The sequence below is a fragment of the Streptomyces sp. NPDC048481 genome (assembly GCF_043200075.1).
Taxonomy (GTDB): Bacteria; Actinomycetota; Actinomycetes; order Streptomycetales; family Streptomycetaceae; genus Streptomyces.
The window spans coordinates 1,316,159-1,371,839 of record NZ_JBICXC010000001.1 but is presented as its reverse complement, the minus strand read 5'-3'; the positions used below and the strand labels follow the sequence as shown (position 1 = coordinate 1,371,839).

52 protein-coding genes and 1 pseudogene (2 of these 53 cut by a window edge) are annotated in these 55,681 nt (G+C 73.4%); 21 read left to right on the top strand and 32 right to left on the bottom strand.

Annotated elements, in window-relative coordinates; genetic code table 11:
• From cbiE to cobC, 4 genes are all read left to right on the top strand, one after another.
• Window positions 1–66: the 3' end of a precorrin-6y C5,15-methyltransferase (decarboxylating) subunit CbiE gene (cbiE, locus tag ACGFSH_RS05880; RefSeq protein ID WP_393345312.1), read on the top strand. 1,200 nt of this gene lie to the left of the window's left edge; only the last 66 of its 1,266 coding nucleotides appear in the window; its start codon lies off the left edge, out of view; its stop codon occupies window positions 64–66.
• Window positions 63–1,778 carry a precorrin-3B C(17)-methyltransferase gene (cobJ, locus tag ACGFSH_RS05875; RefSeq protein ID WP_393345310.1) on the top strand — a complete coding sequence of 572 codons (1,716 nt, stop codon included), beginning with the start codon at window positions 63–65 and terminating at the stop codon, window positions 1,776–1,778. Before cbiE ends, cobJ begins: the two co-directional genes overlap by 4 nt.
• A 139-nt stretch (window positions 1,779–1,917) precedes the next feature.
• Window positions 1,918–2,859 carry a sirohydrochlorin chelatase gene (locus tag ACGFSH_RS05870; RefSeq protein WP_393345308.1) on the top strand — a complete coding sequence of 314 codons (942 nt, stop codon included), beginning with the start codon at window positions 1,918–1,920 and terminating at the stop codon, window positions 2,857–2,859.
• On the top strand, window positions 2,849–3,922 hold the full coding sequence (cobC, locus tag ACGFSH_RS05865) for an Rv2231c family pyridoxal phosphate-dependent protein CobC (protein ID WP_393345306.1): 1,074 nt from the start codon (window positions 2,849–2,851) through the stop codon (window positions 3,920–3,922). Before ACGFSH_RS05870 ends, cobC begins: the two co-directional genes overlap by 11 nt.
• A gap of 60 nt (window positions 3,923–3,982) precedes the next feature.
• Here the strand turns inward: cobC and ACGFSH_RS05860 are convergent, their stop codons facing one another.
• The 5 genes from ACGFSH_RS05860 to ACGFSH_RS05840 form a co-directional block, all read right to left on the bottom strand.
• Window positions 3,983–4,969: an SCO1860 family LAETG-anchored protein gene (locus ACGFSH_RS05860; protein WP_393345304.1), complete on the bottom strand. Its 987-nt coding sequence runs from the start codon at window positions 4,967–4,969 to the stop codon at window positions 3,983–3,985.
• Window positions 4,970–5,211: 242 nt separating this feature from the next.
• Window positions 5,212–6,303 (bottom strand): amidohydrolase family protein, encoded by a 1,092-nt coding sequence (locus ACGFSH_RS05855; RefSeq protein ID WP_393345302.1) that lies wholly within the window; start codon window positions 6,301–6,303, stop codon window positions 5,212–5,214.
• A gap of 18 nt (window positions 6,304–6,321) precedes the next feature.
• A complete protein-coding gene (locus tag ACGFSH_RS05850; protein WP_393345300.1) occupies window positions 6,322–7,116 on the bottom strand; it encodes an amino acid ABC transporter ATP-binding protein in 795 nt (264 codons plus the stop codon).
• Complete coding sequence (locus ACGFSH_RS05845; protein ID WP_393345298.1) at window positions 7,113–7,946, bottom strand: amino acid ABC transporter permease; 834 nt, start codon at window positions 7,944–7,946, stop codon at window positions 7,113–7,115. Before ACGFSH_RS05845 ends, ACGFSH_RS05850 begins: the two co-directional genes overlap by 4 nt.
• 4 nt (window positions 7,947–7,950) lie before the next feature.
• Complete coding sequence (locus ACGFSH_RS05840; protein WP_393345296.1) at window positions 7,951–8,817, bottom strand: transporter substrate-binding domain-containing protein; 867 nt, start codon at window positions 8,815–8,817, stop codon at window positions 7,951–7,953.
• 174 nt (window positions 8,818–8,991) lie between these two features.
• Here ACGFSH_RS05840 and ACGFSH_RS05835 point away from each other — a divergent pair, with 174 nt between their 5' ends.
• The 6 genes from ACGFSH_RS05835 (at window position 8,992) to thpD (ending at window position 14,209) form a co-directional block, all read left to right on the top strand.
• A complete protein-coding gene (locus ACGFSH_RS05835; protein ID WP_393345510.1) occupies window positions 8,992–10,101 on the top strand; it encodes a pyridoxal-phosphate-dependent aminotransferase family protein in 1,110 nt (369 codons plus the stop codon).
• 65 nt (window positions 10,102–10,166) lie between these two features.
• Window positions 10,167–10,694 (top strand): DinB family protein, encoded by a 528-nt coding sequence (locus ACGFSH_RS05830; protein ID WP_393345294.1) that lies wholly within the window; start codon window positions 10,167–10,169, stop codon window positions 10,692–10,694.
• 327 nt (window positions 10,695–11,021) lie between these two features.
• A complete protein-coding gene (ectA, locus tag ACGFSH_RS05825; protein WP_393345292.1) occupies window positions 11,022–11,528 on the top strand; it encodes a diaminobutyrate acetyltransferase in 507 nt (168 codons plus the stop codon).
• A 52-nt stretch (window positions 11,529–11,580) separates the two neighbouring features.
• Complete coding sequence (ectB, locus tag ACGFSH_RS05820; RefSeq protein ID WP_393345290.1) at window positions 11,581–12,852, top strand: diaminobutyrate--2-oxoglutarate transaminase; 1,272 nt, start codon at window positions 11,581–11,583, stop codon at window positions 12,850–12,852.
• Window positions 12,853–12,911: 59 nt separating this feature from the next.
• Window positions 12,912–13,316, top strand: a complete 405-nt coding sequence (locus ACGFSH_RS05815; RefSeq protein WP_393345288.1) for an ectoine synthase — start codon at window positions 12,912–12,914, stop codon at window positions 13,314–13,316.
• 5 nt (window positions 13,317–13,321) lie between these two features.
• Window positions 13,322–14,209 carry an ectoine hydroxylase gene (thpD, locus tag ACGFSH_RS05810; RefSeq protein ID WP_393345286.1) on the top strand — a complete coding sequence of 296 codons (888 nt, stop codon included), beginning with the start codon at window positions 13,322–13,324 and terminating at the stop codon, window positions 14,207–14,209.
• Window positions 14,210–14,310: 101 nt separating this feature from the next.
• Here the strand turns inward: thpD and ACGFSH_RS05805 are convergent, their stop codons facing one another.
• The 3 genes from ACGFSH_RS05805 to ACGFSH_RS05795 all read right to left on the bottom strand — a co-directional run bounded on the left by ACGFSH_RS05805 (window position 14,311) and on the right by ACGFSH_RS05795 (window position 16,768).
• Window positions 14,311–15,363, bottom strand: coding sequence for an aminotransferase class V-fold PLP-dependent enzyme (locus ACGFSH_RS05805; RefSeq protein ID WP_393345284.1), 1,053 nt, complete (start codon window positions 15,361–15,363; stop codon window positions 14,311–14,313).
• Between the two features lie 107 nt (window positions 15,364–15,470).
• The gene (locus ACGFSH_RS05800; protein ID WP_393345283.1) at window positions 15,471–16,187 is read right to left on the bottom strand and encodes a DsbA family oxidoreductase; all 717 of its coding nucleotides are present in this window, start codon (window positions 16,185–16,187) and stop codon (window positions 15,471–15,473) included.
• A 77-nt stretch (window positions 16,188–16,264) separates the two neighbouring features.
• On the bottom strand, window positions 16,265–16,768 hold the full coding sequence (locus tag ACGFSH_RS05795; RefSeq protein ID WP_393345281.1) for a GNAT family N-acetyltransferase: 504 nt from the start codon (window positions 16,766–16,768) through the stop codon (window positions 16,265–16,267).
• A gap of 319 nt (window positions 16,769–17,087) precedes the next feature.
• Between ACGFSH_RS05795 and ACGFSH_RS05790 the strand changes: the two genes are divergently transcribed.
• The 3 genes from ACGFSH_RS05790 (at window position 17,088) to ACGFSH_RS05780 (ending at window position 20,857) form a co-directional block, all read left to right on the top strand.
• Window positions 17,088–18,503, top strand: coding sequence for a family 2B encapsulin nanocompartment shell protein (locus ACGFSH_RS05790; protein WP_393345279.1), 1,416 nt, complete (start codon window positions 17,088–17,090; stop codon window positions 18,501–18,503).
• A gap of 122 nt (window positions 18,504–18,625) precedes the next feature.
• Complete coding sequence (locus ACGFSH_RS05785; protein WP_393345278.1) at window positions 18,626–19,966, top strand: family 2 encapsulin nanocompartment cargo protein terpene cyclase; 1,341 nt, start codon at window positions 18,626–18,628, stop codon at window positions 19,964–19,966.
• 15 nt (window positions 19,967–19,981) lie between these two features.
• The gene (locus ACGFSH_RS05780) at window positions 19,982–20,857 is read left to right on the top strand and encodes a geranyl diphosphate 2-C-methyltransferase (protein ID WP_393345276.1); all 876 of its coding nucleotides are present in this window, start codon (window positions 19,982–19,984) and stop codon (window positions 20,855–20,857) included.
• Window positions 20,858–20,881: 24 nt separating this feature from the next.
• Here ACGFSH_RS05780 and ACGFSH_RS05775 read toward each other — a convergent pair whose 3' ends face one another.
• Window positions 20,882–21,490 carry a DUF1349 domain-containing protein gene (locus ACGFSH_RS05775; RefSeq protein ID WP_393345274.1) on the bottom strand — a complete coding sequence of 203 codons (609 nt, stop codon included), beginning with the start codon at window positions 21,488–21,490 and terminating at the stop codon, window positions 20,882–20,884.
• A gap of 50 nt (window positions 21,491–21,540) precedes the next feature.
• Window positions 21,541–23,070 carry an aldehyde dehydrogenase (NADP(+)) gene (locus ACGFSH_RS05770; protein WP_393345273.1) on the bottom strand — a complete coding sequence of 510 codons (1,530 nt, stop codon included), beginning with the start codon at window positions 23,068–23,070 and terminating at the stop codon, window positions 21,541–21,543.
• A 123-nt stretch (window positions 23,071–23,193) separates the two neighbouring features.
• Here ACGFSH_RS05770 and ACGFSH_RS05765 point away from each other — a divergent pair, with 123 nt between their 5' ends.
• From ACGFSH_RS05765 to ACGFSH_RS05745, 5 genes are all read left to right on the top strand, one after another.
• Window positions 23,194–23,967 carry an IclR family transcriptional regulator gene (locus ACGFSH_RS05765; protein ID WP_393345272.1) on the top strand — a complete coding sequence of 258 codons (774 nt, stop codon included), beginning with the start codon at window positions 23,194–23,196 and terminating at the stop codon, window positions 23,965–23,967.
• A gap of 35 nt (window positions 23,968–24,002) precedes the next feature.
• On the top strand, window positions 24,003–24,473 hold the full coding sequence (locus ACGFSH_RS05760; RefSeq protein WP_393345270.1) for a GNAT family N-acetyltransferase: 471 nt from the start codon (window positions 24,003–24,005) through the stop codon (window positions 24,471–24,473).
• Between the two features lie 80 nt (window positions 24,474–24,553).
• Entirely contained in the window at window positions 24,554–26,011 is a 1,458-nt protein-coding gene (locus ACGFSH_RS05755) for a peptidoglycan D,D-transpeptidase FtsI family protein (RefSeq protein WP_393345268.1), read from the top strand.
• A gap of 210 nt (window positions 26,012–26,221) precedes the next feature.
• Window positions 26,222–26,791, top strand: a complete 570-nt coding sequence (locus ACGFSH_RS05750; RefSeq protein WP_393345267.1) for a SigE family RNA polymerase sigma factor — start codon at window positions 26,222–26,224, stop codon at window positions 26,789–26,791.
• Window positions 26,788–27,654 carry a hypothetical protein gene (locus tag ACGFSH_RS05745; protein WP_393345265.1) on the top strand — a complete coding sequence of 289 codons (867 nt, stop codon included), beginning with the start codon at window positions 26,788–26,790 and terminating at the stop codon, window positions 27,652–27,654. The genes ACGFSH_RS05750 and ACGFSH_RS05745 overlap by 4 nt, the downstream gene beginning before the upstream one ends.
• Window positions 27,655–27,696: 42 nt before the next feature.
• On the opposite strand, the gene ACGFSH_RS05740 is transcribed toward ACGFSH_RS05745, so the two are convergent.
• The 16 genes and pseudogenes from ACGFSH_RS05740 to ACGFSH_RS05665 all read right to left on the bottom strand — a co-directional run bounded on the left by ACGFSH_RS05740 (window position 27,697) and on the right by ACGFSH_RS05665 (window position 45,290).
• The gene (locus ACGFSH_RS05740) at window positions 27,697–28,494 is read right to left on the bottom strand and encodes an HAD family acid phosphatase (protein WP_393345508.1); all 798 of its coding nucleotides are present in this window, start codon (window positions 28,492–28,494) and stop codon (window positions 27,697–27,699) included.
• Window positions 28,495–28,578: 84 nt separating this feature from the next.
• Window positions 28,579–28,948, bottom strand: a pseudogene (locus ACGFSH_RS05735) (pectin esterase); the annotation flags it as partial.
• Window positions 28,949–28,952: 4 nt separating this feature from the next.
• A complete protein-coding gene (locus ACGFSH_RS05730; RefSeq protein ID WP_393345263.1) occupies window positions 28,953–30,083 on the bottom strand; it encodes a pectinesterase family protein in 1,131 nt (376 codons plus the stop codon).
• Between the two features lie 153 nt (window positions 30,084–30,236).
• A complete protein-coding gene (locus ACGFSH_RS05725; protein WP_393345261.1) occupies window positions 30,237–31,565 on the bottom strand; it encodes a polysaccharide lyase family 1 protein in 1,329 nt (442 codons plus the stop codon).
• 97 nt (window positions 31,566–31,662) lie between these two features.
• On the bottom strand, window positions 31,663–32,460 hold the full coding sequence (locus ACGFSH_RS05720) for a rhamnogalacturonan acetylesterase (protein WP_393345259.1): 798 nt from the start codon (window positions 32,458–32,460) through the stop codon (window positions 31,663–31,665).
• A gap of 106 nt (window positions 32,461–32,566) precedes the next feature.
• Complete coding sequence (locus ACGFSH_RS05715; protein ID WP_393345257.1) at window positions 32,567–33,904, bottom strand: ABC transporter substrate-binding protein; 1,338 nt, start codon at window positions 33,902–33,904, stop codon at window positions 32,567–32,569.
• A gap of 401 nt (window positions 33,905–34,305) precedes the next feature.
• Window positions 34,306–35,802 (bottom strand): family 43 glycosylhydrolase, encoded by a 1,497-nt coding sequence (locus ACGFSH_RS05710; RefSeq protein ID WP_393345506.1) that lies wholly within the window; start codon window positions 35,800–35,802, stop codon window positions 34,306–34,308.
• 134 nt (window positions 35,803–35,936) lie between these two features.
• Entirely contained in the window at window positions 35,937–36,827 is an 891-nt protein-coding gene (locus ACGFSH_RS05705; RefSeq protein ID WP_393345255.1) for a PmoA family protein, read from the bottom strand.
• On the bottom strand, window positions 36,827–37,996 hold the full coding sequence (locus ACGFSH_RS05700) for a Gfo/Idh/MocA family protein (RefSeq protein WP_393345253.1): 1,170 nt from the start codon (window positions 37,994–37,996) through the stop codon (window positions 36,827–36,829). Before ACGFSH_RS05700 ends, ACGFSH_RS05705 begins: the two co-directional genes overlap by 1 nt.
• Window positions 37,997–38,177: 181 nt before the next feature.
• A complete protein-coding gene (locus ACGFSH_RS05695; protein ID WP_393345252.1) occupies window positions 38,178–39,077 on the bottom strand; it encodes a carbohydrate ABC transporter permease in 900 nt (299 codons plus the stop codon).
• Window positions 39,074–40,009, bottom strand: coding sequence for a carbohydrate ABC transporter permease (locus ACGFSH_RS05690; RefSeq protein WP_393345250.1), 936 nt, complete (start codon window positions 40,007–40,009; stop codon window positions 39,074–39,076). The genes ACGFSH_RS05695 and ACGFSH_RS05690 overlap by 4 nt, the downstream gene beginning before the upstream one ends.
• A gap of 177 nt (window positions 40,010–40,186) precedes the next feature.
• Entirely contained in the window at window positions 40,187–41,956 is a 1,770-nt protein-coding gene (gene araD, locus ACGFSH_RS05685; protein ID WP_393345248.1) for an L-arabinonate dehydratase, read from the bottom strand.
• Window positions 41,953–42,864 (bottom strand): dihydrodipicolinate synthase family protein, encoded by a 912-nt coding sequence (locus ACGFSH_RS05680; protein WP_393345246.1) that lies wholly within the window; start codon window positions 42,862–42,864, stop codon window positions 41,953–41,955. Before ACGFSH_RS05680 ends, araD begins: the two co-directional genes overlap by 4 nt.
• On the bottom strand, window positions 42,861–43,544 hold the full coding sequence (locus ACGFSH_RS05675) for a GntR family transcriptional regulator (RefSeq protein WP_393345245.1): 684 nt from the start codon (window positions 43,542–43,544) through the stop codon (window positions 42,861–42,863). The genes ACGFSH_RS05680 and ACGFSH_RS05675 overlap by 4 nt, the downstream gene beginning before the upstream one ends.
• A 162-nt stretch (window positions 43,545–43,706) precedes the next feature.
• Window positions 43,707–44,468: an MBL fold metallo-hydrolase gene (locus tag ACGFSH_RS05670; protein WP_393345243.1), complete on the bottom strand. Its 762-nt coding sequence runs from the start codon at window positions 44,466–44,468 to the stop codon at window positions 43,707–43,709.
• Window positions 44,469–44,693: 225 nt separating this feature from the next.
• A complete protein-coding gene (locus ACGFSH_RS05665; protein WP_393345241.1) occupies window positions 44,694–45,290 on the bottom strand; it encodes a TIGR03086 family metal-binding protein in 597 nt (198 codons plus the stop codon).
• 100 nt (window positions 45,291–45,390) lie between these two features.
• Here ACGFSH_RS05665 and ACGFSH_RS05660 point away from each other — a divergent pair, with 100 nt between their 5' ends.
• Window positions 45,391–46,638, top strand: a complete 1,248-nt coding sequence (locus ACGFSH_RS05660) for an MFS transporter (protein ID WP_393345239.1) — start codon at window positions 45,391–45,393, stop codon at window positions 46,636–46,638.
• A gap of 89 nt (window positions 46,639–46,727) precedes the next feature.
• Here the strand turns inward: ACGFSH_RS05660 and ACGFSH_RS05655 are convergent, their stop codons facing one another.
• Complete coding sequence (locus ACGFSH_RS05655; protein ID WP_393345237.1) at window positions 46,728–47,891, bottom strand: hypothetical protein; 1,164 nt, start codon at window positions 47,889–47,891, stop codon at window positions 46,728–46,730.
• On the bottom strand, window positions 47,888–48,850 hold the full coding sequence (locus tag ACGFSH_RS05650) for a 5-dehydro-4-deoxyglucarate dehydratase (protein WP_393345235.1): 963 nt from the start codon (window positions 48,848–48,850) through the stop codon (window positions 47,888–47,890). The genes ACGFSH_RS05655 and ACGFSH_RS05650 overlap by 4 nt, the downstream gene beginning before the upstream one ends.
• A gap of 210 nt (window positions 48,851–49,060) precedes the next feature.
• Here ACGFSH_RS05650 and ACGFSH_RS05645 point away from each other — a divergent pair, with 210 nt between their 5' ends.
• Both ACGFSH_RS05645 and ACGFSH_RS05640 read left to right on the top strand, forming a co-directional pair.
• Complete coding sequence (locus ACGFSH_RS05645) at window positions 49,061–49,870, top strand: NAD-dependent epimerase/dehydratase family protein (protein WP_393345233.1); 810 nt, start codon at window positions 49,061–49,063, stop codon at window positions 49,868–49,870.
• A 165-nt stretch (window positions 49,871–50,035) separates the two neighbouring features.
• A complete protein-coding gene (locus tag ACGFSH_RS05640) occupies window positions 50,036–51,226 on the top strand; it encodes a TerD family protein (protein WP_393345504.1) in 1,191 nt (396 codons plus the stop codon).
• Window positions 51,227–51,335: 109 nt separating this feature from the next.
• Here the strand turns inward: ACGFSH_RS05640 and ACGFSH_RS05635 are convergent, their stop codons facing one another.
• From ACGFSH_RS05635 to ACGFSH_RS05620, 4 genes are all read right to left on the bottom strand, one after another.
• Complete coding sequence (locus ACGFSH_RS05635; RefSeq protein WP_393345231.1) at window positions 51,336–51,971, bottom strand: TetR/AcrR family transcriptional regulator; 636 nt, start codon at window positions 51,969–51,971, stop codon at window positions 51,336–51,338.
• A gap of 204 nt (window positions 51,972–52,175) precedes the next feature.
• Complete coding sequence (locus tag ACGFSH_RS05630) at window positions 52,176–53,201, bottom strand: 1-aminocyclopropane-1-carboxylate deaminase (protein ID WP_393345229.1); 1,026 nt, start codon at window positions 53,199–53,201, stop codon at window positions 52,176–52,178.
• An 88-nt stretch (window positions 53,202–53,289) separates the two neighbouring features.
• Complete coding sequence (locus ACGFSH_RS05625) at window positions 53,290–54,006, bottom strand: GntR family transcriptional regulator (protein ID WP_393345227.1); 717 nt, start codon at window positions 54,004–54,006, stop codon at window positions 53,290–53,292.
• A gap of 139 nt (window positions 54,007–54,145) precedes the next feature.
• Window positions 54,146–55,681, bottom strand: the 3' portion of a protein-coding gene (locus ACGFSH_RS05620; protein ID WP_393345225.1) for a TROVE domain-containing protein. The gene runs 66 nt beyond the window's last position; 1,536 of the gene's 1,602 nt are visible here — the last part of the coding sequence; its start codon lies off the right edge, out of view; it ends in the stop codon at window positions 54,146–54,148.

Here is a 55,681-nt window from a genome sequence, read left to right as displayed (position 1 = left end):
CTGCTGTGGGGGACCCGGCGCACGGCCGGCGCGTCCCCCGAGAACCGAGAAGGAGTTGCCCAGTGATCGGCCTCATCTGCGCCACCGCGGCGGGCGCGGCGGCACGCGACCGGCTGGCCGCGGCATGGCCGGACCGCACCCGCGTGTACGACGGGCCCGTGGGCGACGCCGTACGGCGGGCGTTCGGCGAGTGCGAGCAGCTCGTGTGCTTCCTCGCCACGGGGGCGGTCGTCCGGCTCGTCGCGCCCCTGCTGTCCGACAAGGCGTCCGACCCCGGTGTGGTGTGCGTCGACGAGGCCGGGCGGTTCGCCGTCTCGCTGGTCGGCGGACACGGCGGCGGCGCGAACGAACTCGCCTTCGCGGTGGGTGAGTTGCTGGGCGCGGAGCCCGTGGTGACCACGGCCACGGACGCGGTGGGCGTCCCCGGTCTGGACACCCTCGGCCTGCCCGTGGAGGGCGATGTGGCCGGCGTGACACGGGCCCTGCTGGACGGCGGGCCGGTCGCGCTGGACGCCGAGGTGGCGTGGCCGCTGCCGGCGCTGCCGTTCACGGCGGGCGAGCGCACGCCGGGCATGCCGGTCGTGCGCCTGACGGACCGCGCGGTCGCGCCCGGCGACGGCGAGGTGCTGCTGCGCCCGCCGTCCCTGGTCGTCGGCGTCGGCGCGTCCAGGGGCGTGCCGGCCGACGAGGTGCTCGGCCTGGTCGAGGGCGCGCTGCGGGACGCGGGACTGTCCCCGCGCAGCCTCGCCGCGCTCGCCACGGTGGACGCCAAGCGCGACGAGCCCGGCATCGTCGAGGCGGCCGCGCGGCTCGCGGTGCCCGTGGTGACGTACCCGGCCGAGGAGCTGGCGAAGGTCGAGGTGCCCAACCCCTCCGACGCGCCCCTGGCGGCCGTGGGCACCCCGTCGGTCGCCGAGGCGTCCGCGCTCGCCCGCGGCGGTGAACTCCTCGTCCCCAAGCGCAAGTCGGCGCGGGCGGACGGGCACGCCTCCATGGCCACCTGCGCCGTCGTGCGGCGTCCCGCGCGCGGCCGGCTCGCGGTCGTCGGGCTCGGTCCCGGCGCCCGCGACCTGCTCACCCCGCGCGCCACGGCCGAGCTGCGCCGGGCCGCCGTGCTCGTCGGGCTCGACCAGTACGTCGACCAGATCCGCGACCTGCTGCGGCCGGGCACCCGGATCCTGGAGTCCGGGCTGGGCGCCGAGGAGGAGCGGGCCCGCACGGCGGTCGAGGAGGCCCGGCGCGGACAGGCCGTCGCGCTCATCGGCAGCGGCGACGCGGGCGTGTACGCCATGGCCTCCCCCGCGCTCGCCGAGGCGTCCGACGACATCGACGTGGTCGGGGTGCCCGGCGTGACGGCCGCGCTCGCGGCCGGCGCGATCCTCGGCGCCCCGCTCGGCCACGACCACGTGTCCATCAGCCTCTCCGACCTGCACACGCCGTGGGAGGTCATCGAGCGGCGGGTGCGCGCGGCGGCCGAGGCGGACCTCGTGGTCACCTTCTACAACCCCCGTTCGCGGGGCCGCGACTGGCAGCTGCCCAAGGCGCTGTCGATCCTCGCCGGGCACCGGGAGCCCGCCACTCCGGTGGGCGTCGTGCGCAACGCGTCCCGGCCGGACGGCACCAGCAGGCTCACCACGCTCGCCGAACTCGACCCGGCCTGGGTCGACATGATGACGGTCGTCACCGTCGGCAACACCGCCACCCGGGACATCGCGGGACGCATGGTGACGCCCCGCGGCTACCGCTGGCAGGAAGCCGCGCCGGAGCGGCCCCGATGACCCGGTCCCCCGGCGCCGAACTCGACACCGCACCCGCACCCGCCCCCTCACCCGCAGCGGCACCCGCATCCGCACGGCCGCCGCATCCGCCCCTTCCCGAACTCGATCCCGAACCCGGTCCCGATCCCGAGGAGAACCAGTGACCACCCCGCCGCCCGCCCTGCTCATCGCCGGCCATGGCACCCGCGACGAGGCCGGAGCCGAGGCGTTCCGCGACTTCGTCCGGGAGCTGGGCCGCCGCCACCCGGAACTGCCCGTCGCGGGCGGCTTCATCGAACTGTCCCCGCCGCCGCTGGGCGACGCGGTGAGCGAACTGGTGGAGCGCGGCGTGCGGCGCTTCGCGGCCGTCCCGCTGATGCTGGTGTCCGCCGGACACGCCAAGGGCGACATCCCGGCCGCCCTGTCGCGCGAGAAGGAGCGCCATCCGGGGATCTCCTACACCTACGGACGTCCGCTGGGCCCGCACCCGGCGCTGCTGAACGTGCTGGAGCGGCGGCTGGACGAGGCGCTGGGCACGGCGGACCGCACGCCCGACGACGTGGCCGACGTGACCGTGCTGCTGGTCGGGCGCGGCTCGACGGACCCGGACGCCAACGCCGAGGTGCACAAGGCGGCCCGGCTGCTGTGGGAGGGCCGCGGGTACGCGGGCGTGGAGACCGCGTTCGTCTCGCTGGCCGCCCCGGACGTGCCCGGCGGGCTGGACCGCTGCGCGCGGCTGGGTGCGCGGCGGATCGTCGTCCTGCCGTACTTCCTGTTCACCGGCGTCCTGCCGGACCGGGTACGGCAGCAGACCGGGGACTGGGCGGCCGCGCACCCGGAGGTCGAGGTGCGCTCGGCCGACGTCATCGGCCCCGAGCCGGAGCTGCTCGACCTGGTGATGGAACGGTACGAGGAGGCCGTCAAGGGCGACCTGAGGATGAACTGCGACTCGTGCGTGTACCGGATCGCGCTGCCGGGCTTCGAGGACAAGGTGGGGATGCCGCAGCAGCCGCACTTCCACCCCGACGACGAGGGACACCACCACGGCGGGCACCACCACGACGGCCACCACCACGGGCACCCGCACTCCCATGCGCACTGAGGATCTGGCCGGGGGCCACGACCTGCGCCACCACGGCGACGCCGAGGTGCGCGGGGACGGATCCGGGCTCGTCGACCTCGCCGTGAACGTCCGCGCGGACACCCCGCCGCGCTGGCTGCGCGAGCGCGTGGCCGCCTCCCTCGACGGCCTCGCGGCCTACCCGGACGGGCGGGCCGCGCGGGCGGCCGTCGCGGCACGGCACGGGCTGCCCGTCGAGCGGGTGCTGCTCACGGCCGGCGCGGCCGAGGCGTTCGTGCTGCTGGCGCGCGCCCTGGAGGTCCGCCGTCCGGTCGTCGTGCACCCGCAGTTCACCGAGCCGGAGGCGGCGCTGCGCGACGCCGGGCACAGCGTGGACCGGGTGCTGCTGCGGGAGGAGGACGGCTTCCGGCTGGATCCCGCGGCCGTCCCCGAGGACGCGGACCTGGTGGTGATCGGCAACCCGACGAACCCGACGTCGGTGCTCCACCCGGCGGCGACGGTGCGGCGGCTGGCCAGGGCCGGGCGGACGCTGGTCGTCGACGAGGCGTTCATGGACGCGGTGCCGGGCGAGCGGGAGTCGCTCGCGGGGGCGACGGACGTGCCCGGTCTGGTCGTGCTGCGCAGCCTGACGAAGACCTGGGGGCTGGCCGGGCTGCGGATCGGGTACGTCCTCGCCGCGCCGGAGACGATCGCGGGGCTGGAGCGGGCGCAGCCCCTGTGGCCGGTGTCCTCGCCGGCGCTGGCGGCGGCGGAGGCGTGCATGGGGGCGCAAGCCCTCGCGGAGGCCGCGCACGCGGCGCACCGCGTGGCCGCGGACCGGGCCCATCTCGTGGCCGGGCTGGAGGAGTTCGCCGCCGACGGGCTGCGCGTGACGGGACCGGCGCAGGGCCCGTTCGTCCTGGTCCGGCTGCCCCGGGCCGCCGCCGTCCGGGGGCATCTGCGCACGCTGGGCTTCGCCGTCCGGCGCGGGGACACCTTCCCGGGTCTCGACGAGGAGTGGCTGCGCCTGGCGGTCCGCGACCGCACCACGGTGAACCGTTTCCTCCAGGCCCTGGACCAGGCGCTGTCCCTGGCCAAGGGCTGAGGACGGGGCCGGGGCGGGCCGCCGGGGGGACGTCCGGCGGCCCGCTCCGCATCCGTCCGGTCAGCCGCGGCGGCGGGACAGGGCCACCGCTCCGCCGCCCGCGAGCAGCAGCGCCAGTGCGCCGCCCGCCACGTACGGCGTCGCCGAACTCCCCCCGGTCCGGGCCAGGTCGGCCTCGGCGGGCGCGCCCTGGGCCTTGATGTCGGCCGCCGCGGGGGCGGCGGTGCTCGGCTCGGGGGTCTGCCCGGCCGCCGCCTCGCCGCTCTCGGCGGGTTCCTCGGGGCGCTGGGCCTCCTGTTCCTGTGCCGGCTCCGGCGCCGCGGGCGTCCGGCAGCTGGATCTCGCGAGCGTCAGAGTGCCGGTGACCTCGGCGACGTTGAGGTGCAACGGGTCGACGGAGACGGTGAGTTCGAGAGCGGTGGCGGCGGCCGTGCGGGAGGTCGTCTCGCGCTTGGACAGGTCGAGGCGGACCTCTCCCACACCGGGCGCCTTCACCCGGGTGACGCCGCCCGCGGCGACGGACACCCTCTTGCCCAGGACGGTCACCGAGCCGGGCAGGCGGGACACGGCGACCGGGGCCCTGCCCGCCTCGCAGGTCGCCTTCGAGGTGACGACGCCGACCTCGACGACGGAGAGCAGCGGAAGGCCGGGGACGTGCAGCCGGGCGTGGACGAGGCGGGTGGACGCCTCGGCCTTCGTGCCGTCGGCCGTGGCCTTCGCCTCGGCGACGTCCGCCCGCAGGACGCTGAAGGGCCGTCCCCCCGCGACGCCGTCGAGTTCGGCGCTCAGCGCGGTCTTCACGGCGCTGCGGGGAGCGCGCACCTCGTTGAGGGAGACGGCGAGCGGGACGTGGACGGTCCTGTTCACCAGGGCCACGTCGAGGCCGGTGCGCAGGACGGACGCTTCGGCGCGGCCCCGGCCGCCTCCGGTGGCGTGGGCGGCGTCCGCGCCGGCCAGGGCCGCGGGACCCGCGGCCAGGGCGGTGGCCGCCGCGACGGCGGCTGCGCGGCGGACGGGTGCGGGCATGCGGAAGGTGTTGCCGTACAAGGGTGGGACCCCCAGAAGAGACGCTTCGGGACCCCGCAAGAATTACGTACGAAGGGTGAACGGTCAGCGGGCCGACGTGAGTTCACTCCAACGTGGATTCCTCGCGCACGCCTTCGAATCGAACGGCACGCGCGTTCCCCCGAGTCACCCCCGCCCCACCGCCGGGTTCCGCCGCCGTGCCCCGCGCCCGAGCGCCGTCGCGCCCGCCGCGTCCGGCGCCGCGCGCCTCCCGCCCGCCCCCCTCAGCTCGTCACCTTCCCGTTCAGCACCACCCTGCGCGGCGCGGCCAGCACCCGGACGTCCGCGCGCGGGTCGCTTTCGTAGACCACCAGGTCCGCCGGGGCGCCCTCGGCCAGCCCCGGGCGCCCGAGCCAGGCGCGTGCGCCCCAGCTCGCCGCCGACAGCGCCGTGAGCGGCGGGATGCCGGCCGTGACCAGCTCGGCGACCTCCGCTGCCACCAGACCGTGCGCCAGCGAGCCGCCGGCGTCCGTGCCGACGAAGACGGCGATGCCGGCGTCGTGGGCGTTGCGCACCGTGTCGTAGCGGCGCTCGTGCAGCCGGCGCATATGGGCGGCCCAGCGCGGGAACCGGCCCTCGCCCGCGGCGGCGAGGTCCGGGAAGGTGGCGATGTTCACCAGGGTCGGGACGATGGCCACGCCCCGTTCGGCGAACAGCGGGATCAGGTCCTCGGTGAGGCCCGTCGCGTGCTCGACGCAGTCGATCCCCGACTCGACCAGATCGCGCAGCGAGTTCTCGGCGAAGCAGTGCGCGGTGACCCGCGCGCCCAGCCGGTGGGCCTCGGCGATGGCCGCCTCGGCGGCCTCCCGCGGCCAGCTCGGGGCCAGGTCCCCGGCCTCGCGGTCGATCCAGTCGCCGACCAGCTTGACCCAGCCGTCGCCGCGCCGGGCCTCCTGGGCGACGTAGGCGACCAGGTCGTCGGGCTCGATCTCGTGGGCGTAGCCGCGCAGGTAGCGGCGAGTGCGGGCGATGTGCCGGCCCGCACGGATGATCTTCGGCAGGTCCTCGCGGTCGTCGGCCCACCGGGTGTCCGAGGGCGAGCCGGCGTCACGGATCAGCAGGGCGCCCGCGTCGCGGTCGGTGAGGGCCTGCTTCTCGGCGACGTCCCGCTCGACCGGCCCGTGCGGGCCGAGGCCGACGTGACAGTGGGCGTCGACGAGTCCGGGCAGCGCCCAGCCCTCGGCGACGCGCACGTCGCGGGCGCCGACGGGACGGTCGTAGGAGATCCGCCCGTCGACGACCCACAGCTCGTCGCGGACGTCGTCGGGTCCGGCCAGGACCCGGCCCTTCACATGCAGCACCGCCTGATCGCTCATGACCGGCACCTTAGTGAGCTACCGGTCGGCGCCGCCCACCTGGTCGGATTTCCCCTCCTCCACCTCGGCCATCGCCGGGTCGAGGAGGCGGGAGAGGAAGTGGCGGGTGCGCTCGTGGCGGGGGTTGCCGATGACGTCGGCCGGGGCGCCGTCCTCGACGATCACGCCGCCGTCCATGAAGACGACCCGGTCGGCGACCTCGCGCGCGAAGGTCATCTCGTGGGTGACGACCATCATCGTCATGCCCTCGTCGGCCAGCATGCGCATGACGGCCAGGACGTCGCCCACCAGCTCAGGGTCGAGCGCCGACGTCGGCTCGTCGAAGAGCATCACCTCGGGGCCCATGGCCAGGGCGCGCGCGATGGCGACGCGCTGCTGCTGCCCGCCGGAGAGGGAGGCCGGGTAGGCGGCCGCCTTGTCCGACAGGCCCACCCGCTCCAGGTTCTCGGCGGCCACCTTCGCCGCCTCCGCCTTGCCGCGCCTGAGCACCCGGCGCTGCGGCAGCGTGAGGTTGTCGGTCACGGACAGGTGCGGGAAGAGGTTGAACTGCTGGAAGACCATGCCGATTCGGCGTCGTACGGCGTCGATGTCGACGTCGGGGTCGGTGAGTTCCGTGCCGCCGACGAAGACCTTGCCCCCGGACGGCTCCTCCAGCAGGTTCACACAGCGCAGCAGCGTCGACTTGCCGGAGCCGGACGGCCCGATCACGCAGACGACCTCGCCCCGGCCGACCTCCAGGTCGATGCCCCGCAACACCTCGTTGTCGCCGAACGACTTGTGGAGCGCGCGCACTTCGATCTCGGGACGGCTCATTTCACGGCCTCCTGGGCCTTCGCCTCCATGCGGCGCACGACGAAGCCGAGCGGGATGGTCACCAGCAGGTAGCACAGGCCCGCGACCAGGATCGGCGTCGAGTTGGCGGTCGTACTGGCCAGGTCGCGGCCGTACTTGGACAGTTCGCGCTCCTCCAGCGTCACTCCGAGGAGCAGCACCAGGGAGGAGTCCTTGAAGAGCATGATCAGCTCGTTGGTGAGCGGCGGGAGGATGATCCGGAAGGCCTGCGGGATGACGACGGAGACCATGGCGCGCGCGGGCGAGAAACCCAGCGAGCGGGCGGCTTCCGTCTGCCCCTTGGGCACGGCCTGGATGCCGGCGCGGAACGTCTCCGCCATGTAGGCGGCGCCGATCAGGCCGAGCCCGAGGGCGGCCTTGCCGTAGGTGCCGCCGACGATCTCGGTGCCGGGGAAGGCGAGCGGGACGGCCACGCCGATGAACACGAAGATCAGCAGGGCGGGCAGGCCGCGGAAGATCTCGATGTAGACGCCGGCCAGCCAGCGGTACGGGCCCACCGAGGACAGCCGCATCAGCGCGACGACCAGCCCGAGCAGCAGGCCGAGCACGAACCCGGACACCGTGTACAGGACAGTGTTCTTCAGGGCCAGCGTGATGACGTCCGGGAACATCTGCCGGGCGATGTCCCACTGGGCGAACTGGTTCTTCAGCCGGCCCCAGTCCGCCGAGACCGCGAAGACGATCACGGCTGCGACGAAGACGGCGTACTGCGCGCCCCGCGAGAGGCTGCGCTTCTGCCGCCGGGTCAGGCCCTTCTTCTTCGGCTGGAGGGATACGTCCGTGTCGGTCATGGGGTCAGGACGCCGAGGCGGAGGCCGACGGGGAGGCGGCCGACGCGTCGTAGGGGCCGATCCACTTCTCGTACAGCTTCTTGTACGTGCCGTCGGACTTCGCGTCGGCGAGCGCCTTGTTGATCGCGTCGACCAGCTCGGTGTTGCCCTTCTTCACCGTGAAGCCGTACTGCTCGCCGGTGTTGAGGTTGTCGACGACCTTGAAGGCGCCGGCGTTGGCCTTGTCCTTGAGCCAGCCCTGCACGACCGGGTAGTCGATGATGACGGCCTTGACCTGGCCGGTGCGCAGGCCGTTGAGGACGGCGTCGGAGGATTCGAAGGAGACCGGGTCGAAGCCCTGCTTCTTGGCGTAGTCCTCGCCGGTGGTCTGTGCCTGGGCGCCGAGCTTGACGCCCTTGGACTTCACGTCGGCGAGCGAGGCGACGCCCGCTCCCTTGTCGACCAGGACGGCCTGGGTGGCGTCGAAGTACGGGTCGGAGAAGTCGACGTTCTTCTTGCGCTCGTCGGTGATGGTCATGCCGGCGGCGGCCAGGTCGCACTGGCCGGAGTTGAGGAAGGCGCCGGTCTTGAAGTTCTCGAACGGCGTGTCGGTGATCACCTGCTTCACGCCCAGGTTCTTGGCGACGAGGTCGATCAGGGAGACGTCGAAGCCCTGCACCTTGCCGTCGATCTCCGACTGGAAGGGCGGATAGGGCAGGTGCGTGCAGGTGGTGAGCTGGCCCGCCTTGACGAGCTCGACCCCGCCGGCGGCCGTCTTGGAGCCGCTGCCCCCGTCGTCGGTGGAGGTGCAGGCGGCGGCCACGAGCATCAGCCCGGCCGTCGCGGTGGTGGCGGCCAGAACGCGGATCCGGCGCCCGGGGAGGGTGTTCACGGCGGGCCTTCCTGTAAGAGAGCTGAGGGTTCCGATTATAAGGAGAAGTTTGAGTGTCTCAAATCAATCTTATGGCTACAGGGCTGTTCGACCTAAGAAGTCGGCAATGGGAGGGGCCCGGCGGGCGCCGGTTACCCTCGTCACCCCTACCCCGTGAGTGAAGAGAGCACCCTCGTGACCCACCCGTTCCTGGACCTCGCCCCGCTGTCCGCCGCGCACTTCGCCTCGATCGAGGACCGGGTGGCCCGGCTGCTGGACACCCGGCAGGACGTCGTGATCATGCAGGGCGAGGCGCTGCTGCCGCTGGAGGGCGCGATCCGCGCCGCGGCCGGTCCGGGCACGACGGCGCTGAACGTGATCACCGGCCCCTACGGGCAGACCTTCGGCGACTGGCTGCGCGACTGCGGCGCGACCGTGATCGACCTGGCGGTCCCGTTCCACACCGCCGTCGGCGCGGAGCAGATCCGCACGGCCCTCGCCGAGCATCCGGAGATCGACTTCGTGTCGCTGGTGCACGCGGAGGCCGCCACCGGCAACACCAACCCCGTCGCGGAGATCGGCGAGGCGGTGCGGGCGCACGGCGCGCTGTTCTACCTGGACGCCGTCGCCTCGATCGGCGCCGAGCCGGTGCTGCCGGACGCCTGGGGCGTGGACCTGTGCGTGATCGGCGCGCAGAAGGCGATGGGCGGGCCGGCGGGCGTGTCCGCGGTGTCGGTGAGCGAGCGGGCGTGGGCGCGGATGGCAGCCAACCCGCGGGCGCCGCGCCGCTCGTACCTGTCGCTGCTGGACTGGAAGGAGCGGTGGGTCGACGCCGGCCGCAAGGCGCTCCCGCACGCACCGGCTCAGCTGGAGATGCTGGCGCTGGAGGCGTGCGTCGAGCGCATCGAGGCGGAGGGGACGGCGGCCGCGATGGCCCGGCACGCGCGCGCCGCGGCCGCGACGCGCGCGGGAGCGGTGGCGCTGGGCGGCGGCCTGGAGCCGTACGTGCGCGACGCGGCGGACGCGGCGCCGGTCGCCACCACCCTGCGCACGCCCGCGGGGGTGGTGGCGTCGGACCTGGTGGCCCGGGCCCTGGCGGGCGACCCGACGCTGCCGCTGGCCGCGGGCGGCGGCGCGCTGGCCGGGGAGATGATCAGGGTCAACCACTATGGTCCCGACGCGACCGTGGGAGCGGTACAGGGCTGCCTGGCCGCCCTCGGCGCCGCCCTGGCGGAGCACGGAGCGGACGTCGACCTGGAGGCCGCCCGCCGCAGCGTGGAGAACGCCTGGCGGCAGGAGCTCTGAGGCGCGCAAGCCGCGGGGCCCGGGGATCGCCTGACGGCTCCCGTCGGGGCTGCGATGCTGCCGGGATGACCCCTGACGCTCCGCGGACGCTGCCCGACGGCCGGCCCCTTCCCCTGATGACCGGCGACGAACTGCCCGTACTGGAGAGCTGGCTCGCCTTTCACCGCGCGACGCTGGAACTGAAGTGCGCGGGACTCAACGACGAGCAGGTGCGCCGGCGGTCGGCGGAGCCGTCCGGACTGACCCTGCTCGGCCTCGTCCAGCACCTGGCCGAGGTCGAGCGGAACTGGTTCCAGCGGGCTTTCGCCGGACTGGACGTGCCGCCGCTCTTCGAGGAGGAGACCGGATACGCCCTCGACGCCGGGCGCGGTCTCGAGGAGGCGATGGTCGTCTGGCGGCGGGAGGTGGCGCGCGGGCGCGAGCTGATCGCCGGGCGCTCGCCCGAGGACACCGGCCGGATCCCGGACGGGCCGATGGCGGGTCTGGAGGTCAGCCTGCGCTGGGTGCTCGTGCACCTGATCGAGGAGTACGCCCGGCACAACGGGCACGCCGACATTCTCCGCGAGCGCATCGACGGGACGACGGGGGTATGAATTACGGGAAGGAGATCCGAGTGGAATTCCGGTTCCCTTTCTTGTCCGTCACCCTTGCCATCGCCCTTTACCGGGCCTTTTTCACCCGTTCCCGCGCCGTCCCTTTTCCTGCATGATGTTCCCGAGTTCTCCTGCCCGAATATCACCGGACTAAACGCGAGGATTTTCCGGCGCCTCATCGTCACGTGATGCATTGCACAAGAGAGGCGCTTTGCCCTTTTTGTGCGGTGCAAAAAGGGATGAATCAGCCACGACCACCAGCGGCATCACGGAATCCCCACGACCTCTCCATGCGCTTTTGAATTTCGCTGGGTAAGTTCGATCCGCATGACCGCCGCACAAGCAGACCTGTGTATCGACCGTCCGTCGGTGGCGGACGGAGCCGCGCTATGGCGTATCGCCAAGGAATCCCGGACCCTCGATCTGAACTCCTCCTACAGCTATCTGCTGTGGTGCCGTGACTTCGCCGGCACCTCTGCGGTGGCGCGGGCGGAGAACGGCGAGCCGGTCGGGTTCGTCACCGGGTACGTCCGGCCGGAGGACCCGCACACCCTGCTGGTGTGGCAGGTCGCGGTCGACGCCGCGTACCGGGGTCGCGGTCTCGCCGCCGCGCTGCTCGACGGGCTGACCGCGCGGCTCGCCGCCGAGCGCCCGCTCACCGCCGTCGAGACCACGATCACGCCGGGCAACACCGCCTCCGAGCGGCTGTTCGCCTCGTACGCCGAGCGGCACGGGGCCGGCGTCACCCGCGAGGTGCTGTTCGACGCCGGGCTGTTCCCCGACGGCCCGCACGACAGCGAGGTGCTGTACCGCATCGGCCCGCTCGCCTTCTGAACCCCGCCCCGGCCCTCCCCGCCCGACCCCACACCCCCAGGAGCATTTCGTCGTGACCATCACCCAGCCCGACCTGAGCGTGTTCGAGACCGTGGAGTCCGAGGTGCGCAGCTACTGCCGCAGCTGGCCCGCCGTCTTCGACCGCGCCCAGGGCAGCCTCATGTACGACGAGGACGGTCGCCGCTACCTCGACTTCTTCGCCGGCGCCGGGTCCCTCAACTACGGGCACAACAACCCGGTGCTGAAACGGGCGTTGATCGACTACCTGATGCGGGACGGCGTCACGCACGGCCTCGACATGTCGACGGTCGCCAAGCGGACCTTCCTCCAGACCTTCCAGGACCTGGTGCTGCGCCCGCGCGACCTGCCCTACAAGGTCATGTTCCCGGGCCCGACCGGCACCAACGCCGTCGAGTCCGCGCTGAAGCTGGCGCGCAAGGTGAAGGGCCGCGAGGCCATCGTGTCGTTCACCAACGCCTTCCACGGCATGTCCCTCGGCTCGCTCGCCGTCACCGGCAACGCCTTCAAGCGGGCCGGCGCGGGCGTCCCGCTCGTGCACGGGACGCCGATGCCGTTCGACAACTACTTCGACGGCCAGGTCCCCGACTTCCTCTGGTTCGAGCGGCTGCTGGAGGACCAGGGCTCCGGCCTGAACAAGCCGGCGGCGGTCATCGTCGAGACCGTGCAGGGCGAGGGCGGCATCAACGCCGCGCGTCCGGAGTGGCTGCGGGCGCTCAAGGAGCTGTGCGAGCGGCAGGACATGCTGCTGATCGTGGACGACATCCAGATGGGCTGCGGACGCACCGGCGCCTTCTTCTCCTTCGAGGAGTCCGGCATCGTCCCGGACATCGTCACCGTCTCCAAGTCCATCAGCGGTTACGGACTGCCCATGTCGCTCTGCCTGTTCAGGCCGGAGCTGGACGTGTGGGAGCCGGGCGAGCACAACGGCACCTTCCGCGGCAACAACCCGGCCTTCGTCACCGCCACCGCGGCCCTGGAGACCTACTGGGCCGACGGGTCCGCGATGGAGAAGCAGACCCGCACCCGCGGCGAGCAGGTCGAGCAGGGGCTGATCTCGATCACCGAGGAGAACCTCGCCGACGTCAAGGAGTACCGCGGCCGCGGCCTCGTGTGGGGCCTGGAGTTCCACGAGAAGGCGCGGGCCGGCCGGGTCGCCAAGCGGGCCTTCGAACTCGGGCTGCTGATCGAGACGTCCGGCCCCGAGAGCGAGGTCGTCAAACTCCTGCCGGCCCTGACCGTCTCCCCCGAGGAACTGGACGAGGGCCTGAGCATCCTCGCCCGGGCCGTGCGCGAGACGCTCTGACGCCCGCCGCACGGCGCGTCACCCACCCCCGTCACCTATCCAGGAGGCATCGCACCACCGTGATCGTCCGTTCGTTCAAGGAAATCGAAGGCACCGACCGCCATGTGCGGGCGGCGTCCGGCACCTGGGAGAGCAAGCGCATCGTCCTGGCCCGGGAACGGGTCGGATTCTCGCTGCACGAAACGATTCTGTACGCGGGCACCGAGACGTCGATGCACTACGCCAACCATGTCGAGGCCGTCGTCTGCGTCGAGGGCGAGGCCGAGCTGACCGACCACGAGAGCGGGCTGACGCACACCATCACGCCCGGCACCATGTACCTCCTCGACGGGCACGAGCGGCACACGCTGCGCGTCAAGGAGGACTTCCGCTGTCTGTGCGTGTTCAACCCGCCCGTGACCGGCCGGGAGGACCACGACGAGAACGGCGTCTACCCGCTGCTGACCGAGCCCGAGGAGGTGTGAGCGTCGTGACCACCCTGACCGATCTCTACCCGACCCGCGGCACCGCCGAGGTGTCCGTCCCCCGCAAGGACCCCGTCGTCTGGGGCTCCCCCGACACCCCCGGCCCGATCCCGGTCACCGACCTCCAGGCCTACGAGCGCGACGGTTTCCTGGCCGTCGACCAGCTGATCGGCGACGACGAGGTCACCGTGTGCCGGCGAGAGCTGGAGCGGCTCGTCGCGGACCCGCAGATCCGGGCCGACGAGCGGTCGATCGTCGAGCCGCGGTCCCAGGAGATCCGCTCCGTCTTCGAGGTGCACAAGCTCAGCCCGGTGTTCGCCGCCCTGGTGCGCGACGAGCGGGTCGTCGGGCGGGCCCGGCAGATCCTCGGCTCGGACGTCTACGTCCACCAGTCCCGGATCAACGTCAAGCCCGGTTTCGGGGCCGGCGGCTTCTACTGGCACTCCGACTTCGAGACCTGGCACGCCGAGGACGGCCTGCCGAACATGCGGACGGTGTCCGTCTCGATCGCGCTGACCGAGAACCTCGACACCAACGGCGGCCTGATGATCATGCCGGGCTCGCACCGGACGTTCCTCGGCTGCGCCGGCGCCACGCCGAAGGACAACTACAAGAAGTCGCTGCAGATGCAGGACGCGGGCACGCCCTCCGACGAGGCGCTCACCACGATGGCCGGCGACCACGGCATCAAGCTGTTCACGGGCAGGGCCGGTTCCGCGACCTGGTTCGACTGCAACGCGATGCACGGGTCCGGCGACAACATCACGCCCTTCCCCCGCAGCAACGTCTTCATCGTGTTCAACAGCGTGGAGAACACGGCCGTGGAGCCGTTCGCCGCGCCGGTCCGCCGCCCGGAGTTCATCGGCGCCCGGGACTTCACCCCGGTGAGGTGAATCCCGCGCAGGCGTCCCCGCGCCCGTGACGGCGACGAGGCCCGCGGCGCCCACCGGCCTTGCCGGGTGGGCGCCGCGGGCCTCGTCGTGCCCGTGGGCCGTCAGCGCGACAGGGCGTTCAGCAGCCGGTCGACGTCGGCGGGCGTGTTGTACAGGTGGAAGGCGGCGCGCAGGCTGCCGGCGCGGTCCGAGACCTGGATGTCCGCCGCGGCCAACTCGCCCTGGCGGGAGCCCAGTCCGGGCACGGAGACGATCGCGGAGCCGGGCGCGGGGAGAGGCTCGTGCCCGAGGTCCGCGAGGCCGGCGCGGTAGCGGTCGGCGAGGGCGAGGTCGTGGGCCCGGATCGCCGGCACGCCCAGTTCCTCGATCAGTTCGAGGGAGCGGCGCAGTCCGGCGTAGCTGAACAGGGCGGGCGTCAGGTCGAACCGCCGTGCGGAGCGGGCGAGTTCGGCGACGGGCCCGTAGCAGCTGTCCCAGGGCTCCTCGCCGGCGACCCATCCCGCGAGGATCGGCGACAGCCCGCCGAAGTCCTCGGGGACGACGAGGAAGGCCGCGCCGTGCGGGCCGAGCAGCCACTTGAAGGAGACGGCGGCGGAGAAGTCGTGGGCCCCGGCGTCCGTCGGCAGCCAGCCCGCGGCCTGGGAGAAGTCGACGTAGGTGCGGGCGCCGTGCTCGCGGGCCGCCTCGCGCAGGGCGGCCAGGTCGGCGACGCGCCCGTCGGCGGACTGGGCGGCGCTGACGGCGACCAGGTCGGTGCCGGGACGGACGGACTCGGCGATCCGCTCCAGGGGGACGGCGCGGACCTTGAGGTCGCCGCGCACGTGGAACGGGTTGAGGACGGAGGTGAAGTCGCCCTCCGCGGTGAGCACTTCCGCCCCCTCGGGCAGCGACGCGGCGATCAGGCCGGTGTGGGCCGCGACCGAGGCGCCCAGGGCGACCCGGGTGACCGGAACGCCGGCCAGCCGGGCGTAGGCGGCCCGGCAGGCCTCGACGTCCTCGTGCAGCGGGGTCAGCGGCCTGCCCTCGGCCCGCAGCAGCGCCGCCTCGTGCAGGGCGGCGACCGTGCGGGCGGGGAGCAGGCCGTTGCTCGCGGTGTTCAGAAAGGTGGTCTTCGGGGTGAACTCGGCCCGGACGAGGCTCTCGAAGGTGTCCATGCCCTCCACTGTGGGCCTCGCGGAACCCCCCGTCCATTGCCGATTTTTACGCGATGCTCCTAAGCAGCGCTTATAGATCGGCTCTGACCTGGGGATTCACCGCGGGTTCACTGCTGTGGGACCGCGCACCCGTCCGGGCCGCAGGCCTGCGCGTCGCCGTCGTCGACCAGCGTCAGCGGCGAGCGGTCGCCCCACGCCCGGGTCAGGGCCTGGGTGAACACCTCGGCCGGCTGGGCGCCGGAGACGCCGTAGGCGCGGTCGAGGACGAAGAAGGGCACGCCGTTCGCGCCGAGTTCGGCGGCCTCGCGCTCGTCGGCGCGCACCTCGTCGGCGTAGGCGGCGGGGTCGGCGAGGACCGTCCGGGCGGCGTCGGCGTCCAGTCCCGCCTCGGCCGCCAGTTCCACGAGGCGCTCCGGGCCCTCGGTGAACAGCGACCGTTCCTCGGCGAAGTTCGCCCGGTACAGGATCTGGATCAGCTCGTCCTGGCGGCCCCGCTCCTTGGCGAAGTGCAGCAGGCGGTGCATGTCGAAGGTGCTGCCGTGGTCGCGGTCGCGGGTGCGGTAGTCGAGGCCCTCGGCGGCGGCCTGCGCGCCCAGGTTGTCCTCGCCGGCCTGTGCCTGTGCCTGGCTCATGCCGTACTTCTTCGTCAGCATCGCCAGCACCGGCTGGACGTCGTCCTTGGCGCGGCCCGGGTCCAGCTCGAAGGAGCGGTGCACCACCTCGACCCGGTCGCGGTGCGGGAAGGCCGCCAGCGCCTTCTCGAAGCGGGCCTTGCCCACGTAGCACCAGGGGCAGGCGATGTCGCTCCAGATCTCGACGCGCATGTCTCGGCTCTCTCCAGGTCGTACCGGTGCGGCGGAGCAGTCCTCCGCCCGGTGGATGAACCTTCAAGCAGCTCGTTTCATTCCCCGTGCACCGAGTACCGCATCCAGAGGTGGTGGTCGCCCTCGGCGGGCGGGTCCCCCGGATCCGCACACCAGCCCTGGCGGGCGTAGAACGCCCGGGCCCGCAGGTTGCCGACGTGCACGTCGAGCACGGCGGTGCGCCGGCCGTCGGCCCGCCACTGCTCGACGCAGGCCGTGTGCAGGGCCGTCCCGATCCCGGTCCGCCAGTGGCCGGGGTCGACGTGGAACTGGAACAGCTTGACCGTGTGCGCGGGCGCCCCCTCCGGCGTGCGGAACGAGGCGAGGCCCACGATGCGCCCCCGCTCGACGACGCACAGCACCTGGCCGTCGGGGCGCTCGATGGCCGCACGCCAGGCGCCGGGCCAGTCGGCGCCGTCTTGCGGGACCCCGTCGGGGTAGTACGTCGCCCGGGCGCGGGCGTGCAGCGCGACCACGCTGTCGACCTCGGCGGGGACGGCGGTGCGGATCACCCGGCGTCCCGTGACGCGTTCTGCGGACATGCAGGACAGGACGTGCCCCCCGGCCGCCCGGTTCCGGCCCTCTCCGGCCTGCTCCGGTCTGCTCCGGTCTGCTCCGGTCTGCCGGGAGAGTGCGGCCGGGCGGCGGCTGCGTCCGGCGGGCGGATAAACCGCATTCGACCGATTGTCACCGCTTCGGGGTAAGCATCCCGTCTCCCATGTGGTCGCGGCCCCTCCAGCGGCTAGCTTGCTTCAGGCGGACGGATTCCCGTGGTCCCTCCCCGTCGCCATTCCTCCCTGTCTCCCGGTCGGCGCACCCGTGTGCGCCGGACGACCCGCCGTGCAAGGAGCATGCCCGCCGATGTCCGTCGACAGCATCCCGGAAGCCCCGACCCCGCCCGCCGCCCCGCAGCAGTCCCTGAGCACCGCCGCCGCCCGCAACCTCGCCTCGGTCACCAAGTCCGCCCCGCAGATGCAGGAGATCACCTCCCGCTGGCTGCTGCGGATGCTGCCCTGGGTCGAGGCCGGGGGCGGCGCCTACCGGGTCAACCGGCGGCTGCGTCACACCCTCGGCGACGGACGCGTCGAGTTCGTCCAGGAGGGCGGCACGGTCCGGGTGATCCCCCGCCGGCTCGGCGAACTCGCCCTGCTGCGCGGGTTCGACGACATGGACGTCCTCACCGCCCTCGCCGAGCGCTGCACCCAGCGCGACTTCACGACGGGCGACGTCCTCGTCGAGCGCGGCAGCCCCGCGGACCGGATCCACTTCATCGCGCACGGCCGGGCCAGCCGGATCTCGGCGGGCGCGTACGGCTCTGAGGTGGCCGTCGCGGTCCTCGCGGACGGCGACCACTTCGGCGAGCACGCGCTGTCGGACCCGGACGCCTGCCACGACAGCACGGTCACCGCCGAGACCTGCGGCACCCTTCTCACCCTGTCCCGCGCCGACTTCGCCGCCGTCCAGGCCCGCGCGCCCCACCTCCGGGCCCATGTCGACGGCTTCGGCTGCCGGGCGCGGCGGCGGCAGAACAAGCACGGCGAGGCCGAGATCGCCCTGTCGGCCGGACATACGGGCGAGGCCGACCTGCCGGGCACCTTCGTCGACTACGAACTGAAGCCCCGCGAGTACGAACTCTCCGTCGCGCAGACCGTGCTGAGGATCCACACCCGGGTCGCCGACCTCTACAACGGTCCGATGGACCAGAGCGGGGAGCAGCTGCGGCTCACGGTCGAGGCGCTGCGCGAGCGCCAGGAGCACGAGCTGATCAACAACCGCGAGTTCGGGCTGCTGCACAACGCCGACTTCAAGCAGCGCATCCAGCCGCGCCTCGGACCGCCGACCCCGGACGACATGGACGACCTGCTCTGCCGGCGGCGCGGCACGAGGATGTTCCTCGCGCACCCGCGGACCATCGCCGCCATCGGGCGCGGCCTGAGCGCCTGCGGTCTCTACCCCGAACACGTCGACCTCGACGGGCAGACGGTGCCCGCCTGGCGCGGGGTGCCCATCCTGCCCTGCAACAAGATCCCGATCAGCCCGCAGCAGACCAGTTCCGTCATCGCGATGCGCACCGGCGAGGAGAGCCAGGGCGTCATCGGCCTGCGGCAGACCGGGCTGGCGGACGAATACGAGCCCGGGCTCAATGTGCGGTTCATGGGCATCAACGCCCAGGCGGTCAGCTCCTACCTGGTCAGCGCCTACTACTCCGCCGCCGTGCTGCTGCCCGACGCCCTCGGCGTGCTGGAGAACGTGCAGATCGCCCCGAGACCGCGCTGACGGCCCCCGCCGCCCGGCCCGCCCCGCCGCCCGGCCGCCGCCGCGGATCCACGCCCGACCCGCCCCTCCCCGCACGACGGGGCACGACGGTGCACCCGTCCCAGCGCAGCAAGGAGCCCCCGATGCCCGTCCACGGGCCCCTCGGACCACCCCCCGCAGAACGGGGACCGACACCGCCGACACCCGTGCCGGACGCCCCCGCGCCGGCGGTCGCCGTCCCCGCGGACGCGCCGGCCGCCGCCGGCTTCCTCGCGGCACTGCACCCGCCGGTCGCCCTGCCGGGCCCGCCGCCGCCGCAGCCGGCGGCGGCGCCCGCACCCGCGGTGCGGGACGCGCCGGACGCGGCCCCGGCGGCCCGGCCCGCTCTCCGGGAGATCCTGCGCGGGCCCACCGGACCGGGCACGGCCTCGCTCGACCTGGCCGGGCGGCACCGGTCCCGGCAGCCGGACCCGGTGTCCCCCGCGCCCGCGCCCGCCCCCGCCGCGGGGCGGGCCGTGCCGGGCCTCTACCACCATCGCGTCCCGGAACCGGACCCGGCGCGCGTCGAGGAGGTCAGCCGCCGCATCAAGCGCTGGGCCGAGGACGAGGTCCGGCTCTATCCCGAGGAGTGGGAGGGACAGTTCGACGGCTTCTCCGTCGGCCGCTACATGGTCGGCTGCCATCCCGACGCCCCGACGGTGGACCACCTGATGCTCGCCACGCGGCTCATGGTCGCGGAGAACGCGGTGGACGACTGCTACTGCGAAGACCACGGCGGGTCACCCGTCGGCCTCGGCGGACGGCTGCTGCTGGCGCACACCGCGCTCGACCACCTCCACACCACCGCGCCGTACGCGGCCGCATGGCGGGAGTCGCTCGGGTCGGACGCCCCGCGCCGGGCCTACCGCAGCGCGATGGACCACTTCACGGACGCGGCCAGCCCCTCCCAGGCGGACCGCTACCGGCACGACATGGCCCGGCTGCACCTGGGCTACCTCGCCGAGGCCGCCTGGGCACAGACCGGTCACGTGCCGGAGGTGTGGGAGTACCTGGCCATGCGCCAGTTCAACAACTTCCGCCCCTGTCCCACGATCACGGACACCGTCGGCGGCTACGAACTGCCCGCGGACCTGCACGCCCGGCCGGACATGCAGCGGGTCATCGCCCTCGCCGGAAACGCGACCACCGTCGTCAACGACCTGTACTCGTACACCAAGGAGCTCGACAGCCCGGGCCACCACCTCAACCTGCCCGTCGTGCTCGCGGAACGCGAGCGGCTCTCGGAGCGCGACGCCTACCTGCGGGCCGTGGAGATCCACAACGAGCTCCAGCACGCGTTCGAGGCCGCCGCGGCCGACCTCGCCGCGGCCTGCCCCCTGCCCCCGGTGCTGCGCTTCCTCAGGGGTGTGGCCGCGTGGGTCGACGGCAACCACGACTGGCACCGCACCAACACCTACCGCTACAGCCTGCCCGACTTCTGGTAAGGAACGGACCCCTCTGTGACCACTGAAACGACCTCCGCCCCCACCGCGCGCATCCCGGCCCCGGCGACCGCGTACCAGGAGGACATCGCCCGCTACTGGAACAACGAGGCACGGCCGGTCAACCTGCGCCTCGGCGACGTGGACGGCCTCTACCACCACCATTACGGCATCGGCGCCGTGGACCACGCCGCGCTCGGCGACCCGGCGCACAGCGAGTACGACAAGAAGCTCGTCGCCGAGCTGCACCGGCTGGAGTCGGCCCAGGCGGAGTTCCTCATGGACCACCTCGGGCCCGTCGGTCCGGGCGACACGCTCGTCGACGCCGGGTGCGGGCGCGGCGGGTCCATGGTGATGGCCCACCGCCGCTTCGGCTGCCGGGTCGAGGGGGTCACCCTGTCCGCGACCCAGGCCGACTTCGGCAACCGGCGCGCGGGCGAGCTGCGCATCGACGACCACGTCCGCTCGCGTGTGTGCAACATGCTCGACACGCCCTTCGAGAAGGGCAGCGTCACGGCGTCGTGGAACAACGAGTCGACCATGTACGTCGATCTGCACGACCTGTTCGCCGAGCACTCCCGCTTCCTGAAGGCGGGCGGGCGTTACGTGACGATCACCGGCTGCTGGAACCCCCGCTACGGGCAGCCGTCGAAGTGGGTCTCCCAGATCAACGCCCACTTCGAGTGCAACATCCACTCCCGGCGCGAGTATCTGCGGGCCATGGCCGACAACCGGCTGGTGCCGCACACGATCGTCGACCTCACCGCGGACACCCTGCCCTACTGGGAGCTGCGGGCCACGTCCTCGCTGGTCACCGGCATCGAGGAGGCGTTCATCGAGTCGTACCGGGACGGCTCGTTCCAGTACGTGCTGATCGCGGCCGACCGGGTGTGAGCCCGGCCCCGCGCGAGGCGCGGCTCAGCTGCCGTCCCTGAGGTCGTCCGGCCAGTCGTGCCGGAACTCCAGGTGGTCGAAGGTCACGACGCACCCGTCGCCGGTGGGCGACTGCGTCATGAAGCCGACCAGGGCCGCGCCGGTCTCCTTCTCCCCGCCGAGCGTGAACAGCCGGACGAAGGTCCACCGCCTGCCGTCCCGGGAGGCGTGGAAGGCGAAGGCGCGGCCCGTCCGGCTCACCCGGAGCCAGACGGAACTGCCCTGCACGGTGAAGGAGTTGGCGTCGTCGGAGTGCCCCCGGGTGACCACCGTGCAGACGGTGGCCACATCCGGGGAGTACTCAAGGCACAGCTTGGCCCAGGCCCGTTCGCCCACCTGGACGTACAACGCGCCCGCGTCGAAGGCCCGGTCGAACCCCACGGTGACCCGGGCTATCAGCTGGAAGTCGCCCTCCGGCGCCCCCAGCAGCCGGGGGGCGTCGGCGGCGGGCTCCACCCCGTCGCCGGTGGGCGGCACGAACCGGTCCTGCCGGGCCCCGGCCCACCCGGTGAGCACCCCGTCCTCGTGGGACCAGTGCCCGTCGGGTCCGTAGGTGCGCAGCGGGAAGGGCAGTTCGGGAAGCGAGACGTCCATGACCCGATTATCGGGGCGCGGCCGCCGGCGCGGGGAGGGCGGGCCGGGCGTCAGCGCTCCAGACGGCCGTTGAACCTCCGGGGAAGCCCCAGCTCGTTCTCGTCCCGCAGCTCCACGGGCAGCAGCGCGGCGGGGGTGTTCTGGTAGACGACGGGGCGCAGCCAGCGCTCGATCGCCGTGCCGCCCACCGAGGTGGAGGTCGACGTCGTGGCCGGGTAGGGCCCGCCGTGGTGCTGGGCCGGCGCGACGGCGACGCCCGTGGGCCAGCCGTTCACGAGCACGCGCCCGGCGAGCGGGGTCAGCTCGGCGAGGATCTCCCCGCCGCGTCCCTCGCCCGCGGCCTCGTCCTCGGAGAGCTGGACGGTCGCCGTGAGGTTGCCCGGCAGCCGCGACAGCACGGCCCTGACCTCGCTCTCGTCCTCGTAGCGGGCCACGACGGTGACCGGGCCGAAGCACTCCTCCAGGAGGAGGTCGTGCTCGCCCTCGGCGGCGAGCCGGGCGGCGGGCACGGTCAGGAAGCCCGCGCTGACGGTGTGCTCCCCGCCCGCGCCGGGCGTCACCGGCGAGTCCACGTCCGCCAGTTCCGCGCGCTCGGCGACCCCGGCGATGAAGTTGTCCCGCATCCGGTGGTCGAGCAGCACGCCCGCGTCGGTGTCGCTCACCGCGTCCGTCAGCGACTTGACCAGTCCGTCGCCGGCCGCGCCGGAGGGCACCAGCACCAGGCCGGGCTTGACGCAGAACTGGCCGACGCCCAACGTCATCGAGCCGGCGAGTCCGGCGCCGATGGCCTCGGCACGCTCGGCGGCGGCCGCCTCGGTCACCACGACGGGGTTCAGCGAGCCCAGCTCACCGTGGAAGGGGATCGGCACGGGGCGGGCCGCAGCCGCGTCGAACAGGGCGCGTCCGCCGCGGATCGAGCCGGTGAACCCGGCCGCGGCGACCAGCGGGTGCCTGATCAGCTCGACGCCGGCCTCGAAGCCGTGGACCAGGCCCAGCACGTCCGCGGGGATGCCGTGCTCGGCGGCGGCGTTGCGCACCACCTTGGCGACCAGCTCGGACAGGCCCGGGTGGTCGGGGTGGGACTTGACGACGACCGGGTTGCCGGCCGCGAGGGCGCTCGCGGTGTCGCCGCCCGCGACCGAGAAGGCGAAGGGGAAGTTCGACGCGGAGTAGACGGCCACCACGCCGAGCGGCACCTTGTAGCGGCGCAGGTCGGGGATGGGCGGGGTGGCGGTGTCGTCGGGGTGGTCGACGACGATGTCGAGGAAGGCGCCCTCGTCGACGATGTCGGCGAACGCGCGCAGCTGGAAGCAGGTGCGGGCCAGCTCGCCGGTCAGGCGGACCGGGCCGAGCGCGGTCTCCGCGTCGGCCACCTCGACGAGGGTGTCCCTGGCCGCCTGGAGCCGGTCGGCGGCGGAGCGCAGGAAGGCGGCGCGGACGGTACGGTCCGCGAGGGAGCCGCGCGCTTCACGGGCGGCACGGACGACGGCGTCGACCTCCTGGGCCGTGGCCTCCACCGCAACCTGTTCACGCTGCTTCCCGGTTCGGGGGTCGACACTCCAGACTGGTGCTGCTGCCACCGCGGGTCCCTCCACGTTTGGTACTGGCTCACCCATCAGGGCCGTTCGATATACTGAACGCTGTCTCTGATGGTGAATATGCTGTCGGAGCGTATTTCCCGTCGAACGAAGGGGTCAAGGGCGATGTCGGCTGGCGAGACGGGGGGCGGAGCGCAGGTCAAGTCCGCGGTGCGGACGGTTGAGCTGCTGGAATACTTCGCCGGCCGCCCCGGAATGCACTCCCTCGCGTCGGTCCAGGAGGCCGTCGGGTACCCCAAGTCGAGCCTCTACATGCTGCTGCGCACCCTGGTGGATCTGGGCTGGGTGGAGACGGACGCGACGGGCACGCGGTACGGCATCGGGGTGCGCGCGCTGCTCGTCGGCACCTCCTACATCGACGGCGACGAGGTGGTCGCGGCCGCCCGCCCGACCCTGGACCGGCTCTCGGACGACACCACCGAGACCATCCACCTGGCCCGGCTCGACGGGACCAACGTCGTCTACCTCGCCACCCGTCAGTCGCAGCACTACCTGCGCCCCTTCACCCGGGTCGGCCGCCGGCTGCCCGCGCACTCCACCTCGCTCGGCAAGGCGCTGCTGAGCACCTACTCCGACGAGCAGGTCCGCAAGATGCTGCCGGAGTCGCTGCCCGCGCTCACCGAGCACACCATCACGGACCGCGAGAAGCTCATCGAGGAGCTGCACCAGATCCGCGAGCAGGGCTACTCGGTGGACCGCGAGGAGAACACGCTGGGGCTGCGCTGCTTCGGCGTGGCCATCCCGTACCGCACGCCGGCCAGGGACGCGATCAGCTGCTCGGTACCGGTGGCGCGGCTCACGCCCGCCCACGAGCAGATGGTCAAGGACGCGCTGTTCGACGCGCGCGACCGCCTCACGCTGGCCACCCGGCGGCTGTGAGCCCGGGGCCCGGACGGGGGACGTAGGCTCGGGGCATGCAGATCGCCCTGCGCCGGGTCCACGACAGCGATCTGCCGGTGTTCTTCCGGCAGATGAACGACCCCGAGTCCCTCATGACGGCCGCCTTCACCCCGAAGGACCCGGCCGACCGGGACGCCTTCGACGCCCACTGGCGGCGCGTGCGCGCGTCGTCCGACGTGCCGCGCACGATCCTCGCCGACGGTGACGTCGTCGGCAGCGCGGCGGTCTACGGGCCGCCCGGCGAGCGCGAGGTGACCTACTGGGTGGACCGGGCGTACTGGGGCCGGGGCATCGCCACCCTGGCCCTGTCGGCCCTGCTCGCCGAGGTCCCGGAGCGCCCGCTGTTCGCGCGGGCGGCGGCCGACAACGCCGGTTCGCTGCGCGTGCTGGAGAAGTGCGGGTTCCGGCCCACCGCCCGGGCCGTCGGCTTCGCGCACGCACGCGGCCGGGACACCGAGGAGATCGTGCTGCGGCTGGAGGGGTGAGCCCGCCGCGGATGAGGAGTCGATGAGAACCGCGGCCGGACGGGAACGATCGGCTCCGTTCCGTTCGTCTTCCGATCGCAATGAACAAGACGATCAGGCGCGCGTCGGTCTTCGCGCTGCTGCTGGTGTTCGCCCTGCTGCTGCGGGCGACCTGGGTGCAGTTCTACGAAGGCCGGGCGCTCGCGGACGACAAGGGCAACCGGCGCAACGCGATCGAGACGTACGCGGAGCCGCTCGGGAACATCGTGGTGGCCGGAAAGGCGGTCACCGGCTCGGCGGCCACCTCGGGCGGCGATCTCAGGTACAAGCGCACGTACACGGACGGGAAGCTGTACGCGGCGGTCACCGGGTACGCCTCGCAGGCCTATGCGCCGACCCAGCTTGAGGGGATCTACGCCGACGTCCTCAACGGCACGGACCCCCGGCTGAAGACGGTGCTGGACACGGTGACGAACCAGCGCGCCGATCCGGGTGATGTGATCACGACCATCGACCCCCGGGTGCAGAAGGCGGGGTACGACGCCCTCGGCGGCAAGAAGGGCGCTGCCGTGGCGATCGACCCGAAGACCGGGCAGATCCTCGCCGTCGTGTCGACGCCGTCGTACGACCCCTCGTCGCTGACCGACGCCGACACCGCCGGGCCGGCCTGGAAGAAGCTGACCTCGGACCCCGACAAGCCCCTCGTCAACCGGGCGCTGCGGCAGCCGCTGGCCCCGGGCTCCACGTTCAAGCTGGTGGTGGCGGCGGCCGCGCTGGAGGACGGCCTGTACAAGTCGGTCGACGTGAAGACCGACAGCGAGGACCCGTACACGCTGCCGGGCACACGGACGCCCCTGAAGAACGAGAACGCCTCCGCGCCCTGCACGGACGCCACGATCCGGGTCGCGCTCCAGTACTCCTGCAACAACGTGTTCGCGCACATGGCGGTCCAGCTCGGCCAGGAAAAGCTGAAGGCGATGGCCGACCGGTTCGGCTTCGACGACGACAGCCTGGACGTCCCGGTGCGGGCGTATCCGAGCGTGTACCCGTCCGGCATGGACGAGTCGTCCACGGCGCTGACCGGCATCGGGCAGTTCGACGTGACGGCGACCCCGCTTCAGATGGCCATGGTGTCGGCCGCGATCGCCAACGACGGCGAGCTGGTCTCGCCGCACATGGTCGCGCAGGTCACCGACGGCGGCGGGAACGTGCTGAAGGACTACGACGACGACGCGTCGGGCACGCGGATCGTCAGCTCCGCCACCGCGGAGCAACTGCGGTCGGCGATGCGGACGGTCGTCGAGAAGGGCACGGGCACGAACGCGCTCATCGACGGCGTCGAGGTCGGCGGCAAGACGGGCACGGCCCAGAACGGCGAGAACAACAGCAAGGCCCCCTACGCCTGGTTCACCTCGTACGGCACCTCCGACTCCTCGGGCAGGCAGGTCGCCGTGGCGGTCGTGGTCGAGCAGTCGGACGCCGCGCGCTCCGAGGTCAGCGGCAACGGGCTGGCCGCGCCCGTCGCGAAGGCCATGATGCGGGCGGCGCTGAGGAAGTAGCCCGCTCCCCCGTCGAACCGGTTCCGGGTTCCCGTCGTGTCAGGGAATCGGGGTCCGAACGCGTTCGATCCGCCACATGATGTTCGAACCCCCGTACCAGAGGGGCCCGTGGAGCACTGCTACGCTTCCCGGTCTCGCCCCGTCCACCTCCTCGGGGCATCCCCATGTCATTTACATGACACGCACAGGCACACCGAGAAGAGGTCACCCGTGGGCACAGTCGTCGACGACGCCGCCTCGGTGGAGTTCCACGCCTTCTTCGACCGCCACTACGCCGAACTGTCGCGTCTGGCCCACCTCCTGACAGGGGAGGCCGACGCGGCCGACGACCTGGCGGCGGACGCGCTCCTCGCGCTGTGGCACCGCTGGGACCGGGTGCGGGCGGCCGACCACCCGGTGGCCTACGCCCGCGGCGTCGTCGCCAACCTGGCCCGCACCCGCATCCGCAGCGCGGTGCGCGAGCGGCGCAGGGTCGCGCTGTTCTGGTCGCAGCGCGAGGAGAGGACGGAGAACCCGGACGTCGCCGGCGTCGTGGACGTGCAGTCGGCGCTGCGCAGACTCCCGTTCCGCAAACGGGCCTGTGTGGTGCTGCGGCACGCCTTCGATCTCTCGGAGAAGGACACGGCGCTCGCCCTCGGGGTCTCGGTCGGTACGGTGAAGAGCCAGACCTCCAAGGGGATGGCCGAGCTGCAGAAGCTGCTCGGCGGCAAGGGAACTCCGCTCAAGGTGCCCGCCATGGTGCGCACCGGTGAGGCCTCGGCCTCGGGAAGGGACCGATGACGATGCAGCGGGACGTGCACGACGAGCTGCGCGCCCGGCTGCACGGAGCGGCCGAGGCGCACGAGCCCGACCGGGCGCGCATCCTGGCCCGGGTCGAGCGCGGCATGGCGGGATCCGGGCAGAGGCGGCGGTCGGACCACCGGGCGACCCGGCCGCCCCTGTGGAGCTGGACCCGGATCGTGGGCGCCACGGCCGCCGTCGCGGGCATGCTCGCGGCCGGCGGGTACGCGGTGGCGTCCGCCGTGCGGAGCGAGCCCCCGGCGCGGGAGACGGTCGTCGTCTCCCCGCCGCCGTCCGGCTCCCCCGCCGCCACGAGCCGTCCGCCCGCCTCGCCGAGAGCCACACCGAGCGCCGGGGGCGGCACGCGCCACCCGGCCGGGCCGGGCGCCACGCCGTCGAAGAGCGCCCCGGCGACGCCTTCCGCCCCCGCGGCCACGCTGCTGCCGGCGGTCGACGACGAGAGTGACGGCCCGCTGTGGTCGGACGGCTCGGTCGACCCGCACAGCAACGACTTCTGGGCGCAGAGCGACGTCACGCTCAAGATGTCCGAGCCGCTCACGCGCCTGACGGTGCAGCTGAAGGTGGCGCAGACCGGCGGCGTCTCCTCGGCGGGGGCCTGGCGTTCGCTGCCGGAGGGCGACTTCACGTTCACGGCGGCCGAGCGGGACGGGTTCCTCGTCTACACCTGGGTGCTCAAGGAGGGCCGGACGGTTCCCGAGGGCGAGTGGGTGTTCGCCGGGCAGTACAACCACGCCCGCGGCGGCCGGGACGCGGCGAAGGACGCCTACGTGGTCGCGGGGCGGTCGGACGGCGGGCAGACCTCCGTGGGCGGTGGCTTCGCCCCCCACCGGGACCGCGGCTGAGCGGGCCGTGCGGGGGACCGGACGGCCCCCCGCACACCCGCCTCAGCTGACGAAGTACGTCGGGTTCGGCAGCTTGTACCCGCGGTCGGCGTGACCGCCGTCGAGGTCGGAGTACTGATCGCCGAAGTTGGCGATGATGTCGTACCCGAGGTCGTCCTCGATGTGCTTGCGGGTGCCGGACTTGTACTGGACGGTGGTGCAGGTCCAGGTGCCCGGGGTGGCGCAGGCGCTCAGGTAGGACGGCGGCGCGGCCGCGTTCTTGAGGAACATGTGGCCGGCGTCGAGGTTGACGTCGGCGCCGACCTTCTTCAGGTTCTCGACGGCGGCGGCGCGCTGCGCCTCGCTGAGGCCCGAGTTGTAGAAGACCTCGACGCCCTTCTTCTCGGCGTACCGCACGAGCTCGGGGCTGCCGAAGACGGCCGGACGGTCGGCCTTGTTCACGTAGGCCGCCCAACTGGCGGAGTTGTAGGTGTAGTTGTACCTCTTCTCGTAGTCGAGGCTGAGCAGCAGGGTGTCGTCGATGTCGAAGACGACCGCGGGCCGGTGGTGCCCCCGGACCGCCTTGCGGGCGGCCTGGTCGATGTACTTCCGCGCGGCCTTGTCGATGCTCGCGAGGTCCTTGGCGTACGGGCTCGCCGGCGACGCCTGGTAGACGCCGTCGGCGTCCGCCGCGGTGCCGTAGTAGGTGTCGATGTCCTTCACCAGGAGCCCGATGTTGTAGGGCTCGTGCGTGGAGTTGGCCGTGGACTGGTGGGCCGTGGCCGCGCCGGCGCCGTACAGGGCGGCGCCGGCGACGGCACAGGCCGCGGCCGCGGCCGCGATGCGAAGTGGCTTATGCATGACAGGCTTTCTACGCGCGTCACACGGGTGAGCGCGAGACCCGCCGGGCAAAAAACGGGTCAAGCGCCCTGCCGGGCCCGGTCCGCGGACGGTCAGGCCGGGCGCGGCGGCGGTGAAGGTGGCGGAGCCGGCCGTGCCGAGGACGCCGGATCCGTCGGGCTTCGGCGTCCCGGCGGCGTTGCCGAAGACGAGGACCGCGGCGCGCGGGTCGCGGGAGGCCCCGCGGATCGTCAGACCGGCCTTCCCGGCGGGTACGTCGACCACCTCTCGGCAGGTTCCGGGGTGCACGACGATCTTCCGGCCGGGTCCGTCGACGGCGTCCACGGCGGCCTGGAGGGAGTCGCCGGGGCGGACGTGCAGCACCCGGCGGCCGGTGCCCGCGAGGGCGGGGGCTCCCCGCGGCGGCCGCGGTCAGGCCGCCCGCCAGGCCCGCGAGGAGGGTGCGTCGGCGCAGCATCTCAGCACTCCCCCCGCCAGGGCTCCCAGTCGCCGAGGTAGGCCGCGCGGGTGGCCGACCGGGCCTGTTCCGGAAGGAGTTGGGGGCGGTTCCCGGGGACGGTGATCCGCGCTCCGGGTCCGCTGTTGCGGTACTCGGCGAACCGCTGGCTCTGCCAGGGGAAGGAGTCCGACATATTCGCGTAGGGCGCGACCGCGTCGATACCGGCGTCCAGGCGGGTGTCGCGCACGACGAGGCTCGGGCGGGCGGTGGTGTCGGAGCTGGGCACCCAGGGGCGGGCCAGCTTGTAGGACGCGTCCGGCGCCTCGCTGTCGATGCGGCCGCGGACGACGAGGTACCCGAGCGGGTTCGCGCCGGCCGTCGAGGGGGCGAAGACGTAGCCGTAGGGGGCGGCCGTCAGGTCGGTGCGGTCCAGGGTGCGGAAGCGGCAGCGCTCGAAGACGGCCGTGGCCCGGCCGAAGACGAAGTCGACGTCCCCCTCGGCGTAGCAGTCCGCGTAGTACTGGCGGGCGAAGGCGGTCAGGGCCGGGGAGTCGGCGTACAGGGTGTCCTGGTGGCCGAGGAAGCGGCAGTGGTGGAAGGCGGAGCGGTCGCCCTGGACCTTGACGGCGACGGCCTGGGTGCCGGTGACGCCGGGGTGGTCGGCGCGCAGCCAGTCGTTGGCGAAGGTGATCCGGCGGGCGGTGAAGCCGGCGGCCTGGAGGGTCGTGGTGGCCGATCCGGTGGTGCCGTAGACGCCGCCGCCGGGCCTGGGAGTGCCGGCCGCGGTGTCGTGGACGATCACGACGTCTCGCGGGTCCTCGCAGGCGCCGATCCAGGTGGCGTCCGTGCGGGCGGCGTCGAGGACGACCCTCTCCCGGTAGACGCCGGGCGCGAGGACGAGGGTCCAGCCGCTGCCGGCGGCGGCCGCGACGGCGTCCGCGACCGAGGTGTGGTCGCCCCGGCCGCGCGGGTCGACGTACAGGGTGCGGGGGGTGCGCCGGGCGGCCGGGGAGCCGTGGCGGCCGAACGGGCGCCGCCCGCCGGCGGCTCGCGCGGGGGACGCGGCCAGGCCGAGCGCGGCGGCCGTGCCGGCGCCGGCGGCGAGGAATCCCCTCCGGGACAGGGGAAGTCGGGGGTGGGGCGAGGGCATGGGGTGCTCCTTCGCGGTACGGCGGTGCGCTGCTGCGGGCAGGGTGCGGGGAGTTCGAGGAGAGCGCGGTAAGGGTCGCCGGGCGGTCGGTGCGCGGCGGGGGCGCGGGCCGGGAGCGGCCGGGGCGGCGGGCGCCGCCCCGGCCGCGCGGGGTCAGCCGAGGCGGCCGGCGCCCGCGCCGCAGTCGACGATCCGGGGCACCGCCCTCGCCGGGTCGACCGCGGTGCGCAGGGTGGGCGTCCACCCTGCGCCGGACGGGAGGGCCTCGGCCGGGATCTCGGCGTTGTGCACGGCGATCAGGTCGGTCCTGACGCCGTTGACGTAGTTGTCGGCGGCGGTCAGCGGCGAGACGTTCCACCGCTTGAGCACCTTGGCCGCGCTGACACCCTTCGGGAGCGTGAAGGCGTTGTGCTCGGCGACGAGCCGGGACTCCTTGCCGATGCCGAAGCTGTAGGAGTAGTCGCCGGCGGCGACGAAGTGGTTGTTGTAGGAGTCGACCTGCCCGAAGCGGACGCGGGGGGCGCGCTCGACGAGGCCGGAGAACAGGTTGTGGTGGAAGGTCGTCCTCAGGTGGCCGCGGTCGCCCGCGGCGGTCGACTCGCTGTCGCTGTTGCCGATGAGGATGGTCTTGTCGTGCTCGCTGAAGACGTTCCAGGAGGCGGTGACGAGGTCGGCGCCGCGCACGATGTCCAGTTCGCCGTCGTGCTGCTGGTAGAGCATGCCGAAGTAGGAGGGCGCGGCGCTGTCCGGGTGCGAGCCGTCGGAGAACGTGTTGTGGTCCAGCCACACATGGGTGGAGCCGTAGACGACGGCGGTGTCGTACTCGGAGTTCCAGTTGCCCTTGTCGCCGTCGGTGGGGTCCCACTGCGGGAAGCAGTCGATGGGGGACTCGAAGGACAGGTTGCGGACGATCACGTTGTCGACGGCCTTGATCTGGAGGCTCACGCCCTTGAAGCCGGCGTTGCGGCCGACGCCGACGATGGTGGTGTCGGCGGGGACGTTCGCCTTGATGGCCTTGTCCTGGGCGGCGGCGGAGGCGCGTCGCAGCCCTTCCGGGCTGTCGTCGGGCTCGGCGCTCAGGTCGGTGTCCAGGCCCCAGGCCTCGGGCGAGTACTTCGCGAGGTAGGCGTCGAAGTCGTAGCCGGGGGCGGCGAAGGCGTCGCATCCCTCGGCGACGGCGTCGATGACGCCCTTCACCTTCACGATCTTGGGCGCGGAGCCCCCGGCGGCGAGGGCGGCCTTGAACTCGGCCCAGGTGGTGACGGTGTAGACGTGGGCGGCGTCGGCGGCCGACCCGCCCGTGGTGCCGGTCCCCTGGGCGGCCCAGCCGTCGTTCGCGGGCAGGACCTGCCGGCCGAGGTCGCGGGACGGGGAGCGGTGGGACTGCGTCTGGGCGGAGGCCGCCGCGGTGACGGACAGCACCAGCGCGGTGCATCCTGCGAGGGTTCCTATGACGCGGGCATGACATGACTGGGTACGCACGGTGCGGGTCTCCTCCGAGGAAAGGCGGTGCGGCGGAAGGGCGGTGCGGTGGCGGACGGGTGGTGCGCCGGACGGGCGGTGCGGTCGTCGCGGGGACCTACGACAGGGGTGCGGGCCAGGTGATCCAGGACGTGGGGATCGTGTCGTGCAGCCGCCGCACGTCGCACGGTTCGAGCACCCGCGTGCGCAGCAGCTCCCGCACGACGAGCCGCGCCACGGCGATGGCGCCCAGCGGGTTGAAGTGGGTGTTGTCCTGCTCGGTCGCGGTCCAGTTGAAGTACGTCTTCGTCGCCTCGACGCCCAGCTGCTGCCAGAGCGCCAGCGACAGCGCCTGGACGTCGAGCAGCGCCACGCCCTCCTCCGCGGCCAGCGCGCGCATGGCGGCCGGGTACTCCCCGTGCGTGGGCCGGGCCGTGCCCGCCGCGTCGAACTTGCGCCGTTCGACGGGCGTGGCCAGCACGGGCCGCGCGCCTTTGGCGCGGGCGCCGTCGAGATACCTGCGCAGACACTCCTGGTACGTCGTCCAGGGCTCGGTGTAGCGGGCGGGGTCGGTGCTCTTCTCGTCGTTGTGGGCGAACTGGACGAGCAGGAGGTCCCCCGGCCGGATCGCGGCGAGCACGGCGTCGAGCCGGCCCTCGTCGATGAAGCTCTTGGAACTGCGCCCGTTCAGCGCGTGGTTGGCCACGGGCAGGCCGGACCGGAGGAAGAAGGGCAGCGCCATGCCCCATCCGGTCTCGGGCGCGGCGTCGGAGTACTTCTGCGCCGCGGTGGAGTCGCCGGCGAGGTGGACGGTTCTGGGCCGGCGCGCTCCGGCGCGGGCGGGCGCGGCGGCGGCCGCCCCGAGCGGAAGGGCGGCCAGCGCCGCCGAGGTGACCTGTCTGCGGGTCAGGGACACGACATACACCTTTCGAGGGGTCGGTGGGTGTGCCGGGAGGGCGGGGCGACCACACGGCCGGTGACGGCCGGAGCGCGCGGTCCCCCCGCGAGCGCGTCCGCCGGGACTACTTGTGGTTCTTCTTCCAGTCGGCCTGCGCGGCGTTCAGCTGGTCGGCCAGCGTGTCCAGGAAGTCCTTCGCGCTCTGCTTGCCGAGCAGCACCTTCTGGAAGTTGGGCTCGTTGTCGGCCTTGGAGATCGTGTTCCAGTCGGGCAGGTAGTAGGGCAGCTGCACGATCTTCGTGGTGGCGCCCGTCAGCGCCTCGGCGGCCAGCCTGGTCGGCTCGGAGGACTGCACCCAGCCGTCCTGCGCGGCCTCCAGGTTGGCCGGCACCTGCCCCGCCGTCTTGTTCCACTTGCTGTTCGACTCGTGCGAGGCGGCGAACTCGATGAACTTCCAGGCGGCGGCCTTGTTCTTGCTCGACTTGAACAGGCCCAGCCCGTCGACCGGGTTGGACACCTGCACCCGGATGCCGTTGTCCTGCGTCGGCGCCGGGATGCCCTTGAACTTGCCGGCCAGCGCCTTCTGGTGGTCCCCGAAGGAGCCCAGGTTGTGGCTCAGCATGCCGATGGTGCCGGAGTCCCACTGGGCGACCATCTTGGTGAAGTCGTTGTTGACGTCGGCGGACGGGGTGTCCTTCTTGTACAGGCCGACGTACTTCTCCAGCGCGGCCACGTTCTTCGGGTCGTTGACCGTGGTCTTGTCGCCGTTCCAGAACTCGGTGATGCCGCTCTGCCCGTAGGTCGCGTCCAGCGCCTGGGCGATCGACCCGGAGCCGCCTCGGATGGTGTAGCCGAAGGCGTTCTTGTCCTTGTCGGTCAGCTTGTCGGCGGCCGCGTAGAACTTGGTCCAGGTGGCCGGCGGCTCCAGGCCCGCCTTCTGGAACAGGTCCGTGCGGTACCAGAGGGTGCCGTTGTTGGCGGAGGTCGGCACGCTGTACGTCTTGCCGTCGATCCCGGCGGCCTTGACGCCGTCCAGGAACTTCGCGTTCAGCTTGGCGCTCAGCCCGCTCTTCTCCAGGCGGTCGTCCAGCGGTTCGAGGGCGCCCTGCGCGGCGATCTCGGCCAGCATCGCGGTGCCCACGCCGCCGACGTCGGGCAGCCCGCCGCCCTGGATGGCGGTGTCGTACTTGGACTGGACGCTGTCCGACGGCACACCGACGTACTTGACCTTGATGTCGGGGTTCGCCTTCTCGAAGTCGGCGATGATCTCCTTCCAGACGTCGGTGCGGACGCCGCCGTTGTTGTCCCAGAAGGTGATCTGCCCCTTGCCGGAGCCGTCGCCTCCCTTGTCCCCGGCCGCGCCGCTGCCGTCGTCGCCGCAGGCCGTGGCGGTCAGCGCGAGCACGGAGCCCAGGGCGACGGCCAGGACGACTCGCCTGCTTCTGCGGATGCTGCTCTTCATGTGGTCGGCTCTCTTCTTCTGGATCTTCCGGATCCCAACGGACATATGAAGTTGTGGGGGGTCGAGGGGTGAGGCGGGCGCCCGGCGTCCGGCCGGCGGCACGGCGGCTGCCGGGGCCGCGAAGGGCTCGGGAGCCTCGGGGGTCGCGGGAGCGCGACGGACCGAAGGCGCCTCAGGGGCCGGGGCGGTGGCCGCGGCGGAGGGCGGGCCGCCGGGGGCCCCGGCCCGGCCGGCCGCGTCGGGCCGGGGCCCTGCGGGCAGGGCGAGGACGGCCGCCGGGGCCGCGACGGCCGTCGGCAAGCGCTTGCTGTGGAAGTGCGTCATTGCGGCTCCCAGAGGCGTGCGGAACGGTGACGACGAAGGGGGGGTGGAGGGGGCGGAGGGACGGAGGGGCCGAGGAGTCAGAGCGGTCCGATGCGGAACGCGTCGAACGTGGCGGCTCCCGCGTGCCCTGTGCCGGGCGGCGCGAGGGCGAACAGGCCGAGCAGGGCGCCGACCCAGCGCCACGGCGTGGCGGCGAAGACGGGGCCGGAGCGAACCGGGCCGTCGCCCAGGTCGTAGGCGAACCGGCAGCGTGCTCCGGCGCCGATCTCGATGCGCAGCCGTACCGGCCCGTCGGGGACGGGCACGGGGTGGGCGGCGTCCCGCTCCCGTTCGGCCACCGGCTCGGCGAACCGGTGCACCAGGTGGACGGCGCCGTCGGCGGCGCGCTGGAGGCCGATCCAGCTGAACGCGTCGCCGAGGACCGCGAGTCCGGCGCGGGCACCCGGTTCCTCGCTGTGCAGCCGCAGGCCCACCTCGACGGCCGAGGGCCGACCGGGCAGCCGCTGGGTGAGGACGTTCGGCAGGGTGCGCAGATCGTGCGCGTCGGCCGTCCGCGCGCAGGCCAGGCGCAGTCCGTCGGCGGAGTGCCGGACCGCCCAGCCGTCCTGGGGGTTGGCCGTCCACGACCACTGGCGGCCGAAGCGTCCGCCGGGGAAGTCGTCGTCGACGGCGGGCGCGGCCGGCGGCTGCGCGGGCAGCGCGGGCCGCCGGTGCCGCAGGACGGGGACGCCGTCGTCGCCGATGACCGGCCAGCCGTCCGGACTCCACCGCATCGGCTGGAGATGGACGACCCTGCCGTAGGCGCCGCGCTGCTGGAAGTGCACGAACCAGTCCTCGCCGGACGGGGTGCGGACCCAGCCGCCCTGGTGCGGGCCGTTGACGTCGGTGTCGCCCTGCTCCAGGACGACGCGCTCCTCGTAGGGGCCGAAGAAGTCGCGGGAGCGTAAGGCGCCCTGCCAGCCGGTCGCCACTCCCCCGGCGGGGGCGAGGACGACGAACCAGCCGTCGTGCCGGTAGAGCTTGGGGCCTTCGAGGGTGAACCAGCCGGGGATCCGGTCGCCGTCGACGATCACCTTGCCCTCGTCGAGGACGGCCGTCCCCTCGGGGTGCATCCGGTGGCCGGTGAGCCGGTTCTTCACACCCGACCGGGACTTCGCCCAGGCGTGCACCAGGTAGGCCTCGCCGGTCTCCTCGTCCCACAGCGGGCAGGGGTCGATGAGCCCCCGGCCCGGCTTCACCAGGTGCGGCCGGGTCCAGGGGCCCCTGAACTGCGGGGCGTTGACCTGGAAGATGCCGTGGTCCGGGTCGCCCCAGAAGATCCAGAACCGGCCGTCGTGGTGGCGCAGGGAGGGCGCCCAGACCCCGCAGTCGTGGCGCGGGACCCGGAACGCGTCGGCCGGTTCCAGGCGTTGCAGCGCGTGCCCGACCAGCGTCCAGTGGACCAGGTCGCGCGAGTGCAGCAGCGGCAGGCCGGGGGCGCGGCCGAAACTGGAGGCGGTGAGGTGGAAGTCGTCGCCGACGCGCAGGACGTCGGGGTCGGACCAGTCGGCGTCCAGGATCGGGTTGGTGTACATCCCGGCGGTCCGGTCCGGCCGGTCCCCACGGTCCGTCCCGGCGGCTGCGAGCGGGCCGGTCGTGCCGTGCGCCAGGGCAGGCTCGTCCGGGTCGTCCGGTCCGTGCGTCGCGCGTCGTTCGCGGGCGTCGGGTCTCACCGGGTGACCGCCTTCCGCACCAGGGCCGCCGCCTCGTCGCGGTCCAGCCGGCCGTCGGCGACGACGGTGACGATCCGGCGCACGGCCGTCCCGCCGGGCGGGATAGGCAGCCGTTCGGCGAAGGCGAGCGACGATCCGACGCCCGGGTACTCGGCGGTGCGCACGAACCAGGGGTCGCGGCGGGTGGTGTCGGTGGCGCCGGCGAAGACGAGGGTCCACGCACCGCCGTGGGCGGATCCGGCGGCGCGCGGCGAGCCGTGTCCGGTCAGGGCGAGCCAGTCGGCGCGGGCGCCGTGGACGGCCGCCTCGCCCCGCGCGTGCGCAGTGAACGCCTCGGGGGGCGTCTCCTGCTTCCTGGCCCGCCAGAAGAAGCCGCCGTAGGCCGCGCCGGGGCGTCCGTTCGTCGCCGGGCTGCCGATGGACAGCGGCCCGGCCGTGACGTTGGTCAGGGAGAACGTGAAGTCGAGCGCCCAGGCGGCGGACGTGAGCGGGGTGGCCGCCACGGTACGGCGCTCCCGCAGCAGTTCGGTGCCCGAGGCGACCCAGCGCAGCTCCTCCACGAAGCCGTCGGGGTCGCGCAGCTGGAACGCGGCGTGCCACTGGACGCCGTGATCGTCCAGCTCGGTCGGGCCGCGGTCGCGGACATAGGTGCGGCCGCCCCAGAAGTTGTGCCCCTCGACGTCGGGTACGGCTACACCGACGCCGAGGTGGTGGGTGTGGTCGGCGGGGCTCAGCTCGGTGACCGCCGTGCCGGCCAGGGTGGTGACGGGGTGAAGACAGGGGCGCGGGGAGAGCCTGGCGGGCAGCTCGGGCCGGACGACGTAGCGGGCGACCGGGCGGCCGGCGACGCGCAGGACGACCGGAGAGTGGGGTGCCGGTGCGGTCATCAGGGGCTCACCTCTTTCGGGTGCGCGGTCGGGAACGCCCAGGGGGCGCCCAGTTCGGAGTAGAGGCAGAGGGTGTCGGCGGCGGCCGCGACCAGTGCGTCGACGCCCGGGACGACGCGCCGGTCCTCGTCGGGCAGCAGCCGCCAGACCCCCTCGGGCAGCCGCACCGGGTCGGGGGCCGTCCGGATCGCCTCGACGACCCGCATGAACGACTCGGTCGCGGCGGGCGGGACCAGCAGCGGCGTGCCGTCCGTGAGGTGGTCGACGAGGTTCTCCAGCAGGTCGGTGCTGCCGTACTCGAACTCCTCGGGGCCGTGGCCGGCCCGCTGAAGCAGCACGCGGTCCTGCTTGTACCAGTAGGTGATGCGGCCGCGGCTGCCGTGGACGACGACGTACGGGTCGTCGGGGTCCTCGGCGCACAGTGTGGCCGCGACGACGACCTGCCGGCCGTCGGCCGTGCTCACCCGGACGCAGGAGGTGTCGTCGGACTCGATCTCGTTGGCGTGCGCCAGCTCGGTCTCGATGCGGGCGACGTCGCCGGCGCGGGTGGCGCCGGCCAGGGCGAGGGCGGTGGCGACGGCGTGCGCCAGCGGGTTGGTGAGCGCGCCGTCGATCACGTCGACGTCGTCGAGCCGCCGCCGGCCCGCCCAGGGCGCCCGCCGGTAGTACGCCTGGGCGCGTGCCCAGGCCCCGGCGCCGCCGACCCCGCTCACCTCGCCGATCGCGCCGCCCTGGATCAGGGTGCGGATCGCGGGCAGGGCGTGCGAGCCCAGCGACTGGAACCCGATCTGGCAGGCCACGCCGGCGCGCGCGACGCCGTCGGCCATCCTGCGGAACTCGGCGTAGGACGGAGCCGGCGGCTTCTCCAGGAGGAGGTGCACGCCCCTGGCCGCCGCGGTCAGCGCGAGGTCGGTGTGGGTGGGGATCGGGGTGCAGACGACGGCGACGCGGGCGCCGGTCGTCGCCAGCAGAGCGCCGAAGTCGGCGGACTGCTCGGGTGTGCCGAGGCCCTCGGGGATCTCGGCCGGGGTCAGCGGGGTCAGTTCGCAGACGCCGGCCAGCCGGACGATGCCCTTGTCCTGGAGCCTGCGGATGTTGTCCAGGTGCCAGCGTCCGTGGCCGCGTGCGCCCGCGAGGACGACGGGAACGGCGGTGTCCGGGGTGTTCATGGGATCCTCCCTGCGCCCGCGCCGGGCGCCGCCTCGCGGCCGGCCGCCGCGGCGCCGTCGATCTTTCGACGCAGGGTAGGCGGCCGGGCGGAGTCCGCCCCGGCGACCGGGGCGGCGGCACAGGCGGGAGCCGTGGTGAGGGCGGGCGGGGATGCGGCCGTCGCGGTGCGGCGGGAGGCGCTCATCCCTTCACCGCCCCCGCGCTGAAGCCGGTGATCAGCCACTTCTGGATGAAGGCGAAGACGATCACGACGGGGACGGCGGCGATGATGCCGCCCGCGGCCAGCGCGCCCAGGTCGACGCTGTCGGCGCTCATGAGGGTGTTCAGGCCGACCGGGATCGTCTGCTTGGTCTGGTCGGACAGGAACATCAGGGCGAAGAGGAAGTGGTTCCAGGCGTGCACGAAGGCGAAGGAGCCGACGGCGATGAGGCCGGGCCGCAGCAGCGGCAGGACGACGATGCGGAAGGCGGTGAACCGGCCGCAGCCGTCGACCCAGGCGGCCTCCTCCAGGGAGTAGGGGACGTTCCGGATGAAGCCGCTGATGAGGATCATCGACAGGGGCAGCTGGAAGACCGTCTCGGCGATGATGACGCTGCCCAACGAGTTGATCATCTTGAGCTGGGCGAAGATCTGGAACAGCGGCACGAGGAGCAGCGCGCCCGGCACGAACTGGGTGCACAGCAGGGCGAGCATGAACCCGCGCTTGATCCTGAAGTCGAAGCGGGCGAGCGCGTAGCCGCCGGCCAGGGCGACGCCGGTGGTGAGCAGCAGGGTCGCCACGCCGGTGATCACGCTGTTCTGGAAGTAGATCCCGAAGTCGCGTTCGTTCCACACCTTCTCGAAGTGGTCGAAGGTCACCGGCCAGGGCACGAGCGAGGTCGAGCCGGCCGGGCGGAGCGCGAACAGCAGGATCCAGTAGAACGGGACGAGGGTGAACACCAGGTAGATGCCCAGGGGAAGGTAGATCTGCCAGCGCGGGGCCTCGTCCCAGGCGCGCTTCCTGCCGTGCCGGCGCCGGTCGGCCGCGGCGGGCGGGCGCACGGGGACGGGCGCGACCTCGGTGGCCTCCTCGGTGATCACTTGTCGCCTCCTCCGAACTTGCTCAGCCGCAGATAGACCATCGAGCAGAAGAGCAGGATCACGAACGCGACCGTGGTGAGGGCGGACGCGTAGCCGAAGTTGTGAGCGTCGACGCTGGTGTTGGCGATGTAGAGCGGGAGGGTGGTGGTCTCCCCCGCCGGGCCGCCGCCGGTGAGCGTGTAGAGCAGGTCGACGTTGTTGAACTCCCACACCGCGCGCAGCAGCGTGGACAGGACGATGGCGTCCTTCAGGTGGGGCAGGGTGATGTGCCAGAACTGCTTGATCCGGCTCGCTCCGTCGACCTCGGCGGCCTCGTACAGATCCTTGGAGACGGACTGGAGGTCGGCGAGGATGAGGATCGCGAAGAAGGGGACGCCGCGCCACAGGTCGGCGACGATCACCGCCGGGAAGACGGTCGAGGTGTCCGACAGCCAGCTGGCGCCGTACTCGCCGATCCCCATGTCGGCGAGGTAACGGGTCACGCCCGTCTGGGAGTTGTAGAGCAGCACCCAGATCGCGGAGGTCAGCACGCCCGAGACGGCCCAGGGCGAGAACACCAGCGCGCGGCCCAGCGCCCGTCCGGCGAAGGTCTGGTTGACGATGAGCGCCAGCGCCAGGCCGAATAGCAGTTGCAGTCCGACCTCGACGAACACCCACTTCGCGCTGAAGGCCAGGGTGTCCAGGAACTGCGGGTCGTCGGTGAAGATCCGGGTGAAGTTGTCGAAGCCCGCGAAGCCGTTGCGCCACGGCTTGGTCGGGTTGAAGTTCTGGAGGCTGTAGTAGAAGACGCTGACGACCGGGTAGGCGATGAAGCCCAGCATCAGCAGCGCCGCCGGCGCGATCAGCAGGTACGGCAGCCTGCGGGGCGTGGCGGAGGCACGGCGCCGCCGGGGTGGCGCGGGCGGTTTCGCCACGGCTGCGGCTTGGGCCATGACTGTTCTCCGTTCTCGGTACGTCTCTCGGTGCGTCTTTCGGTACGTCCCTCGGTGCGCCTGTCGGTGCGCCGGGCGTTCGCGTGCGTGGTGCGTCGTGCTGTCGCGGGCGTTGCGCCTGCGCGGGTGAAGCGCTTTCTGCACGGGCAGGCGTGGGCCCGGCCGTGCCCGTCGCCGTCAGCCCGCGTAAGGGTCCGCGACCTTGCCCGGGCGGGCCAGGAACTCGAAGTCGCAGCCGGTGTCGGCCTGGGTGATCTGTTCGGTGTAGAGCGCGCCGTATCCGCGCTCGTAGCGGGCGGGCGGTGGCGTCCACCGAGCCCTGCGCCGTTCCAGCTCCTCGTCGTCGACATCGAGCCGGAGGGTGCGGGCCTCGACGTCGAGGGTGATCGGGTCGCCCGTGCGCACGAGCGCGAGCGGTCCGCCGACGTGGGACTCCGGCGCGACGTGCAGCACGCACGCGCCGTAACTCGTCCCGCTCATCCGGGCGTCGGAGATGCGCACCATGTCGCGCACCCCCTGCTTGAGGAGATGGTCGGGGATGGGCAGCATGCCGTACTCGGGCATGCCGGGGCCGCCCTTGGGACCGGAGCCCCGAAGGACCAGGACGGTGTCGGCGGTGATGCCCAGCCCGGGGTCGTTGATGGTGCGCTGCATCGTGCGGTAGTCGTCGAAGACGACCGCGGGGCCGGTGTGCTTGAGCAGGCGGGGTTCGGCGGCGATGTGCTTGACGACGGCGCCGTCCGGGCAGAGGTTGCCCCGCAGCACGGCGACCCCGCCCTCGCTCGCGACCGGGTTGTCCCGGGGCCGGATGACGTCGTCGTCGTGCACGCGCGCGCCGGCGAGCTGCTCGCGCAGCGTGTCGTGCGAGACGGTCGGCCGGTCCAGGTGGAGCAGGTCCGTGATGCGGGAGAGGAAGCCGGGCAGGCCGCCGGCGAAGTGGAAGTCCTCCATGAGGTACTTCCGGCCGCCGGGGCGGACGTTGGCGAGGACCGGGACGGTGCGGGCGATGCGGTCGAAGTCGTCGAGGGTGAGCGCGACGCCCGCGCGGCCGGCCATCGCGATCAGATGGATCACCGCGTTGGTGGAGCCGCCGAGGCCGAGGACCGTCGTCACCGCGTCCTCGAAGGCGTCCGCGGTGAGGATGTCGCTCAGCCTGCGGTCGCGGTGGACGAGTTCGACGATGCGCATCCCGGCGGCGGCCGCCATCCGGTCGTGCCCGGAGTCCACGGCCGGGATGCTCGACGCCCCCGGGACCGTGACGCCCAGCGCCTCCGCCGCGGCCGTCAGCGTGGAGGCCGTGCCCATCGTCATGCAGTGGCCCGGCGAGCGGGCGAGGCCGCTCTCCAGTTCGGCCAGCTCGCAGTCGCCGATGAGGCCGGCCCGGTGGTCGTCCCAGTACTTCCACATGTCGGTGCCGGAGCCGAGGACCTCGTCGCGCCAGTGGCCGGGCAGCATGGGACCGGCGGGCACGAACACCGTGGGCAGGTCGACGCTCGCGGCGCCCATGAGCAGCGCGGGCGTCGTCTTGTCGCAGCCGCCCATCAGGACGGCCCCGTCGACCGGGTAGGAGCGCAGCAGTTCCTCGGTCTCCATGGCGAGGAGGTTGCGGTAGAGCATCGGGGTGGGCTTCTGGAAGGTCTCGCTGAGCGTGGAGACCGGGAACTCCAGCGGGAAGCCGCCGGCCTGCCACACGCCCCGCTTCACGGCCTGCGCGCGGTCGCGCAGGTGGACGTGGCAGGGATTGATGTCTGACCAGGTGTTGAGGATCGCGACGACCGGCTTGCCGAGGTGCTCCTCGGGGAGGTAGCCGAGTTGGCGGGTGCGGGCGCGGTGGCTGAAGGAGCGCAGGCCCCCCGCGCCGTACCACTGGTGGCTCCGGAGGTCCTCGGGCGCCCTGCGGGGGGCGACGCCGACGGCGTCCGGGGCATGATCGTCGAAGCGCTTCATATGGACCATCCCGCTGCTATCGCGGCGACCTCGGACCGTGCGCCCTCGGGCAGTGTCCGGCTCGGCGCACGCACCTCGCGACGGCACAGGCCGAGGGAGGCAAGAGCCTCCTTGACGACGGTGACGTTGTCGGCGGAGCCGTCGGCGGCCCGCAGCTCCTCGAACCGTCTGATCTGTTCCCACACCTTCATCGCCGCCGGGTAGTCCCCTGATCGAAGCGCTTCGATCATGTTCAGCGAGACGGTCGGGGCGACGTTCACCAGTCCGGAGGTGAAGCCGGTGGCGCCCGCGGAGAAGTAGGAGGGCGCGTACGGCTCGGCGAGACCGGCGACCCAGACGAAGCGCTCCAGGCCGGCGTCCCGGGCGAACGCGGCGAAGCGGGCGGCGTCCGGGACGGCGTACTTGACTCCGATGACGTTCGGGCAGTGGTCGGCCAGCTCGGCCAGCCGCTCGCCGCGCAGCCGCGCGTTGCGGATGTAGGGGACGACGCCCAGCTCGGGCACGGACTCGGCGATGGCCCGGTGATAGTCGACCCAGCCGCTCTGCGAGACGTAGGGGTGCACGGGCTGGTGGACCATCACCATCCGGGCGCCCAGTTCCCGGGCGTGCCGGGCGGACGCGACGGCGGTCGGCACGTCGTGCCCGACCCCGGCGAGGACCACGCCCCGCCCGGCGGCCTCCTGCGCGGTCAGCTCGGTGACCAGACGGCGCTCCTCGGGGGTGAGAGCGTAGAACTCGCCGGTGTTGCCGTTGGGGGTGAGGGTGGTGATCCCGCCGTCGAGCAGCCGGCGGACCAGGGCGCGGTGGGCCGCGACGTCGACGCCGCCGTCCTCGGCGAACGGGGTCACCGGGATGGCCACCACGTCGGCCAGGGCCGCCCGCTGGGTCTCGAACGCCACGCTGCTCATTGCTGACCTTCCTCGGCCGGGGCCTCTTCGACGGCGTCCGTTCCGGCGGTCCCGGGGAACGCCCGGCGCACGAAGGACGCGATGTGGGCGTGCAGGGCGCCGGCCGCGCCGTCCGCGTCGCCGGCCAGGGCCAGGCGCAGGATCTCGCGGTGCTCGCCGGCCTCCCGCTCCCAGGAGGGCGAGGCCGCCCAGGCGACGGCGGAGACCAGGGCGGCCTGGTCGCGCACCTCGTCGAGCATCCGGCCGAGCAGCGGGTTGCCGCACGGCAGATACAGGGCGCGGTGGAACTCCCGGTTGGCCAGGGACCGTTCGGCGGTGTCGGCGGCGTCGTCCGCCATGGTCAGCGCCTCGCGGGCGGCGTCCAGGGAGGCGCCCCGGCGCACGGCCCGCCGCAGCGCCTCGGGTTCGAGGAGCAGGCGTACGTCGTAGACCTCGCGCGCCATGTCCGCGTCCACCATGCGCACCGTGACGCCCTTGTACTGGCTCATGACGACCAGGCCGGTGCCGGCCAGGGTCTTGAGCGCCTCGCGCACCGGGGTCTTGGAGACCCCGAACTGCGCGGCGAGCTCGGTCTCGACCAGAGCCTGACCGGGCGTCAGCCGCCCGGTGAGGATGCGGCGTTTGATCTCCTCCAGCACGTACTGCGTGCGGGAGGGGATCGGCGTGGGCACAGAGGTCATGCGCGCCTCTCGGATGTCGCGTGTCTGATCGGATCTCGCGTATCGCGTCTCATATATGACGTACGAAGTACGACGCGTTGAAGGTAGGAGGGGCCCCGGGTTTCGTCAATGCTTCTTGCAGAGGAAGTTGAGGTCGCCGGGACGCAAGGGCCCCAGGAGGGGTCAGAAGGGGATGGTCTCGCCCTCGCGCGCCGTGCGGGTGGGCCCTTCGAAGACGGCGGCGGCACGGGCGGTCGCGGCCTCGCGGGTCAGCGTCGGGCCGACATGGGTGACGTACAGCTCGCGCACCCCCGCCTTGCGGGCGGTCTCGCCGGCCTCCTCGGGCGTGAGATGCACCGGCTGCCCGTGTTCGCCTTCGCGATGCCGGTCGACGTCCGCCTCGCACAGGAACAGGTCGGCGCCCGAGGCGAGTTCGGTGAGCGCGTCGCACGGCCCGCTGTCCCCCGAGTACACGAGGACGCTGCCCTGGCACTCGGCGCGCAGCGCGTACGCCTCGGTGTCGTGGGCCACCGCGCGCGAGGTGAGGCGCAGGTTCCAGTGCCGCACGGTGTGCCCGTCGAACAGCGGTCTGAAGTCCAGGTACTCGCCGAGGAACCGTACGTCCGGCCGGCCCAGGAAGCCGGCCAGCCGGCGGGCGCAGTCGAGCGGCGCGTACACCGGGATCGGGGCCGGCGGGGTCATCCCGCCGTGTGCGAAGGCGTAGGCGGCGGCGAGGAGGTCCGCGCTGTGGTCGGCGTGCAGATGGGAGATCCAGATCGCGGTGAGCCGGTCGGGGTCCGTGTGCCGCTGCAACTCGGCGAACGTACCGGTGCCCGCGTCCACCCACACCTCCGCGCCCGCGCCGCGCAACAGGTATCCGGAGCAGGGGCGGCCGGGCCCCGGGTGCGGAGAGGCGGTGCCGAGGACGGTGAGGCTGAGGGGCATGGTGGGGAGCGTACGTTTCGCCGCCGCCGGACACGGCCCGAACGTCCCGGTCCACGGCGGCCGCGCTCCGCCGTCCCCCTCCTCGCGGCTGCCGGATCCGGGGCTCCGGCCGCCCCGCGCACCGGCCCGCGACCCGCTCGAACTGTGCCGGGGCGCCCGGAGCCGCCGCCGCGCACGCGCGCGTGCGTCGATGCCTCGCGGCCGCCCCCGTCGGGGAGCCCGTGGCTACGAACGGGGCGTCCACCCCGGATCGCGTCCGCTCAGCCCGAGCGCGCGGTCGAGCAGCGGGGCGTCCGGGGGGACGGGAACGACGGGTCCGAAGGGGCCCGCGCCGGACCCGGCGTCGGTCGCGGCGGACAGGAACCCGTACGCCGCCGACAGCGCCGCCGGGTCCGGGTCGTAGCTCTGGCCGGTGGCGCGCGCCAGGTCCCAGCCGTGGATCACCAGTTCGTCGGCGACGACGGCCGCGGCGACCTCGCCGGGCAGGTCCACGCCGCCCGCGCGGGTCATGCCGGTCCGGGCGGCCGGGTCGCGCCAGGCCGCGACGAGGGCGTCGAGCGCGGCGGCCAGATCCGCGCGCCAGTGCGGGCCGGGTTCCGGCGCGGCCGCGTCGGGCGGGGTGTCGGTCGTGGGGCCGAGGTCCTTGCGGGCCGCGTCACGGAAGGCCACGGACAGGCCGGTGAGGTGGGCGAGGAGGTTGCCCACGGCGCAGCCCGGACAGGGCGTCGCACGGCCCAGTTGCCCGTCGCGCACGCCGTGCGCGAGGCGCACGATGATCCGGGCCTGGGGGCCGAGGTCGAAGGTCGTCGTCGTGTCGGTCATACGGGGCAGACCGTCCGCGCGCCGAGAACTCATCGCGGCGCCCCGGATAAGGCACCTGCCCGATGCGGTGCGGACCTCCTTAGACCCACGATGACCTGGCATGACGAAGAACTGGTCCGTGCTACGGGTCCTGCGCGACCGTGACGCGGCGCTCTGCCTGGCCGTCTCGGTGGTGTCCGGTTTCGGCACCTCGGCGCTCTGGCTGGCGTCCGGTGTGTGGGTCAAGGACCTCACCGGCTCCGACGGCCTCGCCGCGCTGTGCGTGCTGGCGCTGTGGGCGCCCACGCTCCTCGCCCCGCTGCTCGGCTCCCTCGCCGACCGCGGCCGCCGGCGTCCCCTGCTCGTCGCCTTCAACCTGGGTCCGGCGGCCCTGCTGCTCACCGTGCTCGCGGTGGACTCGCCCGGACGGCTGTGGCTGCTGTTCACGGTGCTGTTCCTGTACGGCGCCGCCTGCGTCGTCGTCGACGCGGCCGAGTCCGCGCTCGTGGCCGCCGCCGTCGCCCCGGAGCTGCTCGGCGACTTCAACGGTCTGCGCATGACGCTCACCGAGGGCATGAAGCTGGTCGCCCCGCCCACCGGAGCCGTCGTGTACGCCGCGCACGGCGGCCACGGGGTGGCGCTGCTGGACGCGGCCACGTTCGTCTGCGCGGCCGGCCTGTACGGCTGCGTGGCGGTCCGCGAGGAACGGCCGCGACGGACCGCCGGCCACTGGCGGGCGCACACCGCCGAGGGCGCCCGCTTCCTGTGGGCTCATCCGGGGCTGCGCCCGCTGGTGGTGGCCGGCGGCGCGACGATGCTGTGCGCGGGCCTGGGCGCGCCGCTGGTCTACGCCGTCGTCGAAGGGCTCGGCCACTCCCCCGCGTACGCGGGCGCGCTGTACGCCGCCCAGGGCGCCGGTTCGGTCGTGACGGGGCTGCTCGCGGGGCCGGCGCTGCGGCGGCTGGGGGCGCGCCGGTTCGCGGCGTGCGGGATCGCCCTCACGGCCGCCGCGGTCGCCGCCCAGGCCGTCCCCTCGGAGCCCGTGGCCCTGATGTGCGGCGCGGCCATCGGCGCCGGGCTGCCGTGCCCCCTGATCGCGGCGCTGACCGCCGTGCAGCGGCAGACGCCGCAGGCGCTGCTCGGCCGGGTCACCGCCACGGCCGGCACCCTGTTGTACGCGCCGAACGCGATCGGCCTGGCGGCGGGCGCGGGCCTGGTCGAACTCGTGCCGTACCAGGCCCTGTTGCTGACGCTGGGCCTGGCACGGCTGACGGCGGTCCTCCCCCTGCTGCGGTCGCCCGCGCGGCAGCGGGGGGAGGCCGCGGCCCGTCCGGCCGCCGAGCCGACGCACGAAGCCGACCGGACGTGAGACGCCGTCCGCCGCCGTGACGAGCGACCCCGCGACGGTCGACGCCCTCTCGCCGGGCCGCGCCGCCACACCGCCGCGCTGACGGCCGGTCAGCGTGCGGCGAGCGCCTCGCGCACCGCTTCCAGGTCGGCGTCCGACGCCAGTCCCGCGTGGTACAGGCGGACTTCGGTCGCGCCGTGGGCGCGGACGCGGGTCATGTCGGCGGCCAGGGTGGCGGGGCTGCCGCCCATGCCGGAGACGACGCCGAGGTTGGCGGCGAGGACCGCGCCCTCGCGGCCCTGCCCGGCGAAGGGCGTCAGCAGGCCGGGGCCGCCGGCGCAGGGCACGACGACGCCGTCCGCGACGGACAGGATGTGCGCGGGGTCGACGCCCGCGTTGGCGCCGACGTGATGCGTCACGGGGTCGGCGTGCAGCAGGACCTGGAAGCCGGCGGGCGCGGCCGCCCGGACGGCGGCCACGGCCGCCTCCTGGAGGGTGCGGGCCCGTTCGTCGCGCCACGCGCGCGTGGCCGCGGCCGTCCCCGCCCCGAGGAGCTTCTCGACCCCCGTCCAGCCCCCGTCGTCCGGCGCTCCCCGCCACAGCGGCTCCAGCGCGTCCCGGACGGCGGCGGCGAGCGCGTCGGCGTCCAGGCCCTGTGCGCCGTAACCGGCCCGGCAGGCGGGGCAGAAGCAGAGGGACATCAGGTACTGGCCGGCGTCCCCGAGACCGACGCCTGCGGTCTTGTCGTGGGCGTGCAGGTGCTGAAGTCCGTACCAGCCGAGCGACTCCAGTTCGGTGCCCGCCGCGCCGGGGCGCACGGCGGCCTCGGCGGCGAGGTCGACCAGGTAGGCGCGGGTCGCGGGCTGCGCGACGCAGGGCGCCCAGGGGTAGCGGTCGCCGTAGGCGTTCACCACGGAGGTGTCCGGATGCTCGGCGCCCAGGCGCGAGTTGTGCGCGAGGACCACCCAGGTGTGCACCTCCAGGCCGGTCGCGGCGAGCGCCTCGGCGGCCTCGCCGCAGGCGTCGCCGGGGGCCCAGTCGCCGGCCGGGTACGGGCGCAGGGCGCGTCCCTGCCAGCGGCCGTCCGGCGGGTAGAGCACGGCCGCGTGTTCGGCGGTGACGACGCGGTGCCGCGGGTGGCGGGGGGTCAGGGCGCGGGTGGAGTGGTAGGCGGAGGCGAGGGTGACCTGTTCCACGCCGAGCGCGGCGATCCGGGCGGGCGCGCCGGGGTCGCCGTTGACGTCCCAGGGGTAGACGAACGTCGAGGCCTTCACCGGTTGTCCTCCTCCAGCAGGGCGTGGGCGCGCTCCGTCATCAGGGCGAGCCGCTTGACATGATCCTCGCCCGGTTCGTGCAACGGCGGGCGGACCTCGCCGACGTCGAGCCCGCGCATCCGCACCCCTGCCTTGACGAGCGAGACGGCGTATCCGCGGCCCAGGGCGCGCAGTTCGACGAACGGCCGGTAGAACCCGTCGAGGAGGCGGTGGACGGTGTCGTCGTCGCCGGAGGTGAGCGCCCGGTGGAAGGCGAGGGCGATCTCGGGGGCGAAGCAGAACACGGCCGAGGAGTAGAGGGTGACGCCGAGCGCCCGGTAGGCGAGCTGGGTCTGCTCCGCGGTCGGCAGGCCGTTGAAGTAGAGGAAGTCGCCGGGCGCCGCGGTGCGCACGGCGCTGATGATCCGCTGCATCAGGTCGAGGTCGCCGTGCCCGTCCTTGAGGCCGACGATCCCCTCGGTCCGGGCGAGTTCGACGACGGTGTCCGGGGTGAGGACGGCGTTGTCGCGCTGGTAGACGATGACGGGCAGGGAGGTCGCGGCCGCCACCGTGCGGTAGTGCCGCAGCAGGCCCTCCTGGGCGGCGACGACGAGGTAGGGCGGCAGGACGAGCAGGCCGTCCGCCCCGGCCGCCTCGGCGAGGCGGGCGTAGCGCACGGCGAGGGCGGTGCCGTACCCGGCGCCCGCGACGACCGGAACCCGTCCGGCGGTCTCCTCCACGGCCGCCCGGACGCAGGCCTCGAACTCCTCCGGCGTGAGCGCGTGGAACTCCCCGGTCCCGCAGGCCGCGAAGACGGCGGCGGCGCCCGCCTCCACGCCGCCGCGCACGTGCGCGCGGTAGACGTCGAGGTCCAGGGAGCCGTCGGGGCCGTAGGCGGTGACGGGGAAGAACAGCGGTCCGCTGGGGACGCGGAGGCGGGCGGCGAGCGGGGCTGACGTCACGGGCTCTCCCGGGTCCATATTCTTGAGCGTCGTCCATATTCCTGAACAGGCTCACGCTAAGGTGCCCGATCGAGCCCGGTCAAGCCGACGAACCCTGGGGACACCAGCAGTTTTGCCACTCCTGCCGCACACTTGACGGGCAGTGCCGCAGCTCCTTAGCGTGTCCATGAATGTGAACTGCGGCCACGGATACGTCCGGCCGCTCGAGTGACCCGAGGAGACCCGAGGATGCCCGCTCCGCGCACCGTCCTGCTCACCGGCGCCGCCGGCGGCCTCGGCACCCTGATGCGGGACCTGCTGCCGGCCTACGGCTACGAGCTGCGCCTGCTCGACCTGCGCCCGGTCGAGGGGGAGCCGGAGGCGATCGTCGCGGACCTGGCCGACAAGCGGGCCGTCCGGGAGGCGGTGCGGGGCGTCGACGCGATCATCCACCTCGCGGGCATCTCCCTGGAAGCCCCCTTCGAGAAGATCCTCACCGCCAACATCGCGGGCACGTACAACCTGTACGAGGCCGCGCACGACGAGGGCGTGCGGCGCGTCGTCTTCGCGTCCTCCAACCACGCCGTCGGCTTCACGCCCCGGCCCCGCGGCGAGGACACCCTGATCCCGGTCGACACCCCGCACCGCCCCGACACGTTCTACGGCCTGTCCAAGGCCTTCGGCGAGGACCTCGCCCAGTTCTACTGGGACAAGCACGGCCTGGAGAGCGTCTCGGTGCGCATCGGCTCCTGCTTCGCCGAACCGACCAGCGTGCGCATGCTGTCGGTGTGGATGAGCCCGGCCGACGGCGCGCGCCTCTTCCACGCGGCCCTGACCGCCGAGAACGTCGGTCACACCGTCGTCTACGGCTCCTCGGCCAACACCCGGCTGTGGTGGGACCTGTCGACCGCGCGCGCCCTCGGCTACGAGCCGCGGGACGACTCCGAGCCGTACGCGCAGAAGCTGATCGCCGAACAGGGCGAGCTGGACCCGGACAACATCGCCCACGCCCACCTGGGCGGCCACTTCGTCAGCGATCCGCCGATCTGGCCCTACTGACCGCTGGGCGACCGGGCGGCCTGACCACCTGGTCACCGCGCCTCACAGGGGGCTCGTGCTCCGGCGCCGGGGGCGGGCGCGAGGGGGACGTGAGCCATTCGCGGGAGGGCCGGCCGGGTAAGGGAACGGCAAAGTGGTCCCGTTCGTTCACCCGGCATGACAGCTATGACCCCCGGCTCGAACATCCCTCTCCCCGTCACGCGCGTGACGGTGGACGTCGCCGCCCCGGTGCGGCTCGACGTATCGGGCCTGCTGCTCACCGCCGACGGCAAGGTGCGCTCCGACGACGACTTCATCTTCTACAACCAGCCGAGCGGCCCTGGCGTGACCTACCGCTCCGGCGGCGGCGCGTCTCCCGACGCGATCACGGTCGACACCGCCGCGGTCCCCCCGGGCATCGAGAAGATCGTCGTCACCGCGAGCCCCGACGGCGCGGGACAGACGTTCCAGGGCATCGAACCCACGGCGACGATCACAAGCGCGGACGACGGCGCCGTCCTGGCCACCTTCACGCCCCCGGGGCTCGGCGCGGAGACGGCCCTGGTGGTCGTGGAGATCTATCTGCGCAACGGCGCCTGGAAGGCCCGCGCGGTCGGCCAGGGCTACGCCGACAGCCTGGCCGGCATCGCCACCGACTTCGGCGTGACGGTGGAGGAGCCGGCGCCCGCCGCCCCGCCGCAGCCGGTCGCCCCGCCGCAGCCCCCGCTCCACACGCCCGTGGCGCCGCCGGCTCCGCCCGCCGCTCCCCCGGCCCCGCCGGCCGCCGCGCCCGGCACCGGGAAGATCAACCTGGACAAGGGCCGCGTCAGCCTGCAGAAGAACCAGACCGTCTCCCTGATGAAGGGCGGCCGCCCGCTGCTCTCGCAGGTGAAGATGGGGCTCGGCTGGGAGCCCGCGTTCCGCGGCAAGGACATCGACCTGGACGCCTCGGTCATCGCGTTCGGCCCCCAGCGCAACCACATCGACAGCTGCTACTTCGGCAAGCTGTCCATCGTGAACGGCGCGATCAAGCACTCCGGCGACAACCTCACCGGCGAGGGCGGCGGGGACGACGAGGTGATCGTCGTCGACCTCGGCAGGCTGCCGCAGGAGGTGACCGGTCTGGTCTTCACCGTGAACTCCTTCTCCGGCCAGAAGTTCACCGAGGTCGCCAAGGCCTACTGCCGGCTGCTGGACGCCGCGACCGGGGAGGAGCTGGTCCGCTTCGACCTCACGGGCGCGGAGGCGCAGACGGGCGTGCTGATGGCCAAGCTGATCCGCCAGTACTCCGGCGAGTGGGAGATGACGGCGATCGGCTCCTTCGTCAAGGCGCGCACGGTGCGCAACATGGTGAAACCGGGCGCCGAGGCCCTGTGACCGCGAGCGGGGCGGCCTCGGACCGCCCCGCTCACACCCGGTCGCGGGCGCCCGCCCTCGCGGGGGGCTCGCCTTCGCGGGGGCGCGTCGACAACGGGGCCCCGGTCCGTCACCTCGGAGGCCGCAGGCCCTCCGTCAGCAGCGACACGTACCGGCGGACGACCCGCACGTCCCCGCCCTCTCCGCGGCCCCCGCCGTCCCCTGCGCCCGCTCCGTCTCCGGTGCACCCTGCCTCCCCCGCAGCCAGTTCCGACGCCGTCGCCACGCCGTGGGCGAGCCGCAGCACGTCGATCGGATCGACGTCCCGGCGCAGGGCGCCCGCACGCTGCGCCGCCTCCACCAGCCGGGCCGCCGCCGCCTTCATCCGGGTGCCGCAGCCGGTGACCGCGGCCGCGCCGCCGTCCGCGACGGCGGAGCCCAGCAGCGCCCGCATGCCGCGGACCTGGATCGTGCCGACGCACAGCTCCTCCAGCCATGCCGTCAGCGCCTCGCCGGGCGGCAGTTCCCGGCCCAGTGCGCCGGCCCGGGCCGCGAGCGCCTCGATCCGGTCGAGGTAGGCCGCCTCCAGCAGCGCCTGCCGGGTCGGGAAGTGGCGGTACAGCGTGCCGGAGCCGACACCGGCCCGCCTGGCGATGTCGTCGAGGGACGCGCCCTCCCCGTGCTCGGCGAAGGCTCGCGCCGCCGTCTCCAGCAGGCGCGCGTAGTTGCGCCGGGCGTCCGCACGCATGGGTCTGACCTGCGTCATCCAGTCACTCCTCGCGAACGGGGTCCGCGCGCCGCCGATGGCCGCCGCCACGCGGGCCGCCCCCGTTCACGCCTCGGGTGCACGGCCGGGCGGCCGTGCTGCCCGCATGGTCCACCACCGCCCGGCCGGTGCGCCACATCCCACCGGGGCGGCGAAGGCGGGCGGGTGCGGCCGGGGCGTCTCCGGTTCCCGCACAGGCGGGTGTCAGAACAGGGCGCTGTACGCGTTCAGGGCGGGCTGGCCGCCCAGGTGCGCGTACAGCACGGTCGCCCCGCGGTCGATCTCGCCCCGGGCGACCAGGTCGACGAGCCCCGCCATCGACTTCCCCTCGTAGACCGGGTCGGTGACCATGCCCTCGGTGCGCGCCGCGAGCCGCATCGCCTCCAGGGTCGCCGCGTCCGGGACCCCGTAGACGCCCGCGTGGTAGCGCTCGTCGAGTTCGACGTCGTCGGCGGTCAGCTCGCGGCGCACGCCGATCAGGCGGCCCGTGCCGTGCGCGATGCGGGCGATCTGCCCGCGGGTGCGGTCCGGTCCGGCCGACGCGTCGATCCCGAGGACGCGGCGGGGGCGGCCGCCCGCCTCCTCCAGCGCGGCGAACCCGGCGATCATCCCCGCCTGGGTCGAACCGGTCACGGAACAGACGATCACGGTGTCGAAGAACACGCCCGCCGCCCGTTCCTGTTCGGCGACCTCGTAGGCCCAGCCGGCGAACCCCAGCCCGCCCAGCGGATGGTCGGAGGCCCCGGCCGGGATCGCATAGGGCTTGCCGCCCGACTCCTCGACCTCCCTGAGCGCCAGCTCCCAGCTCTCCTTGAAGCCGATCCCGAACCCGGCCCGGACGAGCCGGACGTCGGCACCGGCCAGCCGGCTGACGAGGATGTTGCCGACCTTGTCGTACACCGGGTCGGGCCAGTCCACCCAGCTCTCCTGCACCAGCACGCACCTGAGCCCGGCGCGGGCGGCGCAGGCGGCGACCTGACGGGTGTGGTTGGACTGCACCCCGCCGATCGACACCAGGGTGTCGCAGCCCCGCGCGAGCGCGTCGGCGATCAGGTACTCCAGCTTGCGGGTCTTGTTCCCGCCGTACGCGATACCTGAGTTGCAGTCCTCGCGTTTGGCCCACAGGGCGGCTCCGCCGAGATGAGCGGTGAGCCGTTCCAGCGGGTGGATCGGCGAGGGGCCGAAGAGGAGGGGGTAGCGCTCGTGGGAGGAGAGGGACGTCGCGGCCATGGAGTCTCCTGAACTCAGTCGGTGTCGGCGGCCCCTGCCGGATCCCGCCCGTCGCGCACACGTCGCGGGTCTCGTACCTCGTGCGGTCCTACGTCCGGTGCGGGTCCTGTGCGTCCGGCGGGTCCTGTGCCTCCGTCGGATCGGCCGTGTCGGGGGTCTCGGCCTTGCCGGCGTCGTCGGCGGTGTCGGCCAGGGTGCGCCAGATCTCCGCGGTGACCCGGACCGCCTCGTCCACGTCGCCTGCCGCGCAGGCCTCGATCAGCCGTCCGTGCAGGCCTGCCGAACGGCAGGCGCCGCCCTCGCCGAAGCGGCGCCGCTCCAGGCGACGGATGAGCGGGGTGTAGCGGGCGACGGTGGCGGCGGCCGCGCGGTTTCCCGCCGCGCGGACCAGGACGTCGTGCAGTTCGTCGTCGGCGCGCAGGGCGGCGTCCACGTCGCCCGCGCCCACCGCCGCGGCGAACCGCTCGTTGGCGGCGCGCATCCCCTCGACGTCCGCCGCGAACAGCCGGGGCACCGCCACCCTGGCGACCAGCTCGTGCATCGCGCCGACCACAGCCGCCGCGTCGCGCACCTCTGCCCCCACCACCGGGGTCACCCGCGTGTAGCTCTGCGGCTTGCTCTCCAGCAGCCCCTCGCCGACCAGCCGGGCGAACGCCTCGCGCACCGGGGCCCGGGACAGCCCCAGCCGCTCCGCGAGGTCCACGTCGCGCACCACCGCGCCGGGGGCGAGGGTCCCGGACACGATGGCGTCGCGGATCGACGCGTAGGCGCGGTCCCTGAGCAGAGTGCGCGGCACGGCTTCCATGAACTGAAATGTTAGATATCAGTCGGCCGCCGAACAAGAGGCGAGACACGGGACCGGAACGCCGACGGCCTCCGCCGCCCCCGGGGTGCGGGGGCGGCGGAGGCCGAGGCGCCGGGCGCGTGCCGTCGCGCGGGCACGGTCAGACGGCCGGCCTCAGGTCGGGAGCCCACGGCCACTTCGTGTCGTCGGCCGCCTCCAGCAGCGGAACCATGCGGAAGGCCGCGTCGGACAGGCCGCCGAAGGTGTGGCGGTTCGCCGTGCCGGACGGGCCGTGCCCCGCACGGTGTCCGGCCAGGTTCCAGGTGTAGACCGGCACGTGCGCCGGGACCTGCTCGGTCGGGCCGCCGTGGCGGCTCGGGGCGAACTGCTCGTCGGTGACGATCAGCACCCGGTCGTGGCCGCGGTAGTGCCGGCGCACGGCCTCGGTGGTGTCGGTACCGCCCAGGTCACCGAAACGCTCCAGAATCCTCAGCACGGACTCCCCCTCACGGAACTTGATCGCGTTGCTTGTGGAACCGAACTCGACGAGGTCCGCGTCCGCCGCCCGCAGTGCGAGCGCCGTCCCGAAGATCGCCGCGGCGTCGGCGCGGCTGAGGTCGGACCGGTCCGACAGCCGCGCGTAGAACATGGAGCCCGAGCGGTCGACGAGCACCAGCGTGCGCCCCGGCAGGGCGGGCACGTTGGCCAGCGAGTGGCCGAGCGCCTGCTCCAGCGGGTAGGCCCAGCGCAGCGAGGGCGCGTGCCGGTACGCGGCGAGGTAGCGGAACGGGAACTGCCGCGAGCGCGCGACCTCCTGCGGGTCGCTGATCCGCGCCGCCACGCGTGCGGCGACCTCGTCGCCGACGCCCGCCTCGTCGAAGTTGCGCAGGTTGCGCACCAGCGCCATGGCGCCCATGGACGGGACGACCGCCTCCCAGGCGGCCCCGTCCATCGGCCCCTGGAGCCAGCCGGCCAGCGCCTCCCAGGTCATACCCGCCTCGGCCAGCCGCCGCGCGCCGTCCGCCGCGGTGACGACTGCGCGCCGCTCGGCGGGCGGCACGGCCATCAGCTCGCGGTGCGCCACGAGGGCGGGCAGCGAGCGGGGCGGCTCGGCCGTCTCCGGGTGGTGCCGGCGGTCGAGGGCGTACCGGAACAGGTCGCCCTGCCACGGCTTGGCCGGATCCGGCGAGGCGTGGACCAGGTTGAGAACGTCGCCGAAGCGGTAGCCCTTGGTCGCGGTGTCGTACTTCAGCAGCGAGCGGGGGCTGTAGAGCCGGCGCACCGCGTCGGCGACGCCCCGCTTGACGGGCTTGGGAAGGGTGCGTCCGTACGTCGCCGTCCAGTACGCGAGCAGTTCGCCGGGCTCGTCGGGCCGCTGCAGGACGCTGTCCACGACCCGCCGGTTCGCGGGGCCGTCGGTGGCTCCCGCCGCCAGACGCGCGTGCACGTACTCGGCGGCGCCGACGATCGCGGCCGTGCGGAGGTTTCCCTCGCCGCGCATCCAGCCCAGCAGGCCGGCCGTCCAGGCCGGGTCACCGACGGCGAGTTCGCGCACCAGCGCGCAGAAGCGGTCGTCGCGAGCGGCGCCGGTCTCGTAGAAGGTCTGCTGCGAGACGAAGTTCGCCACCGCCAGCAGGAACAGCTCGGAGCGGGTGTCCCGCTCGTGTCCGCGGCCGCCCTCGTGGGTGCGCAGCAC

What these genes read in the sequence shown, in the direction of transcription:
- cobC (WP_393345306.1), top strand. Translation starts at nt 2,849, where the DNA reads ATGCGCACTGAGGATCTGGCCGGGGGCCACGACCTGCGCCACCACGGC.
- ACGFSH_RS05855 (WP_393345302.1), bottom strand. Translation starts at nt 6,303, where the DNA reads ATGAGCGATCAGGCGGTGCTGCATGTGAAGGGCCGGGTCCTGGCCGGA.
- ACGFSH_RS05850 (WP_393345300.1), bottom strand. Translation starts at nt 7,116, where the DNA reads ATGAGCCGTCCCGAGATCGAAGTGCGCGCGCTCCACAAGTCGTTCGGC.
- ACGFSH_RS05845 (WP_393345298.1), bottom strand. Translation starts at nt 7,946, where the DNA reads ATGACCGACACGGACGTATCCCTCCAGCCGAAGAAGAAGGGCCTGACC.
- ACGFSH_RS05830 (WP_393345294.1), top strand. Translation starts at nt 10,167, where the DNA reads ATGACCCCTGACGCTCCGCGGACGCTGCCCGACGGCCGGCCCCTTCCC.
- ectA (WP_393345292.1), top strand. Translation starts at nt 11,022, where the DNA reads ATGACCGCCGCACAAGCAGACCTGTGTATCGACCGTCCGTCGGTGGCG.
- ACGFSH_RS05805 (WP_393345284.1), bottom strand. Translation starts at nt 15,363, where the DNA reads ATGGACACCTTCGAGAGCCTCGTCCGGGCCGAGTTCACCCCGAAGACC.
- ACGFSH_RS05800 (WP_393345283.1), bottom strand. Translation starts at nt 16,187, where the DNA reads ATGCGCGTCGAGATCTGGAGCGACATCGCCTGCCCCTGGTGCTACGTG.
- ACGFSH_RS05795 (WP_393345281.1), bottom strand. Translation starts at nt 16,768, where the DNA reads ATGTCCGCAGAACGCGTCACGGGACGCCGGGTGATCCGCACCGCCGTC.
- ACGFSH_RS05790 (WP_393345279.1), top strand. Translation starts at nt 17,088, where the DNA reads ATGTCCGTCGACAGCATCCCGGAAGCCCCGACCCCGCCCGCCGCCCCG.
- ACGFSH_RS05785 (WP_393345278.1), top strand. Translation starts at nt 18,626, where the DNA reads ATGCCCGTCCACGGGCCCCTCGGACCACCCCCCGCAGAACGGGGACCG.
- ACGFSH_RS05775 (WP_393345274.1), bottom strand. Translation starts at nt 21,490, where the DNA reads ATGGACGTCTCGCTTCCCGAACTGCCCTTCCCGCTGCGCACCTACGGA.
- ACGFSH_RS05765 (WP_393345272.1), top strand. Translation starts at nt 23,194, where the DNA reads ATGTCGGCTGGCGAGACGGGGGGCGGAGCGCAGGTCAAGTCCGCGGTG.
- ACGFSH_RS05760 (WP_393345270.1), top strand. Translation starts at nt 24,003, where the DNA reads ATGCAGATCGCCCTGCGCCGGGTCCACGACAGCGATCTGCCGGTGTTC.
- ACGFSH_RS05755 (WP_393345268.1), top strand. Translation starts at nt 24,554, where the DNA reads ATGAACAAGACGATCAGGCGCGCGTCGGTCTTCGCGCTGCTGCTGGTG.
- ACGFSH_RS05745 (WP_393345265.1), top strand. Translation starts at nt 26,788, where the DNA reads ATGACGATGCAGCGGGACGTGCACGACGAGCTGCGCGCCCGGCTGCAC.
- ACGFSH_RS05740 (WP_393345508.1), bottom strand. Translation starts at nt 28,494, where the DNA reads ATGCATAAGCCACTTCGCATCGCGGCCGCGGCCGCGGCCTGTGCCGTC.
- ACGFSH_RS05730 (WP_393345263.1), bottom strand. Translation starts at nt 30,083, where the DNA reads ATGCCCTCGCCCCACCCCCGACTTCCCCTGTCCCGGAGGGGATTCCTC.
- ACGFSH_RS05715 (WP_393345257.1), bottom strand. Translation starts at nt 33,904, where the DNA reads ATGAAGAGCAGCATCCGCAGAAGCAGGCGAGTCGTCCTGGCCGTCGCC.
- ACGFSH_RS05710 (WP_393345506.1), bottom strand. Translation starts at nt 35,802, where the DNA reads ATGTACACCAACCCGATCCTGGACGCCGACTGGTCCGACCCCGACGTC.
- ACGFSH_RS05705 (WP_393345255.1), bottom strand. Translation starts at nt 36,827, where the DNA reads ATGACCGCACCGGCACCCCACTCTCCGGTCGTCCTGCGCGTCGCCGGC.
- ACGFSH_RS05700 (WP_393345253.1), bottom strand. Translation starts at nt 37,996, where the DNA reads ATGAACACCCCGGACACCGCCGTTCCCGTCGTCCTCGCGGGCGCACGC.
- ACGFSH_RS05690 (WP_393345250.1), bottom strand. Translation starts at nt 40,009, where the DNA reads ATGGCCCAAGCCGCAGCCGTGGCGAAACCGCCCGCGCCACCCCGGCGG.
- araD (WP_393345248.1), bottom strand. Translation starts at nt 41,956, where the DNA reads ATGAAGCGCTTCGACGATCATGCCCCGGACGCCGTCGGCGTCGCCCCC.
- ACGFSH_RS05680 (WP_393345246.1), bottom strand. Translation starts at nt 42,864, where the DNA reads ATGAGCAGCGTGGCGTTCGAGACCCAGCGGGCGGCCCTGGCCGACGTG.
- ACGFSH_RS05675 (WP_393345245.1), bottom strand. Translation starts at nt 43,544, where the DNA reads ATGACCTCTGTGCCCACGCCGATCCCCTCCCGCACGCAGTACGTGCTG.
- ACGFSH_RS05670 (WP_393345243.1), bottom strand. Translation starts at nt 44,468, where the DNA reads ATGCCCCTCAGCCTCACCGTCCTCGGCACCGCCTCTCCGCACCCGGGG.
- ACGFSH_RS05665 (WP_393345241.1), bottom strand. Translation starts at nt 45,290, where the DNA reads ATGACCGACACGACGACGACCTTCGACCTCGGCCCCCAGGCCCGGATC.
- ACGFSH_RS05660 (WP_393345239.1), top strand. Translation starts at nt 45,391, where the DNA reads ATGACGAAGAACTGGTCCGTGCTACGGGTCCTGCGCGACCGTGACGCG.
- ACGFSH_RS05650 (WP_393345235.1), bottom strand. Translation starts at nt 48,850, where the DNA reads ATGGACCCGGGAGAGCCCGTGACGTCAGCCCCGCTCGCCGCCCGCCTC.
- ACGFSH_RS05645 (WP_393345233.1), top strand. Translation starts at nt 49,061, where the DNA reads ATGCCCGCTCCGCGCACCGTCCTGCTCACCGGCGCCGCCGGCGGCCTC.
- ACGFSH_RS05640 (WP_393345504.1), top strand. Translation starts at nt 50,036, where the DNA reads ATGACCCCCGGCTCGAACATCCCTCTCCCCGTCACGCGCGTGACGGTG.
- ACGFSH_RS05635 (WP_393345231.1), bottom strand. Translation starts at nt 51,971, where the DNA reads ATGACGCAGGTCAGACCCATGCGTGCGGACGCCCGGCGCAACTACGCG.
- ACGFSH_RS05630 (WP_393345229.1), bottom strand. Translation starts at nt 53,201, where the DNA reads ATGGCCGCGACGTCCCTCTCCTCCCACGAGCGCTACCCCCTCCTCTTC.
- ACGFSH_RS05625 (WP_393345227.1), bottom strand. Translation starts at nt 54,006, where the DNA reads ATGGAAGCCGTGCCGCGCACTCTGCTCAGGGACCGCGCCTACGCGTCG.